The organism is Chryseobacterium ginsengisoli (assembly GCF_039542325.1).
In the GTDB taxonomy this organism is placed as follows: domain Bacteria; phylum Bacteroidota; class Bacteroidia; order Flavobacteriales; family Weeksellaceae; genus Chryseobacterium; species Chryseobacterium ginsengisoli.
The window spans coordinates 346029-403699 of the sequence record NZ_BAABHX010000003.1; the positions used below are offsets into that span (position 1 = coordinate 346029).

Here is a 57671-nt window from a genome sequence, read left to right on the forward strand (position 1 = left end):
ATGACGCTTCAACCTTAATTCAGAATTTAGGAATCGGGGAAGCATTTATAACGGCATTGGATGAAAAAGGAATTCCGACGCCATTGGTTCACACATATTTAATTTCTCCAGAATCCAGAATGGATGTTCTGAACGATGCAGAAATTTCAGATTTAACTAATAGATCAGCTTTAGTTGCTAAATATGAGAAAGTTGTGGATAATGAATCTGCCTATGAAATTCTTGTCAACAGGATGGAACAGGCAGCACAAAATGCAGCGCCCAATCAAAAAACAAAACCTGTAAAAGAAGAGCCCGGAATGTTGCAGCAGGTTTTAGAAAGTAAAGCAGGACGTACTTTTACAAGCACACTGATGCGGGAGGGTGCAAAAGCAATTTTGGGAATGTTGGGATTAGGCGGAAGAAGAAGGTAAAAATTATATAAATTTTATTATTTTAGCAGGATTGCCTTTATAAATCAATAAAAGAGAATTCTGGCTATTGATTTTATGGTATTCAATTTGTTGATATTCATTACAACTTTGAAAGCAACAATTAATATTAATCTAAAAAAGAAGTTGTATAAAAATTTAAATGTATTCAATAATTGACATAGAAAGTAATGGTGCAGGTTATAGAAAAGAATGCATTATTGATGTTGCTGTTTACAGGTATGATGGTCAGAAAATTGTCGACCAGTTCATTTCGCTTGTAAACCCGGAAAGTGATATCACGCCTTTTGTGCAGAAACTGACGAACATTACACCAAAAATGGTGAAAACCGCACCGAAATTTCATGAAATAGCTAAAAGAATCGTTGAAATTACTGCCAATACAACATTGGTTGGTCATAATATCGATTTCGATTACAGAATGCTTCGTCAATCATTTCAAAGGCTTGGTTATGAATTTAAAATCAATACTTTAGATACAATTCCTTTAGCGAAAAAACTAATTCCGGATGAAGCAAGCTATTCTCTTGGAAAATTGGTGAAATCTCTAGGAATTCCTTTGACAAATCATCACAGAGCGGAAGGAGATGCGCGTGCAACATTAGAATTATTTAAGCTTTTGGTTTCAAAAGATACTGAAAACGAGATTATTCAGAAACAGCACGACGAAACCAATGCAAAATCTTACATCAACAAAATCAAAGAGTTAACGCAGGATCTTCCAAATGAGAAAGGCTTTGTTTATTTTCAGGATGGAGCAGGGAAGATCATTTGTTCGGATCATGTTCAGGATATCAACAAATTTTCTAAAAAAGTTTTTAATTCTAAATCTAAAAAATGGGAAACCATTCAAAAAAATGTAGAGCAGATTAATTATGAACTTACAGGAACGGATATTATTGCTAAATTAATTCTGAATTCAAAAGGAATTAAAAAAAGAGAAACACTTGCTTTCGGGCTTTATCACAGGAATAATAAATATCTTGTTGAAAAAAATAAGCTGAATAAAGTAGAAAAGCCAATTCTAAAATTCAGGTCTTTCACGCAAGGTTCAAAAGCGGTTCAGTTTATTGGAAATTTGGAAGAGTATAATGAGATTGAAGTGTTTAAAAAGAAAATTGAATTTAGAAAGCGTAGCGAACTTTGGCTCGGTCAGGGTCGTAAATTAGGAGAAAAATTATTTATAATTATTGAAAACGGGAAAGTGATGTCTTACGGTTTTTACGAACTTTTTACGCAAATTCAGACATTAAGCAAAATTTCCAAATTAAAAATTGATTTGCAGTTTCAATCAACGGATTTGGTTAATGAATTACAGCTGGCTCTGTTGCGCGGTGATTTTGAAACCTTGCCGTTGCCAAAATAGTAGATAATTATTGCGTATAAAATAAAATGACAGATAATTTTAACAAAGAGCCATCTCCGTGGAAATTTGGATTTTTCTATTACAATAAGAAAGACAGAAGGCTATTTCCACCTAAAAGATTTGGGCTGGGTTGGACAATTAACTTTGCAAATCCTCTTTCTGTTATTGTATTTTTGCTAATTTTGATCTTTATTTTTTTAATTGGGCATTATTTAAATAGATAAAATAAAACACTTTTTAAAGCGATTTAAAAAGTGTTTTATTCTTTAAAATTTAAAATTAAAGAATAATCTTCTATGTGATTGATTTTAAATTATAAACAATTTCTCACTACCTTTGCACTTTCTTAATCAAAAAAAGAAGTTTTACTTATTTATTATGAATTCAAAAGAATTATTAAAGATTGCCAATGAGTTTGGCACACCGGTGTATGTTTATGACGCAGAGTCTATTAAAATTCAATACGAAAAACTTACATCTTCTTTTTTAAAACACACAAAGTTCTTCTATGCTGCAAAAGCGTTGACAAACATCAACATCCTGAAGTACGTCAAGAACTTGGGTGCCTCTTTGGATTGTGTATCTATTAATGAAGTGAAACTTGGTCTTAAAGCAGGATTCCCAAAAGAAAAAATATTATTCACTCCCAACTGTGTGGATTTAGCTGAAATCGAAGAAGCAATGACGTTTGGGGTGCATATTAATATCGATAATATCTCTATTCTTGAGCAATTCGGGAATAAATATGGAAATACTTATCCGATCTTGGTAAGAATCAATCCGCATATTTTTGCTGGAGGAAATTATAAAATTTCAACAGGACATATTGATAGCAAATTTGGTATTTCCATTCATCAGGTTCGTCATATCGAAAGAGTGATGAAGTCTACAAACCTGAATGTAGAAGGTCTTCACATGCACACAGGAAGCGAAATCAAAGATCCTGAAGTTTTCTTGCAGGCACTGGATATTATGCTTGAACTTTCCGAACATTTTCCAAACCTGAAATATCTTGATATGGGAAGTGGTTTTAAAATTCCTTATCAAGACAGCGAAGAAGAAACTGATGTGAAAACATTAGGTAAAAAAGTTGAGAAAGTGATTTCTGAATTTTCGAAGTCTACCGGAAAGAAATTTGAACTTTGGTTTGAACCGGGGAAATTCCTTGTTGGAAAAAGCGGATATTTATTAGTAAAAGCTAATGTGATCAAGCAAACGACAGCGACAGTTTTTGTAGGTGTAAATTCAGGATTTAATCATTTGATTCGTCCGATGTTCTACGATTCTTATCATCAAATTGAAAACTTATCTAATCCGAAAGGAGCAGAGAGAATTTATACAGTAGTTGGAAATATTTGTGAGACAGATACTTTCGCTTGGGACAGAAAGTTGAATGAAGTAAGAGAAGGTGATGTTTTAGCGTTCCATAATGCAGGAGCATATGGTTTTGAGATGAGTTCAAACTTTAATTCAAGATTGAAACCAGCTGAAGTTCTTTTCTTAGATGGAAAAGCTCTTTTGATCAGAAAAAGAGATGAATTTGAAGATCTTTTGAGAAATCAGATTGAAGTATTGTAGATTTTACAAGAAGAAAGTATCTTTAATGAACCAAATATCAGGTTTTATGAAAAAAACACTTTCCATCATCGCGATCTCAATTTTTGCCTTGTCGTTTTCTCAGCGGAACACGAATGTAGAAATTAAGGTTGATAAAGATCAAATCGAAAAAGTATATCCAAAAGGTCTTGATAAATTTAAACAGGACTTGGCGGGAAACTTACAATACACTGCTAATGAATATCAGGTTTTGGGTAATTTTAAATTGAATTTTAATGTTGAAAAAAACGGAAAAATTTCAGCGATAAAAATTTCTCCCGAAGTTTTTGATGTATCTTTTGAGAGACAGATGAGAAGAGATTTTTCAAGAATGGCAAAACATTTTGCTTCCGGTCAGAAAGAAAATATTTCTGTTGATCTGAGTTTTTCAAGAAGATACAATTCTTTTGATGAAAGAGCTAGATTTACGGCGTCTAACCAGTAATTAAATTTTTAAAAATAATAAAAGACTTTGCATTCCGGCAGAGTCTTTTTTTGGATTATAATTGAATTTTAATCTACATAAATCTTTAAAACATTTATTATTCCTTAAATTTGATAGAGATTAAAGTCTTTGTAAAGAGATTTAGCTCGATCCTATTCCAAAATTCCAATACAAACAACCAACAAAAAATATTAATTATGGCTAAAAACATAGCTGAGCAGATCGTTGAAATGCTGGAAAATGCAAATGTGAAAAGAATTTATGCAGTAACGGGCGACAGCCTTAATCATTTAAACATTGCCGTTAAAAAAAGTAGCATCGAATGGATTCATGTAAGACATGAAGAAGTCGGAGCATACGCTGCTGCTGCTGAAGCTGAACTTGATGGTTTTGCGGTATGTGCAGGAAGTTGCGGACCTGGACACGTTCACCTGATTAACGGAGTTTACGAAGCGCATCGTTCTCACGTTCCGATGTTGGTGATTGCTTCCACTATTCCGAGTGAAGAAATGGGAATGGATTATTTTCAGGAAACCAATACGATAAAATTATTTGACGATTGCAGCCATTATAACCAAATGATTACAAGACCGGAACAGGTTCAGAGGACTTTACAGACAGCGATTCAGCATGCTATTTCTAAAAAAGGAGTCGCGGTAATCGGTCTTCCGGGCGATGTTTCAGAATTGGACGCCGAAGAAGCGACAACTTTCAATAAAATATTTAAAACCAATCCGGTTATTCGACCTTCTGACGAAGAATTGAATCAATTGGCAACTTTAATTAACGAAAGTGAAAAAGTGACCATCTACTGCGGAATTGGTGCAGAAAAAGCCAATGCAGAAGTGGTGCAGCTTTCAAAATTTTTAAAATCTCCTGTAGGATATTCTTTCCGTGGAAAAATGGCGATTCAGCCAAATAATCCGAATGAAGTCGGTTTAACAGGACTTTTAGGACTTCCTTCCGCATATCACGCCATGCATGAAGCTGATCTGTTGATTCTTTTGGGAACGGATTTTCCTTATCAGAAATTTATGCCTGTTAAAAATAAAATCGTTCAGATCGATGAAAGTCCTGAAAGATTAGGCAGAAGAGCCAAATTAGAATTAGGATTAACAGGCGATGTGAAAGAAACGATCAAAGCTTTATTGCCTTTATTAAAAGAAAAAACAGAAGTCCATTTCCTGAATCAGCAATTGGAATTTTATGGAAAGGTAAAAGAAACGCAATTGACTTATGTGAAAGATTTTGGAAAAGAAAATGCTATTCAGCCGGAATTTGTAGCGCATACTTTAGATAAATTGGCTAAAAAAGATGCGATTTTTACTGTAGATACAGGAATGTGCTGTGTGTGGGGTGCAAGATATATTACCGGAACTGGTGAACGAAAAATGTTAGGTTCATTCAACCACGGTTCGATGGCGAATGCAATGCCGATGGCGATTGGCGCTTCTCTGGCTCATCCCGACAGACAAGTGATTGCAATGTGTGGAGACGGCGGTTTATCCATGTTATTAGGAGATATGGCAACGATTTTTCAGTATAAATTGCCTGTAAAATTGATTGTTTTTAATAATCGAGCTTTAGGAATGGTAAAATTGGAAATGGAAGTCGGCGGAATGCCCGATAACGAAACAGACATGATCAACCCGGATTTTGGAATGATCGCTCAAGCAATGGGGTATCCTGGAAAAAATGTTCATCAACCAGAAGAAGTTGAAGCAGCAATCAAAGAATGTTTTGAGCATAACGGACCTTATTTATTAAATATTTTCACTAATCCAAATGCGCTGGCTTTACCTCCAAAAATTGAATTTGACCAAGTGATAGGAATGACAAAATCCATGGCACAACTAATGCTTGGAGGAAAAATGGAAGAAGCTTTAGATACCGTAAAAACAAACTATAAACATATTAAAGGATTGCTATAATGAGTGCATCTTTGAAGAAATTTATTTTGGATTGCTGGAATTATTCTAGCAATTTTTGTTTCATTACTATTGAAAGAAACAGGAAGTAAGGCTCAGTCTAAAATTTAATTTTCAAGATAAAAATTTATAAGAAACTTCGCTTTTCAGTGAAGTTTCTTTGTTTTTTGGTTGTAATTTTGCTGTGTCAATTTCAAATAATTAAGCATATGAAAACATTAGCACTGTTTATAGGACTTCTGGCATCAACTTTTGCATTAGCACAAAATAATGATGTAGAAGAAAGAGAGGATAATTTTATGACAGAAAACAATAAAAGTATTCTTAAAATAGACATCAAAGAACCTTTGCTTCAGGTTGCTGTTAAAAATTGTAAGGATTTCAAGACGGCGAGTTTTGAAGGTGGAATTCCTGCTTATAAAGAAACGTTGAGAAAATATATGTATGATTATCTTAATACAGATTTCTATGTTCTGAACGGAGATTTTACATTTACTCTTACCATAGATGAAAAAGGAAAAGTTACGAATATCGAAGGTTCTCCAAAAGTAGCGAACAGTCAGGTATTCTTTGATGACATGAAATATGTGGTAAGAAGAATCAAAAAAGGCTGGTCTCCTGCAATGTGTAACGGACAACCTGTAACATCACAGGTGAAAATCAAAATTAACCTTTCATCGATCGCAACAGACGTATAAAAACTGTTTTTTAATAACCATGAAAAAATATCTTTTAATTCTACCTTTATTGCTTTTGAGCGGTAAAGGATTCTCGCAGGAAACTGCAATTCAAATTAAACTCCCATCAGAAAATTATAAGAAAGCTGAATTTCCGGGTGGCGATGAAGCGTTCCGAAAAGAATTTATGAATATGGTTCATGCCTATATAGATTTTGCTTTATATGCTTTGGAAGGAAAAATCACTTTTATTTTTAATATTGATACAAAAGGGAAAATCAATAAAATTGATGTGCTTCCGATATTCAAAGACAATGAAATGTTTATTGATGATATAAAATATGCCACAAAAAAGGTGAAAGGGAAATGGAAACCTGCCACTAAAAATGGAGCTCCAGTGGATTCTAGGTTTATCATGAAAGTTAATTTTAGTTCTAATACTTATGATGCAGGGTAAGAAATTATTATTTTGTTTTCCTCTAATTGCTTTTTCTTTGTTTCAATCGCAAGTTTTGGATGAATATCCTAAGAATCAAGATTTTTATGAAGGTGGCTTGGTTAATTTTATAAGGAAGCTCACGATTATTTAATTAAAAATAATAGTAAGGAGTGTGATTCTAAAGAAATTTATCAACCAAGATTTATTGTTACAAGAGATTCATCAATTAAACTTATAAAAGATTCTGATACAGCAAATATTTCAAAAAATAAGTGCGCTTATGATCTTTCGTTAGAATTATTGAAAAATCTTAAAAACTGGAAACCTGCAGAAGTAAAAGGTGGAAAAATTGGTGCACTTGCAGAATTTATCCTTTATCCAAAAGATGTAATGAGTAATTACAAATTAGGATATAATGCAGAAAACTTTGTGGTTTTTGCTCAATATCCGAAAGGTTATGAAGCATTCAGGAAAGATTTCCATAATGAGTTTATGAGCCTTTTTCAGGATTATCATATTAATGGAGATGTAAATTTAGAGTTTTATATAGATCAAAATGGAATAATTTCTCACCCAAGAATTTATCCCGAAATTAGGGATCACAAATTTAATGTAGATTTTTTGAGAACACTTTCAAGGCTAAAAAAAACTTGGAAGCCTTCATTATATGGAAGTATCCCGATTAAACAAAAGATTCTTTATCCGATGAATTTTTCTACAAATTTCTACGAAAGATAATCCTGACATTCTGTCACAATATTTTGTATCTTTGCAAATTCAACAAGTTCAAAATTTAATTCAGGGTTATAAAACTTTGAATTAAATTTTGAACCTTAAATAGATTATCGTGCAAGAAAAATATATAGACGAAACAAAACAGGGTGAGGCTTTTGCAATTGCAGAAAAAGACGGTAACTCAAAGAAATTATTTTTGGAGAGTTATGGTTGTCAGATGAATTTCTCTGATTCTGAAATTGTTGCATCTATTCTTAACGAGCAAGGTTATAATACCACTTTGAAAGTGGAAGAAGCCGATCTTATTCTTTTAAATACATGCTCAATTCGTGAAAAAGCTGAGCAAACAGTAAGAATGCGTCTTTCTCAGTTCAAAAATCTTAAAAAAGAGCGTCCAAACATGACAGTTGGAGTTCTAGGCTGCATGGCTGAAAGACTGAAAACTAAATTCTTAGAAGAAGAACAATTGGTAGATCTTGTTGTTGGTCCCGATGCATACAGAGATTTACCAAACCTTTTAAAAGAAACGGAAGACGGAAGAGATGCTATCAACGTAATCCTTTCAAAAGAAGAAACTTATGCAGATATCAATCCTGTTCGTTTAGGCGGAAATGGAGTTACAGCTTTCGTTACCATTACGAGAGGTTGTGATAATATGTGTACATTTTGCGTAGTTCCGTTTACAAGAGGTAGAGAAAGAAGCCGTGATCCGCATTCAATTTTGGATGAGTGTAAAAACCTTTGGGAAAGCGGTTATAAAGAAATTACCTTATTAGGTCAAAATGTAGACTCTTATCTTTGGTACGGAGGAGGACCGAAAAAAGATTTCGCAAAAGCATCAGAAATGCAGAAAGCAACAGCTGTAAATTTCGCTCAATTGCTTGATTTAGTAGCCAAAGCTATTCCTGAAATGAGAATCAGATTCTCGACTTCAAATCCACAGGATATGAGTCTGGATGTATTCAAAATGATGGCAAAGCACGACAATATCTGTAAATATGTTCACCTTCCTGTTCAAAGCGGAAGCAACAATATGTTGGAAGCGATGAACAGACAACATACGCGTGAGGAATATTTGGATTTAATTAAAAAAGCTAAAGAAATTATTCCTGACATTTCTTTTTCTCAAGATATGATTATTGGTTTCTGCAACGAAACAGAAGAAGATCACCAAGATACATTAAGCTTAATGAGAGAAGTAGAATATGACTACGGTTATATGTTTGCTTACTCAGAAAGACCCGGAACTCCGGCTCACAAAAAAATGGAAGACAATATTCCTGCAGACGTAAAACAAAGACGTTTAGCAGAAGTAATTGCTTTGCAGGGCGAATTATCAAGAAATCGTATGAAATCTTACGTTGGAAAGACTCACAAAATTTTAATTGAGGGAATTTCCAAAAAGAATAAAAACCAATGGAAAGGAAGAAATTCTCAAAATGCAGTTTGCGTTTTTGATATGCTGGAAGGACAGAAAGTTGGTGACATTGTGGACGTTTTTGTGTTTGACAATACGCAGGGCACACTTTTAGGGGAAACAGTATAGAATTTAAAGTTTTAAGTTCTTCAGATAATGAATAATCTACAATCACAACAACTGCTACAGAATATTTCTGCATTATTGGATAATGCCAGAAAGAGAGTTGTGGTGGCTGTAAATCAGACGATGGTTCTCACTTATTATGAGATCGGAAGGATGATTGTAGCGGATGAACAACATGGTGAAAGTCGAGCAGAATATGGAAAGGCTGTCCTTAAAGACCTCTCTTTACACCTTACAGAAAAATTTGGCAAAGGGTTTTCTCAACGAAATTTAGAACAGATGAGACAATTCTATTTGTCTTACTCAATTTCGCAGACAGTGTCTGCGGAATCTGAAAATGAAGATCATCAAAAAAGACAGACACTGTCTGTCCTTTTTGAAACAAGAGAATCTTTACCTGCGAAATTCAATCTTTCATGGTCTCATTATCTTAAATTGATGAGGATAAAAGTGAAGCATTGGTTCAATATACTTTGCCAGAAGATAACGAACAGATTTTTGCAAGTAAATATTTTACAGTATTACCAAGCAAAGAAGATTTTATTAACATTTTAAACTCAGACAATGGAAAAATTTCATAAATATTGCCTTAGTGTATTGTTGGTAATAATCTGCAGTAATATTTCCGCGCAGATCAACAATGGAAATATTGAAAGTGAAGATTGTAAACAATTATATGAACTTTATAACCAGATTCTAAATCATGGTTACGACGCTTCACAGGAAATTTGTTTAAAAGAAAGCGCGAGACATAATTTTGCCATTAATCAAAAGCAAAATGCAATTGATCTGATTGGAAAAATTTTCTCAGTAAAACAACAGAATAATTTTTATCATAATAAAGCAGGAACAGATTTTTCTGAAAAAGAAAAACATGATCAACTCCTGAAAAACTTCGAAAAAATCAGTAAAGAAAATCTCTTTGCTGAAATTTTATATTTTAAAACTAAAGTTTCAAAAGTCAGAAACAAAGATTATTTAAATGTAATTTGTTAATTAATTAAAAATAAAATTCAAAATCAATTTTAACAAATTAACTAAGCTTTTACAGTGAAAATACAGGCTGTAAAAAAAATAATCTAAAAAATTACTTATGAGCAACGAGCTACAAAATATAAAAAACCGTTTCGGAATTATCGGAAACTTTCCGGCTTTAAACCGAGCTTTAGAAAAATCTATTCAAGTTGCGCCAACAGATATTTCAGTCCTTGTAATTGGGGAAAGTGGTGTTGGTAAGGAGTTTATTCCTAAAATCATTCACTCAGAATCTAAAAGAAAACATCAACCTTATATTGTTGTAAACTGTGGAGCAATTCCGGAAGGAACGATCGATTCCGAGCTTTTCGGACACGAAAAAGGTGCTTTTACAGGAGCTACGGCAACAAGAAAAGGATATTTTGAAGTTGCCGATGGTGGAACAATTTTCCTTGATGAGGTTGGGGAATTACCTTTACAGACACAGGTTCGTTTGCTAAGAGTGTTGGAGAGTGGTGAATTCATGAAAGTAGGTTCTTCACAGGTTCAGAAAACAAACGTGAGAATTGTAGCCGCAACAAACGTAAATATGATGAAGGCAATTCACGACGGAAGATTCCGTGAAGATTTGTTTTATCGTCTGAATACGGTACAGATCGATATGCCTGCTTTGAGAGAAAGAAAAGGTGATATTCATTTGCTATTCAGGAAGTTTGCAATTGATTTTGCTGAAAAATACAGAATGCCGGAATTGGAATTGGAACCAAGCGCAATTCATTATGTGGAAAATTATACTTTTCCCGGAAATGTGCGCCAGTTGAGAAATCTGGTTGAGCAAATGACGGTTGTTGAAAGAAACAGACATGTAACGGTAGAAAAATTAGCAGAGTACATTCCGATGGAAACACATCTTCCGATGGTGGTAAATACTCCGAGTTCTCAAAAACAAAACGACTTTGGAAGCGAAAGAGAGATCATGTACAAAATTCTCTTTGACATGCGAAACGATATTAATGATTTAAAATCCTTAACTTCGGAATTGATAAAAAATCGCGGAAATTCTGATCTTAGCAATCAGGAGAAAAATTTAATTAACAGAATTTATACTCCTGAACCACAACAGAATGTAGCTCCGAATTCTTTATTGTATTTTGAGAATGATAATAATCCCGTTGTTCAGACTCCGACAATTATTTCAAGTCAGGAAGATGATTATGAGGATTTTGAAGATATAGAAATTGAGGAAAACAGACCAGAATCTTTATCGCTTCAGAATAATGAAAAAGATTTGATAATCAAAGCATTGGAAAAGCATAAAGGAAGGAGGAATAAAGCTGCCGATGAATTAGGAATCTCACAAAGAACATTATACAGAAAAATAAAACAATATAACTTAGAAGAATAATAAACTTTACAAAAATTAAATTATGATGAAAATTAATGCAAAACCGGTCAATTTTAAACTTGGCGAATACATTAGCAACGGATATGAGTTTCTTAAAGGGAATTTTGGAAATTTATTTGGAGCGTTTTTGCTTACGATGGTAATGTCAATTATTCCCTTTTGTGGTTTTTTGGCTATTGGAAATTTTTACAGATATTGTAGAGATTTAAGAGCTGGAAGACAGGTAAGTGCAGGAGATATTTTCAATTTTGACAATTTTATGCCTTATTTTATCATGCAGTTAATTTTAATCGGTGGAATTATGTTAATCTACATCCCGATGCTTTTTATGTTACCAAGTATGGCAGATAGAGATCCTTCTGCGGGGATTCCGGGATTGTTTATAGCTTATATATTTGTTATTTATATTGCTATTTTCATAGTTTGCCTAAAAGGTTTTTATATGCCTGCGTTAATTTCTCTGGGAGGAGTTACAGATGTGAAAACAGCTTGGAATATGTCTCTTACAATGGGAAAAGGAAACCTTTGGTCAATCTTTTTATATTCATTTGTAGTTGGGATTTTGGGACAATTAGGAATTATAGCTTGTTTTATTGGTCTTATTTTTACTTTACCTCTAGTATATGTATCTCACTATTTTGCTTATGAAGATGCTATGAAACAGGTTACGTATGACGAAATACAAGAAATCGGAATTAAAAATGAATTTTAAGATTAAAAATATCAACATCAAACAGCCAAAATTTTGGCTTTTATTGCTATGTTTGGGAGTTTTGAACTCTTGTTACAGTTTTACAGGTTCGTCTCTTACAGATGAAAAAACAATTCAGATCAATGAATTTCCAAACAATGCTGCTTTGGTAAATCCTACTTTAGCACAGCAGTTTTCTACAGATATTCAGAATAGGTTTTTGCAGAGAACGACTTTGAAAGGAACCAAGGAAAATCCTGATATTTTAGTGGAAGGTGAGATCACGGATTATTCGATCACGCCAACAACCATCAGCTCTAATACTGTTACAAATCAAAGTACAGGTGGAGTGGTTCAGGAATCTCAGAATAAACTGACAATCACGGTGAAAGTGCATTATGAAAACAAACTTCATCCGGATGTAAGTTTTGACAGATCATATAGTGATGAGGCTGTCTTCAACAGTAATCTTTCGCAGTCTGAGATAGAATCTTCTCAGGTGAAAATTGCGACGGATAGAATTATAAACAAGATATTTAACGATATTGTAGCGAATTGGTAAGATGAATCATAGAGTTTTAGAATTATTAAAGACCCCAAAAAATATTCAGTCAGAGGATCTCAATCTTCTGAAAGAAGAGATTAATTCTTTTCCCTATGTTCAGAATATCAGAGCTTTATATTTATATGGAGTGCATCTTTATGATAAAGAAAATTATCAAAGGGCGCTTTCTACAACAGCAGCTTATACAACTGATAAAAAGATTTTGTATCAGCTGATTAACGGTAAAATTCAACAACGACCGAAGCCCGAAATAAAAGCTGAAATCGCAACGGAAAAGATAATTCCTAAAGAAAATCCGCTAAAAATTTTATATCAGACAAAAGCCTCAAATTTCCCGATAAAACGAGAAGAACCTCCAATTGTTGAAGCCAAACCTGAAATAATTGAAGAACCAAAAGATGAAACTGTTGATATAAAAGAGGAGGCAAGAATACTTCCCACTCCGAGAGAAGAGATCAAGCATCTTTATGTAAATGGAGAGCGCAACCGAATTTTGTTTGATGGTGAAGATGATTTTCTTGATGATAATAATGTAGATAGAATTGATCTTGAATCTACACTAGAATCTGGTTCTATCGTTACTCAAAAAGCTGAAAAGATAGAAGAACCGATTAGTATTGAGGAAAACAGTAATGTTGAAGAAGTTTCTCCTGAAAACGGAGAAATAGATGCAACTGAAGAGAATCAAGAGTTGTCTCCCGAAATTGTTATTGAAGAGGAAAAAATAACTTCCGAACCTGAAAAAGAAGAAATTTCAGATGAACCGGAATTAAATCTACAGGAAACTGAAACTGCGGATAATCAAATTGAAACTAGTCAATCTGAAGAAGTAACAGAATCCGAAACAAAGGAAAATAAACCGGAAGAAATTGCAGATTTTACTCCCGAAACCATTATTGAAGAAGAAAATATAGCTTCAGAATCTGAAAAAGAAGAAATTTTAAATGAATCCGATTTAAATTTCCATGAAACAGAATCTTTTGATACTCAGATTAAAAATAATGATGTTCAAGAAGAAGTAAAAGAACCTGAAACTATTGATAATAAGTCTGAAAATTCAGATGTAGATAAAGCAGAAGAAACGGCGGAATTTACTCCTGAAAAAATCATTAATGAAGATAAAATTTCTTCGGAAAAAGAAGAAAAAACTGTTCAGGACGAATCGGAACTAAGTTTCCACGGCATGGAATCTTTCTTACCGGAAGTAAAAATTCAGGCAAATAATGCTGAAGAAATCATAACTGAAATTCCTCAATCCAACATCAACAAACATGAAGACGAAATGCGTCGTCTGATTGAAGAGGTTGAGAAAAAAATGAAAGAAAAAGCTGCTTCTGAGGAAAAAGAAAATAAAAAAGAAGAAGAACCTGAAAATATTGGTCACGATATAAGTTTTGCGGAAACTCAAAGTTTTGAAGTGAAACCATCTGAACCGAAAACTGAAGAAAAAAATAAAGAAAATTCAACAGCTGAAGTTCAGTCTGAAATAGTTGAAGAATCCAAAGAGCAAGTTGCTGAAGAAAAACAGGAATCTACTGTAGAAGAACCTGCAGCAGTAGAATCGGCTTGGAAACCCATGTCTTTTGAATCAAATCTTCCGGATTCTTTACTTCATAAATCTGCTGAAATTGCTCAGCTTAAAGTTGAAACAGAAGCTCCGAAAGTTGAAGTTATTAAGGAAGGAATTGAAAAAGAACAAATTCCTGAATTAGTCGAAGATCAATCTGAAGAATTTGGAGAATCAACAGACATACTTCAAATTGATGAAGAAGCTTCAAAAACAGACGAAGAAACACCTGTGATGAATGTTTCTTTCTTTGGTTCAGGTTGGACAATTGCAGAGCCTGAAAAAGATAAAAAAGAGGAATCTAAAGAAGAAATTCAGAAAGAAAAAGTTGAAGAGATTCCAGTTGAAACTCCTAAGGTCAATCTTCTGGACAGTAATGTTCCTGGATTTATCAACACATGGCAGAGTTGGCTGAAAATCGACAGAGCAGAGGAAGAGGTTGAGGAAGTTGAAGAGGTTCAACAGGAAAAGGTAGAATTGAAAAATAAAGTTATTGAAACCTTTATTGAAACCAATCCTAGAATCAGCCAGCTTAAAGATGAAGTTTCCTTTGTTGTAAAAGAGAAAAATGATGATATTTCGCACTTAATGACGGAAACGTTGGCTAATCTTTACTTTGAGCAGAAATTATATACTAAAGCCATTAAAGCTTTCGAAACTCTGATTAAAAAAATACCCGAAAAGAAAGAATATTTTGAAGGTAAAATTCAGGAAATCAAAGACTTCAGAACTAAAGGATAAAACTTTATTAACAATGAATGTATTATCGATTTCACCTTTTCAAATACTGTTTGCTGGAATTGCTGTAATTGTCTTGTACATTTCTGCAATTGCAATTTTGGTTAAAACTAAATCAGATATTTTACCTTAATATTGCATTAATTCTTTTTCCGATACTTGGTCCTTTAGGAATTGTTTTTGGAAACTATACGAAGAAAATAAAATAAAAAAACGGCGGAAATTTTTTCGCCGTTTCTATTTAAGTATGATTATCGATTACCTCTTTATTTTTTCTGAATTTTCGCCATATTTTCCGACCAAAAAATATCATTAGAATGATAGTGCCAATAGCGCAAATTGCAGCGATAATAGGAGCCACCATCGCTAAAATAGCCATAACTCCAGCTCCGGCTGTTTCTGCTGTTCCAACTACGGAGTTTCCCAATCCGCCTGTCGTTGCCGTAGAAGCTGCCCGAATTCCCGCAAAGCCAGAACTTATCGTTGCTGCAGTTCCACCTCCCGCAATCAAAGCTAAAGCCCATTGTGGAAACGTTCCTAAATCTGCAAACTGACTCGCAAATAAGACCGATCCCGCAACTGTTGCCATAGGAACCGAGATTGTATCTAGTAAATGATCTACAAAAGGAATATAGTAGGCTAAAATTTCAACGATCATAGCAATTCCGGTGATGATAAGGGTTGGAAGTCCGGCAAGCCATTCAAACTGTTCCGTCATAGGAATCCAGTGAAAATATGAAGCAAGACTCACCGCAAACATCGGAAGAAATACTCTGAAACCGGTTGCTGCAGCCAATCCTATTCCGATAAATGCACTTAGGATATAGGAAAGATAGGGAATATTATCTAACATATTAATTTTCAGATTTATTGTTTTGCCTAAAGTTACAAAAAATTATATTCCAAAAATATTCTCAATCATCTGTGAAGATTTGTGAAAATCTGTGGTTAATTTTTTCTCCCACAGATTGCACGGATTTGCACAGATGTTTGCGTCTTATTTTAAAGAATGATAAATTAAAGAAAGAAAATTAAGACTTCTTCTGAGCCTGACAAAGCTTCACAAACTGTGCTTCAACATCTTGAAATTTCTGAGGCATTTCAGGAGAAGCCCAAAACATCATAGCCATTGTTTTGTCTCCGAAAGCTTCTTTAAAAAGATCTTTATTTAAACGGTAACATTCTCTCAAAAGCCTTTTGATACGATTTCTGTGAACCGCTTTTTTGAAAAATTTTTTAGAAACAGAAACCGCAAACTTTGTGCTTTCAACTGGAATTGTCGGCTTGTTTTTTAGGATGATAATTCTCAAATTCCCATTCGTTCTCCATTTACCTTTTTCGAAAAGTAAAGAGATTTCTGTATTTGTTTTGAGTTTTTCGGCTCTGGGATATTTGAAGTTTGTCATTTACGGAGTGTAAATATAGTGGAATTTTTCTTGTTTTTAATCTTAAATAAAGATGCCTCGACAAGTTCAGTATAACATTGCTGAAAAATATTTAGTATTAGAAATGTTATGCTGAGCTTATCAAAGCATCTCCGAATATTATTGCGAAATTTATTCTTTATCCAATAAATAATTAATTACTTCCGCGGCTGTATACAACCCGAAAATTGCAGGCATATAGCTTATTGTTCCGTAAAAAGATCTTTTATAATTGGTTCCGTCAGTCATTTTTAAGCTGTCTTCATCCTGAATGTCATTAGCGAAAACACAACGAACGCCTTTGTCGATTTTTACTTTTCTCAACCTTTTTCTTATCTGTCTTGCAAGATGGCAATGTTCAGTTTTGCTGATATCTCTTACCAATACTTTACTTGGATCAGTTTTTCCGCCGGCTCCCATTGAACTTACGATTTTTATCCTTCTTCTTTTGGCAGCAATAATTAAGCTCAATTTTGGTGTAACGCTGTCGATGCAGTCCAAAACAAAATCAAATTTTTCAGAATCCAATACTTCCTCCATTCTTTCAGGATTTAGAAACTCGTTGATTTTAGTCAACTTAAGCTTTGGATTAATATCTAAAAGTCTTTCCGCAACAACTTCCACTTTATGTTTCCCGATGGTTGAGTGTAAAGCAGGTAACTGTCTGTTAATGTTCGTGATATCAACAGTGTCTCCGTCTACGATGGTCATGCTTCCGATTCCGGATCTTGCAAGGAACTCGGCTGCAAAAGAACCAACTCCACCTAACCCAACAACTAAAACAGTAGCCTTATTCAATTTTTCCAAACCTTCTTCCTTGATGAGAAGTTCCGTTCTTTCCAACCAGTTTTTATCCATTTTTTATCGTGTCTAAATTTTCTACAATTTGTTTATTTAAATGCTCTAAAGAAATTTCCTTGAGTTCAGAAACCTTAAGGTACAATTCTTCGATATTGAAATCTTCATTGTCGGTTTCCAAAAATATTTTGTCTAAAGGAGTAATTTTCAAAGTATTTTGCAAAGATAAATTATACAAAACCGCTTTTCCAAAACTCAGATAAAAATTATTTTTAAGAAGATCTCTTGCAATGCTTTCTTTTTTATTAAAACCATGAATAATCATGGGCTGTTCAGCATATTTTTTGAAAGAGATCACTTCGTAGAATTTTCGGACACAATGAATAATTATTGGTTTTTTAATTTCATTAGCGAATTGAATCTGTCTTAAAAAAACTTCCTCCTGAATTTTCTGATCCGTTTCTACGAAAGAATCCAAACCGCATTCTCCGATTGCAAAACAATTCTGAAAAATCATAGATTTCATCCACTGGAACTGACTATCAATATTGTTTATGTCAATGTCTTTCGGGTGAATTCCTATTGAGTACGGAAAATCGGGCGGAATTTTTTCAATATCTAAATTATAAATCCCGTATCTGATATTTTTTTTATGGTGATGAAAATCAAAAAAATCCATTTTCAAAAATACTATTAATTTATATTTAACGTAAATTTCTTAAACGAACGTTTATAAATCTGTTAAAAATTTCTTAACTTTACTCAAAGTCACTACATGAAGAAAAAATTTACGGAAAAACAAATCCACATTTTAGACATTGCCGAAGAGCTGATTGCAAAAAAAGGTTACGAAGGCACATCGGTAAGAGACATCTGTTCCAAGGCTAATATTAATGTCGCGATGATCTCTTATTATTTTGGTTCCAAAGAAAAAATGATGTCGTATCTCTATCAATACAGAGTGTTGAAAACCCGGGAGAATTTTTCTGAATTTGCTGATACGATTAAGGATGGTAAACCTGAAATGCAGTTGAAAGAAATCATTAAATATATTGTTGCTCAATTGTTTAAATATAATTATTTCCACGGATTTGTTACTCAGGAACTTCGCCACACAGAAAATCTGAAAGATGAATTGCTGGATTTTTATCAGTTATTCGTTAAAAAACTTGATGATGTTATCAAAAAAGGAGTAGCTTCCGGTGTTTTTACTTTTACTCCAAAACCTGAAGATATTTTAACAACAATTATTGGTTCTACTTTATTTGTGATCCGCAACAGAAATTTTTACGAATTGTATGTTCCGAATAAAAACGAGGAAACCTATTCCAAAGAAGCGGAGAAAAAGGTAAGAATGAATCTTTTAATGAGCGTTTTTGCAATTTTGGGATACGCTGCAGACTAAAATTACGTTAAATAATCATAAAAAAAAATCTATTGACAAAAAAGTTATATTTTTGCAAATTAGTAAATCGGCTGTACAATCCGAAAACTGTTGAATTTTTTATATGAAAAAATATATTTTAGGTATTTTTGCTGTAGCAGTAGTGACGTCGTGTGTAAGTAAGCAGGAAAGAGCAATGAAAAGTGCAGATAAGAATCTTATCTTAAAAACTGCCAATGAAAACTTTGCTAAAAAGAAGTGGAAAAATGCTTTGGCGCTTTACGACAGGCTTCCGAATCTTGTTGCAGGAACAGATGATGCTCCGAATGTGGTTTTCAATTCTGCTTATGCGAATTATTATGACAAAAATTTTAGATTAGCCGGAAACCAGTTTAAAAATTTTTCAATAAGTTTCCCTCAGGATAGCAGAAAAGAAGAAGCGGCTTATATGTCGGCTTTATGTTATTATGAAGGATCAATGGATTATAATCTAGATCAGTCTACAACACAGTCGGCAATCAACGAACTTCAGGATTTCCTGAATAACTATCCGAATTCGGAAAGATCTAAAAATATTAATACTTTAGTTGATGAATTGTCTTATAAGCTGGAATTCAAGGCTTATGAAAATGCAAGACAATACTTCAAAATGGGAGAGTACAAAGCTGCAAATGTAGCCTTGGAAAATGTATTGGAAGATTTTCCAAGTACAAAACTTCGTCCACAGATCTATGATTATATTGTAAAATCTCGTTACGAATTGGCTCAAAAATCTGTTTATGATCTTAAGGACGAGCGTATTGAAAGCGCTTTGTCTTTCACAAGACAGATCGAAAAAGAGATGCCGAATACAGATGTTGCAAAAACAGCTTTGGATATCAGAGAAAAACTTGAAAAAGAAAAGAAAGATTTCGTAGTTGTTAAAAAACAAACTGAAGCAAGAATTGCAGCTTTAACGGAAAGACAAAAAAAGTTTGAAGCACAGAACGCACAGAAGGCAAAAACAGTGCAGCAGGAGAAAGATCAGATAGATGCTGAGAAGAAAGCAATGCAGATCCAGAGGGATAGTGCGGCACTTAGCACACCTCCTCCGGCGGCGACTTTCAAAATTCAAAGATAATTCGTAAATTTGCGAACTTAAATAAAATTAATATTCTCAAAATGAGTGTAAAAGATACAAAAGCAGAAGTAAATACCATTACTTACGATAAGGATAAGATTGAAGACAAAGTAGGTTCAATCTACGAAGCGATTGTTATCATGGGGAAAAGAGCAGAGCAGATCAACGCTGAAATTCGTACAGAATTACACAACAAGCTTGATGAATTCGCTGTTCACAATTCTACATTAGAAGAAGTTTTCGAAAACAGAGAGCAAATTGAAATCTCTAAACATTACGAAAAACTTCCAAAGCCAACTTCTATTGCGATCGAAGAATGGTTAAACGGAGACGTATACTTCAGAAAAACTGAAGAAAGAAAGTAAAAACGATTGTGTTTTTTATATATGAGGGTCATAAGGGAAATCTTTTCTTTTATGACCTTTGTTGTTTAAACGGTTTGTGAGAAAAAATAAGTAATTTAGTATTCTTAAAAAATTAAAACTAAATGAGTCTTTCCGGTAAAAAAATTCTCATCGCGATTTCCGGAGGAATTGCAGCTTACAAGATACATTTTCTGATCAGGGATTTCGTAAAAAAAGGAGTGGAAGTTCAGGTAATTATGACTCCCGATGCGGAAAATTTTGTAACAAAACTGAGTATTTCTACTTTGTCTAAAAAACCTGTTTATACAGATTTTTATGGCGATAACGGAACCTGGAACAGTCATGTTGAAATGGCTTTGTGGGCAGATGTAATGGTTGTTGCGCCTTGTACTGCAAATACATTGTCCAAAATGGTTCTCGGAATGTGTGATAACTTGGTCATTGCAACCTATATGTCTGCAAAATGTCCTGTTTTTATCGCGCCTGCAATGGATTTGGATATGTATGTGCATCCTTCTACGAAGAGAAATTTAGAATTGGCGGAAAGCTTCGGACATATTATTATTCCTGCCGAAAACGGAGAATTGGCAAGCGGATTGATCGGACAGGGAAGAATGGCGGAACCTGAAACGATTGCCAAAACAATTGAAGATTTTTTCGATTCAAATATTGAAAAAACATTGGAAGGAAAAACGGTTTTAATTACAGCCGGACCAACATATGAAGCAATTGATCCTGTGAGATTTATCGGGAACCATTCTTCGGGAAAGATGGGGTTTTCTTTGGCGGAAGAAGCGTCAAAAAGAGGAGCAAAAGTTATTTTAATTTCAGGACCGAGTTCTCAGAAAATCAATGATAAAAATGTTACATTGCATAAAGTGACCTCAGCAAAAGAGATGTTATCAAAGGTTTTTGAATTTTATGATAAAATAGACATCGGGATTGCAAGTGCGGCTGTAGCAGATTACGCTCCAAAAGAAGTAGCAAAGGAAAAGATCAAAAAGAATGACGATAATTTAACAATCGAATTAATTAAAAATCCCGACATTCTTAAAACAATGGGAGAAAAGAAAACGCACCAGTTTTTAGTAGGTTTTGCGTTGGAAACTCAGAATGAAGAAGAAAATGCAAAAGGCAAATTAGAAAAGAAAAATCTGGATATGATTGTTTTAAACTCGCTTCGTGATGAAGGTGCAGGTTTTAAAAATGATACCAACAAAATAAGAATATTTACCAAAACGGAAAAGAAAGAATTTGACCTGAAATCTAAGGATGATGTCGCAAAAGATATTTTGGATTTCGTTGAGTCTCAACTTTTAAAATAATTTTAATAAATTTCCGTTCTCAATCTTTAATAGAAAATGAAAAAAATTTTAAGCATATTTTTACTGCTGTTTTTATTTAATCTAAGTTTTTCTCAGGAATTATTAGCAACAGTTCAGGTGAATTCCCAGCAATTGGGAGGAAGTAACCAATCGGCGTATAAAGCGTTGGAGAAAAGTCTTAGAGATTTCATTAATAACACAAGCTGGACAGGAAAAAGACTTCAGAATTTCGAAAAAATAAAATCGAATTTTGCCATCGTTATTGCTTCAAGAGAAGGGAATCGATTCTCTGGAAGTATAGTCATTCAGGCAGTTCGTCCGGTTTTTAATACAACTTACGAATCTCCGCTGATCAATCTTCAGGATCAGAGGTTTTCTTTTGATTATGTTGAAAATGAGAATCTTATCTTTAATGAAAGACAGTTTTCAGGAAAAAACTTAATTGATGTAATCAGTTTTTATGTATACGTAATTTTGGGAATGGATGCAGACAGTTTTCAGTCAATGGCGGGAACTCAATGGTTTCAGAAAGCTCAGCAAATTGCCCAGAATGGAGAATCTCAGACTACTTATGATGGCTGGAAACAGATTAATGAACCAAGAAGCCGTTCAATTTTAATCAAAGAAATCATGAGTCCGAACTGGAGCCAGCTGCGTTCAACGATTTATTCTTATCACAGAGCAGGATTGGATAATTTGTTTAATCAGGATCAGGCTGCGGCGAAAAAAGTGATTTTTGATGCTTTAATGCAGCTAAAACAATACGAAAACTCTTTTCAACAGGCTTATTTCTTTAATCTTTTTATGGATTCTAAAGCTGATGAGATCTATAATATTTTCAACTCAGGAACCAACGCAGGAATTGTATTGGGAGATCTTAAAAATGAAATGATGATTCTGTCTCCGAAAAATACGGATGCAAGATGGAACAAATGGAAACAGTAAGTTAACTTGAATTCTGCAATCTAAAGTTCTATATTTGCAATAGCCAAATAATCACTGTTATCAAATGCTTTCGAGAATTTACATTAAAAACTTTGCCCTGATTGATACACTTGAAGTATCACTGCACAATGGTTTACAGGTAATAACCGGAGAAACCGGTGCGGGAAAATCTATTATTTTAGGGGCTTTACGACTGATCTTGGGAGAAAGAGCAGATGTGAAATCGATCTCAAAAGCGGAGGAAAAAAGTATTGTGGAAACAGAATTTTCTTTGAATAATCAGTTCAAGAAATTCTTTATCGAAAATGATCTTGATTACGAGCATCAGACAATTATCCGCAGAGAAATCTTGCCTTCCGGAAAATCGAGGGCTTTTATCAACGATGTTCCGGTGACGCTGGATATTTTGAAAGAATTATCTTCTCAACTGATTGATATTCATTCACAGTTTGAAACTTCGAATCTTTTTACTTCAGAATATCAGTTTAAAATTATTGATGGACTTTCCGAAAATAAACAGCTCATTCATGATTATCAAAATGAATTTTCAGATTTTCAAAGTCTGAAAACTCAACTTAAAAAACTTCAGACACAGCTTTCGGAAAACAGAAAAGAAAGCGATTACAAAGAATTTTTATTAAACGAATTGGAAGAACTTCATTTGGATGATGTAGATTATGAAGAACTTCAGGATCAATTGTCTGTTCAGGAAAATGCTGAAATGATCTCCGATAATTTGGCTCAGGTTTTATCAAGGTTTCATCAGGAAGAAGTTGGGATTTTGTCTTTCTTTAATGAAGCTAAAAATAAACTGTCAAAAATTGCAGAAGTGTCCAACAGTTTTGCAGAGCTTGATGAAAGGCTGGAAACTTCTTTTGTTGAATTAAAAGACATCATTTCCGAGCTGGAAGATGAAGCTGAGAAAATTGAAATTAATCCTGAAAATTTAGTTTTATTAATTGAATTAAATAGCAGAATAAATAATCTGTTTGTGAAGCACAACGTTTCTGATATTACTGAATTAAAGGAAATCAGAGATCAATTGTCAGGCGAACAGAAAGGCGCTTCCGAACTGGAATCCCAAATCGAAGAGATTGAAGAAAATATTGCTAAAAAGGAAAAAACACTTCAAAATTTAGCCGAAAAACTTTCGAAAAACAGAAAGAAAAGTGTTCCTGTTTTCATTAAAAAAGCAGAAGCATTGCTTAAAAAATTAGGTCTTGAAAAAGCTAAAGTTGATATCGAATTGCAGGATTCTGCAGATTTCAATTCATTCGGAAAAGAAAACATTCAGCTTTTGTTTCAGGCGAATTCAGGTTTTCCTTTAAAACCTATTCAGATGGCAATTTCAGGCGGGGAAAGATCAAGAGTGATGTTGGCGGTGAAGAAAATCATTGCAGAAAGTGACGAACTTCCAACATTAATTTTGGACGAAATCGATACTGGAGTTTCAGGAAAAGTTGCTGAAGAAATAGGAAATCTGATGCGCGAAATGTCAACAGATATGCAACTTATCGTGATTTCTCACTTAGCGCAGGTTGCGGCAAAAGGAAATAACAATTATAAAGTTCTAAAACAAGATATTGCAGGGAAAACTCAATCGACCATTGTTCCTTTAAGTGATGAAGAAAAGCTGAACGAAATTGCCCAATTGCTTTCGGGGAGTAAAATTACTGAAGCGGCTTTGGCACAGGCGAAAGAATTGATTGGATAATTTTAACGAATGTAAAAATATAAGACTTCTGGATTTTCGAGGTCTTTTTTTATATTTGACCTTATCTATATCCATGAGACGTTTATTAATTATCATTTTTTCTTGCTTTCTACATTTAATCTACAGTCAAAACTGTGGCTGTTCAAAAAAACCGGAATTAAAAAATCTGATTTCCTGCCGACCGACCATATTTAAAAACAAAGCAAAAATCTTTTGGGAATACAACTGTAATTCTTCATGGATCACATTTCAAAAAGGAAAATATCAGCATAAAATATATTCGCTGGATAAGGCAACAATGGAATTTAGTACCAGATTAGGATATATCAACTGGACTGAATATAAAAATTCTTTTTTAATCGAAAATAGCATGGCTTCAGGATGCTGTGATCCTCATGAATATATTCTCTACAGTAAAGAAACAGGAGTAAAGATTGCTAATTTAGGGACAGCTATTTTTAAGAATGATTCAGATAAAGATCCTTATGTGCTAACAATGTCGGGAAATGATGAAGTATTATTCACTAATCTCAATGATAACAAGTCTTGCAGAATAAAAATTCCTCAAAAAAAAATTGAAAATACTCTGAAAAATTCAGATAAGTTTTATGCCGAAGAATTGTTTGAAAATTTTCAGCTTAAAAAAGGAATATTATCAATGCAATTAAAGTATAAAGATTCCAGAAATTCTAAATGGAAGAAAGAAGCAATCATCTTGAATACAGCTAAATCCTGTAATTAACAATAAATGCTATTAAGATAAAAGAAATGAAGTCAATTCATTCTGTTGAAAAAAATCTGTAACATTTTTATCATTATATTCACTAATATAAAAAAAATAATTATGTTTTTGAAATTCCTGAGATTAGAGATCAAAAGTTTTTTTCGTGGAACTTCTCTAGGCGTGAATCTTGTGATGAAAATCCTGAGATTTATTATGATTCTTTATTTCATGGCTTGTTTGGCAGGAGGCGCATTTGCAGCCTTTTACTATGTTCGGGAAGAAATGCATCAGGATCCTTTAAAAATTGTTTCAAGATTTCTAATTGCAGCTTGGGCGATTGATCTTATCCTCAAATATATGTGGCAGGAATTGCCGACACAGAACATCAAACCTTTTTTAACGCTGAATATTCCGAAAAAAACTTTGGTCAATTATATGTTGAGCAAGACATTTTTGTCCGCTTTTAGTTGGCTGAATTCATTGTTTTTAATCACGTTTTCAATCATTGCGATATTCAACGGATATGATGTTTTGAATGTTTTTACATGGTTGATCGGAGTTTCGTTATTGTTCTATTTAAATAATTTTATCAATATTCTTTTTAATGATAAAGAAACTGTTGCGATTGTTGTAGGATGTCTTTTTGCAGGAGTTGCAGGTTTAGCGTATTACAATATTGTTCCCATACTTTCTTATTCCGAAAAATTTTTCTATAATTTTTATGAAAGACCTTATTTCGTGGTAATTTCAATCATGTTATTTTCAGGTTTGTGGAAAATTTGCTTTAATCATATCCGAAAAGTATTTTATTTGGATGAAGGTTTGGAAGCTAAGAAAGAGATCGGGAAAACGGAAAATATTGCTTTCCTGAATAAATACGGAGCGATCGGAACTTTTATCAATAATGATATTAAAATGCTCAGAAGAAATAAAATTACGAAAGGAATTTTGTTAGGAAGTCTGATATTTCTTTTTTATGGATTATTAATGTTTTCTTCGCCGGTTTATAAAACGCCTGCAATGATGATGTTTATGGGGTTGTTTGTAACGGGAGGTTTTCAGTTTTTATTTGGGCAGAGAGTTCCGGCTTTCGATAGTTCTTATTTTCCTTTAATGATGACTTTGAATGTTCCTTACAAAGAATATTTAAAGGCAAAATGGTGGCTGATGAATATTGTGACGGCTGCATCGATGATCTTGGCGATTTGTTACGCTTATTTCGGTTGGAATATGTACTTGACTTTTTTCGCGGCAGGAATTTATAATATCGGGGTTAATTCTCAATTCACGCTTTGGTCGGGAGCTTTCAACAAAATGCAGATCGATCTTAATGCAAAACAAAAACGTTTTGGTCAGAAAAACAGCTTTAATATGAAGTCGATGTTGCTGATGATTCCCAAAATGATTTTACCGATGGCGGTTTTTGGTTTGATGCAATATTTTTTCAATATTACGGCAGGAGTTATAAGCATAGCGATTTTAGGTTTGATCGGGTTTTTATTAAGAGAAAAAATCTTCGATATTATCGTAAAACATTACAAAGTAGAGAAATACAGTACATTAGACGCATTCAAAAACAAAGATTAATATGATCACAATTAATAATTTATCAAAAACATACGGTACAGCAACCGTTTTAAATATAGAAAACCTTGAAATTCCAAATGGCGAAACTTTTGGCTTGGTCGGAAATAACGGGGCGGGAAAAACTACGCTTTTTAGCTTGATGCTTGATTTAATTCAGGCTACAACAGGTTTTGTAAGCATCGATGGAATTAAAGTAAACGAATCAGAAGCATGGAAAAACAAAGTTTCCGCTTTCGTAGACGATTCTTTTCTGATCGGATATTTGACTCCCGAAGAATATTTTTATTTCATCGGAGAATTGAGAGGACAGAATAAAGCTTCTGTTGATGAGTTTTTAAAACAGTTTCATGATCTTTTTAACGGTGAAATTTTAAATTCTGGGAAATATGTTCGTGATCTTTCAAAAGGAAATCAGAAAAAAGTTGGAATTATCGGTGCAATCATCGGAAATCCCGAAATTATTATTTTGGATGAACCTTTCGCAAATCTCGATCCTTCAACGCAGATTAAATTGAAAAATTTAATTAAAGAATTATCAAAGCAAGACGGTGTAACTTTCCTTATTTCGAGTCACGATCTTTCGCATACGACAGAAGTCTGCAACAGAATTGTGGTGGTAAATAAAGGTCAATTGGTAAAAGATATTCAGACCAATCCTGAAACGCTGAAAGATCTGGAACAATATTTTGCAGATCAGGTTTCTCAGCCGACTGAAGCTCTTTAATTCAAATAAAAAACTAATAATGATGAATATTGAATCTCAAAATGTCACTGATTATCCTAACAGCAATACGATTTTCATGGTTTGGAGGTTGGTCGATGATCCGAAACTGAAAGAAAATTTTCAGGAATTATGTGCTTTGGTTTTAAATTTAAATAATTCTGTTTTCAACAGATTTCCTGACAGCAGGGCGAGTTGCGTAATGGGAATCGGCTATAATGCATGGAATATTTTGGATCTTCCAACTCCGCTTCCGAAAGAATTGGTGAATTTTGAAGAAATTAAAGGTGAAAAACATACGGCAGTTTCTACGCCGGGAGATTTGCATTTTCATTTGAGAGCCGATAATCAAAGTATTATTTTTGATATGGCGATTGAGATTTCAAAATTATTGACGCCTGTCGCAGAAGGAATTTTGGAAATTCATGGATTCAAATATTGGGATGATCGTTCGATTCTCGGGTTTGTAGACGGAACGGAAAATCCACACAATGAAGACAGAGATTTTTTCGCTAAAATAGGCGATGAAGATCTGCAATATAAAGGTGGAAGCTATCTTTTTACTCAGAAATATCTTCACAATATGAATGCGTGGAGAAGTCTTTCAACGGAAGATCAGGAAAAAGTCATTGGAAGGTCAAAAGAAAACGATATCGAAATGTCGGATGATGTAAAGCCTGCAAATTCTCACATCGCTTTGGCAAATATTGGTGATGATCTGAAAATCGTAAGAGATAATATGCCTTTCGGAAATCCTTCTATGGGAGAATTTGGGACTTATTTTATTTCTTATGCGAACAGTTTTTCTACCACTAAAAAAATGCTGACAAATATGTTTGTCGGTGATCCTATAGGAAATTATGATAGAATTTTAGATTTCAGTACGGCTGTTACGGGAACGCTTTTCTTTGTCCCTACGAGAAATATGTTGGATGACTTTTCAGGATAATATTAAGGTTTACTATGGATAATAGATATTAACAATAAGTCAAATTTAAAAATCAGTGTCTGATATTTCTATAACATCTATTAATTTTGTTCGGTCAAAATTTAATTTATGGAATTAATTGAAAAACTGAACTGGAGATTTGCTACCAAAGCAATGAACGGTCAAAAAGTACCACAGGAAAAAGTGGATAAAATATTAGAGGCGGCAAGATTAGCACCTACTTCAAGCGGTCTTCAGCCTTTCGAAATCATCGTGATTACGAATCAGGAAATTAAAGAACAGATCAAACCTCACGCTTGGAATCAGCCACAGATTACAGATTGTTCGCACCTTTTGGTTTTTGCAGCTTGGGATAATTATACGGAAGAAAGAATCAACAATATGTTTGATCTTACGAATGATATCAGAGGCTTCAAAAACGAGGGCTGGGAAAATTACAGACAGATGTTGTTAGGAATGTACCCTCAAAGATCTGCAGAGGAAAATTTCACACACGCAGCAAAACAGGCTTATATTTCTTTTGGAGCGGCAATTATTGCGGCAGCCTTTGAAGAAGTAGATTCTACGCCAATGGAAGGATTTGTTCCCGAAGAAGTTGATCAAATTTTAAATTTAAAAGAAAAAGGTCTGAAAAGTGTTCTATTGTTGCCAATCGGTTACAGAGATTCTTCAAACGACTGGTTGGTAAACCTTACGAAAGTGAGAAAACCGAAAGAGGATTTCATTACTGAAGTCAACTAATTATTACATTAATTTACTCATAAAAATAGCCTTTCAAAAACTGAAAGGCTATTTTATTTTTCTCTATCTATCTTTTCTGGATTTTGTCTTGTGTCAAAAACGTCAGCAATTTTGATGTAATGATTTTCTTCGTCAATAGAATAAATAATTTTATAATTTGATTCTACGATATAATGATATTCAACTTCACGTTCTTCTAATAGAAATTCTCTTTGACCAATTTTAGGATTATAAATTAATTTATCAGGAGCTAAAAGAATTTTTGTTACAATTTTTAATGCAATTTGATAACTTTTAGAAGTCTGTTCATAATAATTAAAAATATCATCAATTTGCTTTTCAGAAAATTCAGACCAAACAACTTTGTATTCCACTTTTAATATTTTGAAAGTAATTCGGAAGTTGCTTTGAATTTTTTATTTTTGAAATCTTCTTCAGACTTTGAAATTCTCTCATTCATTTCCTCAGTAGTGAATGGCTCAAATTTATTTTCAACGTCAATATTTTTGGTGTTCTTCAGTAGTTTTTCAAACTGAGCGATGACTTCCTCACTTTGAAGTTTGAGGAAAGCTTGTATAAACTCTAGTTTTCTAGTTTGAATATCCATTTTTAGAAATATTTGATAATCAAATGTATAAAAATTATTTTAAAATTAAAAATCCCTTCCAGCGATTGAAAGGGATTTTGTTTTTTTTACTTAAAACAATTAATTATTCGGTTTCCAATCCACCACCGCTCTAATAAACGCTTCCGCATTTTCCACAGGAATATTAGGTAAAATTCCGTGTCCTAAATTGGCGATATATCTGTCTTTTCCAAAACGGTTAATCATTTCAGTCACCATTTTCTTGATCGTTTCAGGTGTCGAATGCAATCTTGCAGGATCAAAATTACCCTGAAGAGTCATCGTATGATTCGTTAAAGTTCTTGCAAACTCTGGCTTGATTGTCCAGTCAACTCCTAAAGCAGAAACAGGTGATTGAACCATATCTTCCAGTGCAAACCAACATCCTTTTCCAAAAACCACAACATGCGTCAACGGACTTAAAGCCTCAACAATTTGATTAATATATTTCCAGGAGAATTCCTGATAATCTACCGGAGAAAGCATTCCTCCCCAAGAATCGAAAACCTGAACTGCAGAAACGCCTTTTTCAACTTTTCTTTTCAGATAAGCAATCGTAGTATCTGTAATTTTCTGAAGTAACAAATGAGCAGCTTCCGGTTGTTGGAAACAGAAAGATTTAGCAATATCAAAAGCTTTGCTTCCTTTTCCTTCCACGCAATAACAAAGAATCGTCCAAGGCGAACCTGCAAAACCGATCAATGGAATTTCATTGTCTAATTTGATTAAAGTCAGTTCAATCGCATCAAAAACGTATCCTAAAGTATCATTCACATCCGGAACGATCACATTTTGCACATCCTCCATCGTTCTGATCGGATTATCCAACCACGGACCGACATTCTCCTTCATCTTAAAATCAATTCCCATCGCTTGCGGAACTACCAAAATGTCTGAAAATAAAATCGCTGCATCCAGCGGAAATCTTCTGATCGGCTGTACGGTGATTTCAGAAGCCAATTCCGGAGTCTGACATCTTGTGAAGAAATCATATTTGTCACGTAATGCAATGAATTCCGGCAAATATCTTCCGGCCTGTCTCATCATCCAAACTGGCGGTCTTTCTACGGTTTCTCCGCGAAGTGCTTTTAAATATAGGTCGTTTTTAATCATAATCTATTAGACTAATATTGCCACGAATGACAATTAAAATATATCAATTTTTGTTTACAATTTCCTTTTTTATTAACCTCAAAACAGAGATCAGATTGTTTCCTTCCGAAGTTAAGATCGGTTTTGAAACATATTTTCTCAATTCATTGGCGGTTGTTTCACCAATGGAAACGAGTGTCATACCATCAAAAGAATTTTGCTTTGCAAAACTACGAACTCCACTCGGACTAAAAAATACACCCGCATGATATTTTTCAGTTATCAAAGGATTAATTTCTTCTGTTTTGTAGATCGTAACTTTTTTATACTTAATATTTTGCAAAGGAAGTTCATTGTCGAGAACACTTATGGCTAAATTTCCGCAAAAGTGTAAAAAACTTTCATGCTGACAATGATTGGTGATGAATTTTGAAAGCGTTTCGGCATTTTTTAAAACCTTAAAAGTTCCGAAACCGTGTTTTCTTAATTCTTTTTTTGTTTTTTCGCCGACGCAATAGATTTTGTTATAATTCTTTGCTGTAAAATCTTCACTTGGCTTAAAACCGTTTTTAAAAAAAGAACTTACTCCATTCACACTTGTGAAGATCAGTGAAAAATTTTTCAGATCAAAAGGAGTTGTTTTTATAGGATTTGTTTTTATTACCTCAACAAAATCAACCGAAATATCCTCTCCTAATTCTTTGGATATAATCGTTGGATCAATGTTTTTGGTAAATAAAATTTTCATTAAGGTTTATCTTTTAGATGTAAATCGGCAACTTGAAGCCTTACTTTGTTCATGAAATCTTTTCCCGGATCTTCTTTTCCTGTGAAATAATTCGGATCAGATTCTTTCCAAATCTTTGAATTTCTGAAAATTCCGTATTCTGAATGTCCGATGAGGTATTCTATTTTATATTTCTGGGTTAAATATCTTACCAACTGCGCATTGGCTGCAACTTGTTTTTCAGTAAGCGGTTCTTTTTTGCTTCCGATATTTTCAATTCCGATGGCACAATAATTCAATCCGATCGTGTGTCTTGCAAATTGAGTCGGCTCCATTAATTGATAAATCGTTCCGTCTCTATCAATAATAAATTGTGAAGAAACATTCAAAGTGCTTTGTTTTTTTAAAGTACTTCTTCCGCTTTCAAGATTGGTTTTATTAAAATATTTAAAATTGCTTTCTACATTTCCACCCGCTGTGTAATGAAGAACAATCATTTTAGGAACAATCGTCGGTGTTTTCTGAACCAAACCGTGATGTTCTTTTAAATATTCTAGACTCAAACGAATTCTTTCCTCAGAATAACTGATAGGTTTATTAATGATCTTCGGCTCGTTTTTCTGTCCTGCAACAAAACCTATCACCAATACAAACAAAAAGCAAATAATATTCTTCATCTTTTACTTTTGATATTGATAATGCCCTGTAATGGTAAATTTAAAAAGACAGTCTTCAAGAACCTGTCCTCCTCCGATATTATGTACAATTAAATATCTTTTTCCGTCCGTAGATTTTTTATTAACAACAATTCCGATGTGCGTTAAATTTCCAGGCAGAAGCCAAGTCACAATATCTCCGGGAAGGTACAATTCAGGCTTCGTTTCAATTGATTTTGATTTTCCGAATTTGGCGAAGAAAACTCTCAAATTTGGAACTCTTCTATGATCAATATTGGTGTCAGGCTTTTTTAAACCCCAGGTTTTAGGATATTTTGAAAAATTTTTCGCCATATCTTCATGAACTTCTTTCTGAAGATCGATTCCCAATTTTCTGTAGGCTCTAATGACAACATCAGTACAAACTCCTTTGTCAGCCGGAACATCTCCGTTCGGATATTTTAATGTAAAATAAGCAGGATCATAAGTTACCTTGTCTTTTGTTAAGCTTAAGGCAGCATCAGATAATTTCTGTGCAAATTGGTTTTGTGCTTTTGCAATAAAAACACAACATACAATAATAAGGATAGTGAAATACTTTTTCATTGAAGTGAAATTAGAATCAAATTAGATTTGGCTCTTAATTTCTGCCATCAGTTCTTTTCCTCCGTTTTCAAGAACAGCTTTTGCAAACTTTTCCCCGAAATTTTCTTCTTCATTATATATAAAACTTTCGTCTGTCGCAATGCAATTTTTACCGTCCAATGAACAAAGTGCCGCTTTGAAACGGATCTGGTCTTCAAAAATTTCAGCAAAAGCCCCGATTGGTGCTGTACATCCACCTTCTAAAGTGCCCAGGAAATTTCTTTCCATTTCTACGCAGATCTGTGTTTTCGAATGATTGGTAAGTTGTTTTAGAATTTCGTTGATCTCAGTTTTTTCAGAATGTCCGGCAATGGCAATTACGCCTTGTGACGGAGCTGGAATTAAAAATGGCAACATTTCATAGTCAATGTCCATTTTCATTCTTTTGATTCCGGCTAAAGATAAAATCGTAGCATCAAAATCTCCTTCTTCCAATTTTTGAAGACGGGTCTGAATATTTCCACGGATATCTGAAAATTCTGCATTCGGATAATTTTTTAACCAAAATGCTCTTCTTCTCAAACTGCTTGTTGCCAATTTCAGTTCGTGAAGTTCTTTATTTTTTGCAGATTCTTTTCGGATTAACACATCTTGAGGAAAATCTCTTTCCATATAAGAAATGATCTCCAGATTTTCCGGAAGTTTTGTCGGAACATCTTTTAAAGAATGTACTGCGATATCGATCTCGTCATTTAATAATGCAACATCAAGATCTCTTGTGAAAACTCCTGTGATTCCCAAAGCATAAAGTGGTTGAGTAAGATTTTTATCGCCCGAAGATACAATAGGAACGATTTCCGTTAAATAATTGTTGTTCTGAAGATGCCTCGCAACTTCTCTCGCCTGCCAAAGTGCTAATGCAGAATTTCTGGTTCCGATTCTAATGCTTTTCATTGAATTCGTTGTTTGGTTGTTCAACTAATATTTCGTGCATTAATTTACTAATTTCTTCGGCTTTTAAAGGATTATCGATGATATATTTTGCAAAACGGTTGGTGATTTTCTGAATCATTTTATCGGAAAGTTCCATATCCGTGATGTTTATGTATTTATTTTTTCTGTAAAAATTGTGCATTTCGTTGCGTTCCATGTTCTTTAAAACCGCTTTGAAATGGTGAATATTTGGAGCCAGTTTTCTCTTTTTCTCCCATTCAAGGAAGTCTTTCGTCATTTCCTTGATGATTTTTTCAGCTTTCGGGATTTCTTTTTCTCTTTGCTGAATCGTTTCCTGAATCTGTTTTGAAAGTTCATCAACATCGATTAACGTTACATTTTCATTTTCCATAACATCTTTATCAACGTTATTTGGAATTGAAAGGTCGATAACCAACGTTTCCTTTCCGTTCGGGAAATGAGATTTATTCACGATTGGCTGTCTTGCTCCGGTTGCAACGATCAAAATATCTGTTTCGCTTAATTCTTTATCAAAATCAGCGTAATCAATGTGAGGAATATTGTATTTCTCGGAAATTTTTGCGGCTGTTTCCTGAGTTCTGTTGGCAATTTTAATTTTTGGCTGATAAACATGTTTTACCAGATTTTCAACTGTATTTTGTCCGATTTCACCAACTCCCAACAAAAGAATGTTTTTTTCGGTAATTCTTTTTTGATTGTTTAAAATATAATGAACTGCAGCGTAAGAAACGGAAGCTGCACCGTTGGAAATACCCGTTTCATTTTTAATTCTTTTCGAAATCTGAATTGCAGAATTAATTGATCTTTCCAGATAAGGATTAGAATTCTGTCTTTCCTTTTTGAAACGTGCGTATGCTTTTTTTATCTGTCCGATAATTTCAAAATCTCCGATGATCTGGCTTTCCAATCCTGCCGCCACTCTGAATAAATGGATCAGGGCTTCTTCCTTTGTCAAAATATTGGCAAACTGAAGAAAATCCATAAGATTTACTCCAATTGTTTTGCAATATTCTTCGGCAACCAGAAGATAATTGGGAGAAGTGGTATAAATTTCCGTTCTGTTACAGGTAGAAACCACAAAAGCATCTCCTAAATCTTCATTATGAATTCGGGTAACAAAGTTTTTGATGTTTTCATCAAAGAAAGCAAATTTCCCCCTAGTTTCTACGTCTGCCTTTTCAAAGCTTATAGAAAGTACGGCGAAATTCGACGTTTGATGTATATTGGAATACTGTAACATAAGCGGGGCAAATTTACGTTTTTTTTCAGTAATGATTTTGAGAAACTGTATATGATAATTATCGTGAAAAACTATTTTGGGATGGTTCTAAATAAACTTTTAATCTTTATGAAATGTTAAAATTATTATCAAATTTTTAACGCTTTAGGCTTATCATTTAATTTACAGATTCGGTCTTTTTTATGAATGAAAACTTCTGTCATCCTTCGTTGCGCTTCCAGCCTGAGAAAACCTTAAATCTGGTTTAAATTAAAGTCTGTAAATGCTTAAAGTAAAAGTTAATAACTAATTACAAATTTTAATAAAATTTTAACCAAATTATATGCTCGCGAAATTTCTTTAGACGCCTTAAATTTATATCTTTGTAACTCTTTAAAAAATCAGAAGAAAAATAGTATGAGTTTATTCAATATGTTTACGCAAGAGATTGCGATAGACCTTGGTACTGCCAACACGCTTATCATCCATAATAATAAAATTGTTATAGATCAGCCGTCAATTGTCGCGATTGAACGTTCTACGGGCAGACCGATTGCTGTAGGCGAGCAGGCAAAACATATGCAGGGTAAAACTCACGAGGATATCAAAACAATCCGTCCGTTGAAAGATGGGGTTATTGCAGATTTCCACGCTTCTGAACACATGATTAAAGAATTTATTAAATTAATTCCTGGAATTAAAGGTAAATTCATTCAACCGGCATTAAGAATTGTGATCTGTATTCCTTCCGGAATTACAGAGGTTGAAAAGAGAGCAGTAAGAGATTCTGCTCAGAAAGTAAACGCGAAAGAGGTTCGATTGATTTACGAACCAATGGCTGCTGCAATCGGGGTTGGAATCGACGTACAAAAACCTGAAGGTAACATGATCATCGATATAGGTGGTGGTACTACGGAAATTGCTGTAGTTGCTTTGGGAGGTATTGTTTGTGATAAATCTGTGAAAATTGCAGGTGATGTATTTACAAACGATATTGCATATTTCTTAAGAACTCACCATAATTTATATATTGGAGAAAGAACGGCTGAGAGAATTAAAATTGAAGTTGGTTCTGCGGTTGAAGATCTTGATGTTGATATTGAAGATATTCCGGTACAGGGTAGAGACCTTATTACAGGTAAGCCAAAAGAAATCATGGTGGGATATAAAGAGATTGCAAGAGCATTAGACAAATCTATCATCAGAATTGAAGATGCTGTAATGGAAACTCTTTCCCTTACTCCGCCGGAATTGGCAGCTGATATTTACAAAACTGGTATTTATCTTGCTGGTGGTGGTGCTTTATTGAGAGGTCTTGCGGACAGATTACACAAGAAAACCGGTCTTCCTGTATTTGTTGCAGAAGATCCTTTGAGAGCTGTAGTTCGTGGAACAGGTATCGCACTTAAGAATATGGATAAATTCAATTTCTTAATTAAATAATTTTAACTTTTTACGACTTTATATCTGAATGGGATTTTTGCTGAGATTATTTTCGAAGAACGCACTTTTTGTCTTCTTTATATTCCTGCAAATTATTGCTCTGGTTCTGATATTCTCTAAAAATGCCATGCAGAAATCCTGGATTGCGGGTCAGTCGGCTGCGCTGAATTCATGGGTTTCCGGATATATTGATGAAGGAGTTTCTTACCTTAAATTAAAGCAGACCAATGAAGATCTTGTTGCTCAAAACAAAGCTTTGATGGTTGAGCTTTATGGAAAGCAAGGTGCGGCAAATCCTAAATTTCGAAAAGTTCATGATACTTTAGGAGGCGGACAAATATATACATTCGTAGATGGGGAGATCGTTTTCAACAGTATTAACAGAAGAAATAATTATTTTACAATAAACAGAGGTAGAAGAGATGGTGTATTTCCGCAAATGGGCGTTATGGCTCCGAAAGGTATTGCAGGAATCGTAATCAATTCTACAGATAGTTATGCGTTGGTTCAGTCGGTTTTAAGTGTAAACAGAATCAGAATCAATGCAGCTCTTAAAAATTCGGGATATTTCGGAACCTTAACTTGGAACGGAGATAATTCGAGAGTGATGCACTTAGCAGATATTCCTAAATATGTTGCGTTGAAAATTGGCGATACTGTTGTTACAGACGGGAAGTCAGCTATTTTCCCTAAAGGTGTTCAGATTGGTACAATTGCGGGTTATTCCGTAGATAATAAAACAGGATTCTGGGATATTTCGGTTGAATTAAGTGAAAAAATGGGAGCTTTAAGTAAAGTTTATGTTGTTAAAAATCTTAAAAAAGCTGAAGTTCAAAAAATCCAGGATACAATGCAGGCTGTAATAAAAAAGGAAAATGATTAGCAGGACTTTATTTACGGACATTTTGATCATGATTTTCTTGGTTGCATTACAAATTTTTGTATTGAACAGGATTACCATTTTAGGTAAGTTCACTCCGGTGCTTTATCCTGTGTTTGTCATGTTTTATCCTTTTTTTAGAAATAAATTTCAGTTTTTAGCTTTAAGTTTTCTGATCGGCTTATCGGTTGACGCGTTCCTCTATTCATGGGGAATCAATGCATTTGCAACAACTTTGATCGCCTATTTCAGGACCTTGATTTTCAGAACATCTACAGATACTTCTACAGATTTTTTCTCTTTTCAATCCCTTCAATGGGCGCAGTTTTTGCTGTTTTTGTTTTCAAGTATCTTTTTACATCAGCTTTTAGTACAATATATAGAGTTCTTTAAGTTTAGTAGATTTTTTGAAATATTAATTAATGTATTGGTAACTAGTGTAATTTCATTTATATTTATAGTTATTTACGCATTAATATTTAAAATCAAACAAAAAGTTTGAACACACGTTATTTAAAAATTTTTTCCGTTCTCCTGGTCATCGCATCAATTTTTGTTGCGAGACTTGCTTATTTACAGCTTTTCACAGACCGTTATGCGCTGAACGCCGCAAATACTTCCATTAAAATCGAATATGTCATTCCGCAAAGAGGAGTGGTTTTCGATAGGAATGGTAAAATTATGGTAGGTAACCAGCCTGCCTACGAAATTTCTTTTACTCAGGCTTTGATGCGACCTGATTTTGATACTTTAGCATTCTGTAACCTGATGAAAATCAATAAAAATGATTTTATCAGAACAATTAACAATATTAAAAAAGAGAAATATTATTCTAAGCTGACTCCGATGACTTTCATCAAAAATCTCAGCCGCGAAGATATTGCCAGAGTTCAGGAAATTATATTTAAATATCCTGCATTCAGCATTGTTTCAAGACCTCAGCGTCAATATGAAGTTTCAACTTCAGGAAACCTTTTGGGCTATACAAGTGAGGTAAATGAAAGGGAAATTAAAAAAGATTCAACGTATTATCTGCCTGGAGATTTCATCGGAAAAACGGGAATTGAAAAAGCTTACGAAAAAGAACTTCGTGGAGTAAAAGGAATGAAATACATCCAAAAAGATATCAAACTCCGAAATGTAGGTTCTTACAAAAACGGAACTTTAGATAAAGATGTTATTACTGGAAAAGATATTACCTTAACCATCGATTATGATCTTCAGAGAATGGCTGAAGAAATGATGGTGAATAAGCATGGTGCCATTGTGGCTTTAGACCCGAATAACGGAGAGGTTTTAGTCGCTGCAACCGGACCGGATATTGATCCGAATCTTTTCACCGGACCAAATAAGTCTAAAAATTTATACGCTTTATCAAAAGATACTATTTACGAAAATAAACCAACTTTCGACCGTTCTTTACAGGCGGCTTATCCTCCCGGATCGACTTTTAAATTGCTTACGGCTTTGTCCGCAATGCAAATGGGCGTGATGGATGAAAATACGGTTTTCCCTTGTGGTGGTGGATTTAATTACAGAGGGTTGAGAATTAAAGGTCACGGTGGAGCAGATCCATTGATTCCGGCGATTCAGGTTTCGAGTAACTGTTATTTTTCTTATGCTTATTTGGCAATCGTTAATAAATATCCCGGAAATCCTTCAAAAGGTGTTGATGAATGGAAAGCGATCATGAGTAGCTTTGGGGTAGGAGAATTTTTAAATAATGACTTCGCCGTTGGTGCAAGAGGTAGAATTCCTTCAGGTGAATTTTATGAAAAAAGAATGAAGGGTATTTATAAAGCCAGTGGTTCAAAAAAAGATCCTAAAAATTGGGATCCATTGGCTACAGGAGCGGTTTTTAATGGAATGGGACAGGGTGATGTCATGGTTACACCTCTTCAACTGGCAAATTATGTCGGAGCAATAGCTAATAAAGGATGGTATTATACTCCTCATATAGTAAAAGCTATCGACGGAAAACCAAATCCGGATAAAAGATTTAAAGTAAAACATAAAACCTTAGTAGATCCAAAACATTTTGAACCTGTATTAAAAGGTATGGAAGCCGTGGTTTTAAGAGGTACAGCGCACAGTTTAAAGTCAAATGATTTTACTATGTTGGCAAAAACAGGTACGGCACAGGTTCCTCAAGGAAAAGATAACTCGATCTTTGTATTGATTGCGCCTGCTGATAAACCGAAAATTGTTGTTGTTGCTGTAATGGAGCATGCCGGATTTGGTGCAACTTGGGCAGGTCCTGCTTCTACTGTAATTGCCGAAAAATATATTACAGGAGATCTTAAGCGTGAAAATCTTTACAAAAAAATGACTGGCGCGAGCTTTATGCCTGAATATAAAAGACAATGGATCGCAGATCTGAAACGTAAAGGACTTTATAAAGATCCGTCCTTAGATTCTGTAAAACAAAAAAGAATTCTGGATAGTCTTAATTTTATTAAAGAGCAAAAAGCAAAATTGCAGAAACAGATAGATATCGAAACTAAAAATAATAAAAACACAAAATCTGTAAAACAATGAAGTGGGCAGAAGGAATAGATAAGTTAGGTCTTGGCTTGTATTTCTTGCTTTGCCTTTTTGCAATTGCAAATATCTACAGTGTTGATCAGAAATTGGGAGAAAAACAATTGGTTTTCTTCTGTATATCCTTGTTTGTGGGGTTGATAATTTTCGTGGGAAGAAGCAAATTCTTCGAAAATATGTCGGGAATTATTTACATTGGCGGTGTTTTACTTTTGGTCGGGCTTTTCCCTTTTGGTAAGGAAATTCTCGGACAGAAAAACTGGTACAAGTTCGGAAGTTTTACGATGCAGCCGGTAGAATTTGCAAAAATCGGAACAGCTTTGATGCTTTCCAATTATGTTTCCGGTCCTGAATTTAATTTGAAAAACAGAAAATCTCTTCTTACAACACTGGCAATTATAGGAATTCCTGCGGCTGTCGTTTTGGCAATTCCTGATGTGGGGTCTATGTTGGTTTTTATTGCATTTTTCATAGCTTTATATCGTGAAGGAATGAGCGGAACGTTATTCGGAATCGGCTTTCTTTTTGCGGGAGTTTTCCTTGTTTCATTAGCAATAAATCCTATGTATGTTGCAGGTGCAATCGTCCTGATTATCGGAGGTTGGATTGCGATGAACTATTACAAAATGTCCTGGAATGTTATTTCGATATCAAGTATAGTAGGTTCGGTGGTTATTTTATGCGGATTGGCATTCGGGTCGCCTTATATTTTAGAAAAATTGCCAAAGCACCAGAGAGAAAGAATTGAGGTTCTTTTTAAAGGTGAAAAAGCATTCAGAGATACTTCGGGTTACAACTTATTATATTCAAAAACGGCAATCGGTTCTGGCGGACTTTTAGGAAAAGGGTATCGCGAAGGTTCAGTTACACAGGGGAAATTCGTTCCTGAGCAGGAAACCGATTATATTTTCTGTACAGTGGGTGAAGAATGGGGTTTTGTTGGAAGTGCCGTTTTAATTCTTGCCTATATGGTTTTCATCGGAAGAATTTATTATCTTGCAGAACAGCAGAAATCTGGTTTTAATCGCGTTTTCGGATATTGTTTTGCTTCGATTCTTTTGATGCACTTTACAATAAATTTAGGAATGGTTATGGGGCTTTTCCCTACGGTTGGTATTCCTTTGCCGTATTTTAGTTATGGAGGAAGTTCGTTGCTTGCCTTTTCAATCATGACCTTTATTTTCTTTAAATTAAATTATTCAGATAAAAATAGTTTAGTTTAAAAGCTTCAAATTAAAATCTGCATAATCTTCGCGAAACATAAATCATCATAAAATCTATGAAACAATCATACTTCTCAGACGAAAATTTCGAGAACACAGATTTCGGGCAGCAACCTTTGGAGAAAGGAGAATATGAAAATTGTACATTCAGAAATTGTAATTTTGAGTATTCTAATCTTTCTGGATTTAATTTTAATGATTGTGAATTTATAGGTTGTAATTTAAGTATGGCTAAACTTGTTTCAGCAGCTTTTCGAGACGTTATTTTTAAAGAGTGTAAAATGTTTGGCTTACAGTTTAATGAATGCAACGAATTTGGTCTGTCATTTAAATTTGAAAACTGTTTGTTGAATAATTCTATTTTTTATAAAACATCCATCAAGAAAACGATATTTAAAAACTCAAAATTAACAGAAGTCGATTTTTCAGAATGTGATCTTTCTAATGCGGTCTTTAGTGGAAGTGATTTGTCCGGTACGGTTTTCGATCGTACAAACCTCGAAAAAGTAGATTTCAGGACTGCGTTCAATTATTCGATTAATCCTTCTTTAAATAAGCTTAAAAAGGCTAAATTCTCACTTTCCGAAGTTCATGGTCTTCTTCGTAAATTCGATATTGAGATTGATAAGAACTCTTAGTTTTAAAAGTTTAATATGAGACAAATAAAAAAAGCCATCAAAAATTTTGATGGCTTCATTATTTAAATCAATTATTTAAAATTAAAAACTTGTTCCGTTTGATACAGGAGTTGTTGTAGCAAGGTTGTTATAAGCTTCTCCATTTTCGTTGATCACTCTTTTTCCGAATCTGTATTTAGGTCCCCAATAAGAGTCATTAAGCGAAGAAATCATTACACCTTTCGACGTGGCTGCATGAATGAATTTTACTTCACCTTCTTCAGTTACACTTTCTACAATTCCTACGTGAGAAATTCTTCTTCCATGAGAAAAGAAAATCAAATCTCCTTTCTGAAGGTTTTCTTTTTCGATTCTTTCTCCTCCTTCTTCAGACTGAGAAGCTGCTACTCTTGGTAAGCTAAGACCCGCTGCAGCACCGAACACTGAAAGAACAAAAGCTGAACAGTCGATCCCGTTTCTTGTCATTCCTCCATATCTGTAAGGAGTTCCAAGATAAGTTTCTGCTTCAGTAAGAATTCCGTCGATAGTTTTATTATGTCTGATTGACTTTGCAATCTCAGAATTTTTGATTGAATTTTTTGCATTTACTAAAGTAGCTGCCTTTTCAGCAAGAAATGAGTTGATTAATTTCTGCTTATCCTGCTCCATTTTGTTTGTTTCAAGTGAAGCTAGTTTGGCATCTGTTTTGTATTCTTTAGCATAAGTTGCTGGTTTTGAAACTACGTAGTTTGTAACACACGATTGTAACGATACTGTAGACACAAAAGCAACTAAATAAAACAAAACTCTTTTCTTCATATATATTTGATTATCGTGTTAAATAGGATAGTATATTTTTCAAAAGCATTACAAAAATATAGAATCCGAATAAAAGAGCCCCGATATGATAATTGTCAGGTTCTTTATTTAACATATTTTAACATATTATTCATGTATGTTAAAAAAAAACAAACCGCAGCCCCCTATTTTAGGCGAGTGTGCGGTTTTTTTTATTAAGATTCTTTAACATAATTATTATAGATTATTCCTATCAAAGGATTGTTTTAAATTTTTGCTAAAGAAAATGAGTTGTAAATTTTGTTAATAAAATGATGATAATGAGTCTATTTAAGCAGTTTAACTCTAATATTCTGCCCATCTCTTATTTCTTCTGATGCATTCTTAACAATTACATCATTCGTAGAAATATTCCCAATGATTGTTGTGACTTCACCATTGGCAATTTCTGCCGTTATAGGAATCCAATGTGCAATATTTTTTTCAACTTTAATAACGAATATTCCCAAAGTAGAATTTAACACTGCAGTAGAAGGCACGGACAATGATTTATTATTTTCGCTTAATGGTAAAATCACATTCGCAACCATTCCCGGCAACAATCTTTTGTCTTTGTTGTAAACATCCATTTCTACCCATTGAGAACGTAATTTGCTATCCAAAGCTCCTGCAAATCTCGCCACTTTTGCCGTAAAAGTTTCTCCAGGAATAGATTGAATAGAGAATTTTATATCTCCGTTTTTGTTCAATAATCCTGTGTAAGATTCCGGAACATTTACCACCAAACGCAGTCTGTCCTGCTGAACCAAACTGAACATTGGCAAATCCGAACCTTTTCCTGAAGGTCCGACATAAGCTCCTGCACTCACATTTCTCATTGCAATATTTCCACTAAACGGTGCTCTGATCTGTAAATAATTTTTAACATCAGCAACTTCACGATAAGACGCTTTTGCAGCTTCCAATTGTGCTAAATCAGATCTTTGTGCCGCTAAAGCCTGCTCCAGATCAAGAGCCGAAATCGTTCCCGGCGTTTTGCTGGTTTCTTTTAACCGGTCATATTTTGCTTTGCTCGCAATGTACAATGCCTCTTTTGATTTTAAAGCTGATGAAGCCGCACTTTGCTGAGAATTGATTTCAGGAGCTTCCAGTGTTGCCAGTAATTGCCCCGCTTTTACTTCATTTCCGACATCTACATAAAGTTTTTTGACAAAACTGCTCACTTTTGCATATACATCAACTTTTTGATAGGGTTGTAATTCTCCCGGAATTGCTGTTGATGATGAAAAATCTGCTTGAGAAGGACTCACTGCTTCTATGTCTGGTGAAGATGGTTCTGCTGATTTTTTTGCTTCCTTTTTTTCCTCGTGTCCGCAACTTTGTAAGCTGAAAACCAGTATTGTCGGAATTAAATATTTATATAATCGATTCATATTTTATCATTAATAGTTTAGGTTATTTATTTTACAATTTCAGGCATAAAGTGAATGCTTTCCTCATCTTCAGGATCAAGAGAAACACTTTGAGTCGTCGCTTTTCCTTGTCCCCACGCAAACGCAAGCGGAAGAATGAAAAGGGCTGCAAAAGTAGAAGCAACCAAACCTCCTATCACGGCTCTTCCCAACGGTGAAACCTGATCGCCGGCTTCTCCCAATCCGAGTGCCATCGGAATCATTCCCACAACCATAGCCAAAGCGGTCATTACAATCGGTCTCAACCTCAGCGCTGCAGCTTCTCTTGCAGAAAGTAAGGCGTTTCCGTTGTGTTTTCTTAATTGTTCTGCGTTGGTAATTAATAATACGGCATTCGAAATCGAAACTCCGACCGACATGATGATTCCCATGTAAGATTGCAGGTTAAGTGTTGATCCTGTGATGATTAATAAAGCTAATGATCCAACCAAAACCGCAGGCGCTGTTGCCAATACAACGGCAGAAACTTTAAAAGACTGGAAATTGGCAGCTAACATTAGGAAAATCACTACAATCGCAATAATCAAACTGCTTTGTAAACTGCTTAACGTCTCATTTAAAGTCTGACTTAAACCAATCATTTGAATATTTAAACCTCTTGGAAGTTCGCCGATATTATCAATTACTTTTTGTACGTCTCTTGAAGCGGTTCCCAAATCGGTATGATTAAGATTTGCGGTCACTGTCAAAGTTGGCATTGCTCCCAAGTTGTCGGTTTCTCCGTAAGTGAAGCTATTTTTGATGGTTGCGACATCGCCCAAATTCGGTCTGTTTGAATTTTTCTGCAACGGAATTTCGGCAATTTCTTCTTTGCTGTTCATTTTATTTTCAGGAATCTGAACCTGAACGTTGTAGCTGTAACCTCCTTTTTCATCCGTCCAGATATTTTTTTCTGTAAATCTTGATGATGAAGTTGAAGCCACCAACGAACGCGAAACATCCGACATATCAACTCCCAATTGAGCAGCACGAACACGATCGACATTAATATCCAATGCAGGATATTTGATAGATTGACCAATCTGAACGTCTCTCAAATAAGGAATCTTCTTTAGTTCTTCCACTATTTTTTTAGCATAAGCTTCATTCACACTTTTATCTCTTCCCGATAATCTCACTTCAATTGGAGTCGGAGAACCTTGACTAAGAATTTTTTCCGTTAATTCAATCGGCTCGAAAGATAATTTCATATCAGGATTAATGCTTTTCGCTTTCTCTCTGATTTTATCTTTTAAATCATCCATATTGGTATGATAATCTTCATTTAAACCAACCTGTAAAACGGTTTCGTGAGAACCCGCCATCCAAAGGTAAATCGGACTTACCGAGAAAAGCGTCGGATGCGTTCCTATATAGGCGGATGTGATGGAAACATTGTCTTTTCCGACAATTTCTTTAATTCCGTCTAATAATTTTAAAGTTTGAAGTTCATTCTTTTCAATTCTTGTTCCGTCCGGAATTCGCGTTCTTACCTGAAACTGATTTCCGTTCACTTGTGGTAAAACGTCTCGTCCAATAGAATTTAAAAACAAAGCAACCATTCCCATCATCAATAAAATATAAGCTGAAACTACTATTTTTCGATACGGCATGATTCGGTCTAAAAACTTCAGATAACGGAATCTTATTTTTTCAAATAAACTTACTTTTCCGTCGCGGTTGCTGTCTTCGTTTTTAAGCAAAATTTCTTTCTGACTCCATGTATCATTTTCATCACTCAATCCTGCTGCTTTTAATTCTTCAGAATCTGTTAAAGTATGCCCGTCCTTTGCTTTGTGATGTTTTACTTTCATGATCCAGTTTGCCATTACCGGAACGAAAGTCTGCGCAAGGAAATAAGAAACAATCATACTGAAACCAATTGCCAAAGCCAACGGTAAGAACAATGATCCCGGAATACCTCCCATTGTAAAAGCAGGTGCAAAAACTGCTAGAATACAAAACAGAATCAATAATTTAGGAAAGGCGATTTCTTTACAGGCATCCCAGACGGCGAGAGATTTGGGTTTTCCCATATCCAAATGCTGGTGAATATTTTCTATGGTAACGGTACTTTCGTCGACGAGAATCCCGATGGCGAGAGCAAGTCCACTCAATGTCATGATATTGATGGTCTGTCCGAAAAGATTTAAAAATAAAACTGCAGAAATAATGGAAGTCGGAATCGTGAGAATTACAATCAACGCTCCTCTGATATCGCCGAGAAATAGAATTACCATCAATCCGGTGAGAATGGCTCCGATTGTTCCTTCGCTTAATAAACTTTTAACTGAATTAATTACATAAGTTGACTGATCAAATTCAAAACTTACTTTCACATCGTCCGGAAGATTGGATTGAATCTGCGGTAATTGTTTTTTCAAATTCTGAACTACGTCCCAAGTTGAGGCATCGGCACTTTTAGCAATACTCAAATAAACCGAACGACGACCGTTGACCAAAGCATATCCGGAAGTCATATCCGCTCCGTCGGTCACTGTTGCAACATCTCTCAAATAAAGATTCTGAACACTGCCTTTAAACAAAGGAATATTTTCGAAATCTTTTACATTTTTAATCATCGTATTGGTCGGAGTGATGTAATATTTATCTCCAATTCTTACGTTTCCGGAAGGTGCAGTTTGGTTGTTCAAACGTAAAGCTTCCACGAGCTGATCGGGTGTCATATTATGTTGACGGAGTAAATCCGGATTGGCATTAATAACGACCGTACGAATATTTCCCCCAAAAGGCGGAGATGAAACGATCCCCGGAATCGATGTAAAAGTCGAACGTACATACACATTCGCGAGGTCGAGCAATTCATTGTTGGATCTTTTATCACTGCTTAAAACCAATTGTCCGACCGGAAGGGTAGAGGCATCAAAACGAATGATAAAAGGAGGGTTGGAACCTGGTGGAAATGCAGCCTGAATTCTGGTTGAAAACGAGTTCAGTTCTGCGGCGGCTTGTGCCATGTTGGTTCCGGGATAGAAATTAATTTTCATTAAAGTCAGTCCCTGAATATTTTTGGTTTCAATACTTTTAATTCCGTTTACGAAAAGGAAAATATTGATGTATTGTTTGGCAAAAAATGCTTCCATCTGTTGCGGTGTATATCCGCTGTAGGGGTGAGAAACATAGATTACCGGTAAATCCAGTTTTGGGAAAATATCGACTTTAATAGAGTTCATAGACCGTATTCCGAAGAAAAACAGCCCTGCAACAAGTACTAAAATCGTAATGGGTTTTCTTAATGCAAATCTTATTAAGTTCATTGAGATAATGTTGATTATAGTTTATACTAATCTTACAATTCGTTTTCAAAAACAGTGAAATCACCTGTTGCTGCAGCTTTCAACAATAAAGCATTCCAAACATTGCTGATCGCGATGTCTCTGTCCGTTTCGGCTCTTACCAACGCATAAATTGCTTGGGATAAATCCACCAAATCCGTCAAACCATTTTTATATAAAACCGATCGTTGAATGTAAGCGTCATTGGCAGATTTCAGCTGAATCGGAACTTGATCGTACACCGTAATAGCATTTTTCCATTTGTTTTCGGATAAATCCAATTGAGCTTTTAATTGTTGTTCAGCCAAATCATATTCGTGTTTTAAACCTTGACTTACATAATCCTGAGCACTGATTTCTTTTGATAATCGATAAGTTTGAGTGAAATTCCACGAAACGCCAAGTCCAAGCAAATAATTGCTTCTTGTTGGATGAATTCCATCCCAGTAAGACGTTGAAAAATCACTTTGGTTTTGAGCATAACCATTTCCAAATCCGGAACCTCTCGTCTGGAAAACTCCAACCATCGAAAAGGATGGATAATATTGTGTTTTCAGAAACTGTTTTTCCTGTTCGCTTACATTGATTCTGCTTTTATATAAAGCTAATAAAGGATGATTTTCCAAAGAAGAATTGGCTTCGATCGGAAAATCGGTCGGAATTCTTTTTAATAAAGTACTGTCCAACACAAATTCCTGAGATGGAATTCCCAACAACTGAGCCAGTTTGTTTTCCTGTTCCTGTTCGTTGTCTTTTGATTTGGTGTACGTGATCATTGCATTGGCGTAATCGGCTTTTGCAAGGGATAAATCAACTCCGGGAACGATTCCGTTTTTTTCTTTTACCTCGACAATTCTTCTGATGGTATCGGTTCTTACGAGATTTCTGGCGTAGGAAAGTTTTAATTTTTTAGCCGCTAAAACATTAAGATAAGCTGCAGCAACTTTCACTTTATGCTGGAAAATTTCATCCGACAAATCTTTGGTATCTCTCAGATTTTTGAATTCAGCAACTTTTACCCTTTGTTTGGCCTTTCCGAAAGAGAAAAATTCCCAGTTGACATTAGCTAAATATAGAGCTCCGAAAGAAGCATTCCAATTCTGATCGGGAAGAGGAAGTCCTGAAGAAGCCACACCGTAACCGCCGAAACCGTACAAAGGACCGTTTTGTCCGTTCACTGTTCCGTAATCCTGTTGCAGACTGATATTGAGGTTGGGCAGATATTGCCGTTTTGCCAGTTCTATCGATTCCTGTGACGATAATCGGTAAGATTCTTTGGCTTTAATAGATCCGTAATTTTGAACAGCAGTTTCCAGCGCAGATTGTAGCGTGAGAACTTCCTGTGCTTTCGCTGTGTTGACAAAAAAAATGGATGATAAGGCGAGAATAAAAATTCTTGAAAGCATCTAACGTATTTTTCTTTTTTCAAAGTAAAAAATACATTTTGAAGCAAATTTGAAGTTGAAAATAATAATGTAATTTGCTTTTAATCAGCAAAATTTACCATTTGTTCAACGCTTTCGAATTCTAAATTATTTTCAGTTAAAATTTTATCGGAAATTGACGGTTCGTGAACCTCAGCTTTATCAAAATAGATGGTAATACTGTGCCATCCATCAACAAAATCATAATGAACAGAAAATTCGTTCACCTCGCAGATTTGTTTCACTATTGAAAGTCCAAGTCCTATACTTTCGTTCGATTGATTGCTTTTTTTGAATCTTTTAAACAATTCATTCGTCGGAACATCGGGCGGTAATCCCGTGTTGCTGATCTGGAAATAGTTTTTGTTTAAATTAATTTCTATTTTTCCGCCTTCCAGATTGTGTCTAATCGCGTTTGAAAGTAGATTGCTCAGCAAAATTTCTGCTAAAGTCGGGTGAATTTTAACAAAAACATTCTTTTCGCAACTTCTATTTAAAGTAATATTTTTTAAAGCTAAATGATCGGAATACATGCATAAAGCTTCCTTTTCAACGGTGCAGAATTTCAATTCTTTATTGGTTAAAAATTCGTTGTTATTTAATTTAGTTAAAAGAATTAATGAACGATTGATTCGGCTTAATTTATCAATGGAATTTTGAATGTCTGTCAATAAAATTGCTTGATTTTCATTGATTTCCGTTTCTGCCAACAATTCAATCTTACTTTGAATTATTGCTAAAGGAGTTTGAACTTCATGGGAAGCATTTTCGGAAAATTCTTTGACAGAAGCATAATCTTCCAGTGCTTTATCAGTCATTTTCTTCAGAAATTCATTCAATTTTTCGAATTCTTTTGTGCTTGTTGGTAAAAGCTGTAATTTTTCCTTTTTCTGAATGCTGAAATTTTGAAGCCCGTCGATCGCATGGTTAAAGGGTTTTAATATGAATTTAGATAAAATCCTTGCCGTAATAAAAACAATGGCTGTGATTAATAATAATTTCCAGAAAAGAGCGATCAGCATTCCGCCCATAATTTCTTTCGTAGCAGTAATATATGTATAAGATGAAATTTTGTAAATTTTGTTGTCGACGTTTGCAAAAGAATTGATCTGAATTTTACATTCGTTTTTGGAAATACCATTATCTTCAAGACAGGTGTGAATAATTTCCGGTTCTGCAGGAAGATTTTTTCCATTTAAAACATTAATGGAAATAGGAAGACCCTGCGTAGAACTTGCCGGAGTTTCGCCTTTTTTTATCTGATTAATAACGTAATTGTTGACGTTTTTAAGTCTTTCAATTTCCACATTATCCAGCCTTTTTTTGATGCTTGTGTACGAAATATACATGCTCACAGGCGTTACCAGCAAGACAATGGCGATAAACCAGACTGATATTTTATTCAATAAATTCATGAAGCATTATATTTTAATGCATTAAACTTGTAGCCCAATCCGTAGATCGTTTCGATGTAGTCGTTTCCCTGTGCAGCGCCGATTTTTTTTCTGAGATTTTTTACGTGCTGATAAACAAAATCAAAATTAGCTAAATTATCGGTATAATCACCCCAAAGATGGTTTGCAATAGATTGTTTCGATAATACGCGGTTTTTATTGACGAGAAAATAAAGCAATAATTCAAATTCTTTTTGAGTAACTTCCAGTCTTGTTTCGTGGATCACAACTTCGAAAGTATCCGTATTTAAAATAATTTCATTGAACTTCACTTCGCTGTATCCGTCCATTTTTTTCCTTCTGTAAACAGCTCTTAATCTGGCGTGTAATTCCGGTAAATGGAAAGGTTTTGTAATGTAATCGTCGGCTCCTTTTTCCAGCCCGTTGATTTTGTCATCTAAGGCATTTTTAGCAGAAATAATAAGAATTCCGCTGTTGATTTTTTCGGTTTTAATGTAATTTAAAATATTCAATCCGTTTCCGTCGGGCAACATAATATCCAGTAAGATACAATCGTAAGAATTGAACGTCAGACGTTCCAGCGCTTCATTATAATTGTAAGCACATTCACAGATATAGTTTTCGCCTTCAAGGTAAAATTCCATACTTTGAGCGAGTTCTTTGTTGTCTTCTATGATCAGGATTTTCATAATTGGGGCAAAATTATAATTAAATTTTGTATGAATCTTGAAGTTGTGGAAGTCTTTGTCTATTAGTGTTTTAAATTAAAAGTAAAAATGCTGATATATCTATTTAGTTTCTTTAAATAGAACGTCTTTTTTTTCAATATAGAAATTGCATAGAACGAATTTTTCTTTCGGAGGAGGAAGTAAAAGCCCAATATTTATAATTTCTTTTTTGGGATCCTTTGGTATTCCGTAAAATAAATATGTATCATTACTATATAAAAGTTTGGCTTTAGGATATTTCTTAGCAACATCAACATTATGTTTTTCTATATTTATTATATCATCGGCTTGTTGATGATCAGATATTATTACAAACAAACCATAAAAACATGAGATGAATAAAAATCTTTTTTTACTAACATTTCCAATATTATAAACTAAACCAAATAAAACACCTACAGATATAATAAATAAATTTTGAAAGATTAAATGAGCCATTGGATTGTCCGCAGGAAATATTGTTAGAGTTAAAAAAAATAAAGTACAAATAGAAGATGTAATAATAGAAATTGTACGAAGAATTTGAGATGTAAATAAATATGTTATAATTCCAATCGATATAGCCAATAAAAAAATAATGCTTTTTATCAGAATGCTAATACCGTCTATTAATACTTGAGAGAAAGAAAAGTATTGAAGAAGAGAAGGAGAATAAAAACATAAAGTAATAAATTGTTTTACTCCCCCTAGAAATGAGGCCATTAAAAGTAAAAATGATGCATAATCTTTTATGAGATTAATCGTTTTGTCCATGTTGAGTTTTTCTAAAATTTTTTTCATTTTGATATTGATTTTATACAAAATTGCAATTTTAATGTATTAAAAATTCACAACAATACGGTTTCCAGTATTGCTCTTAAACAAAACAAAAAACTCCCCGATAAAATCGAGGAGTTTCACTAATATGGAACTTTACAAAATGTTACTTTGTAAATAACATTTCTCTGTATTTCGTCAATGGCCAAAGTTCATCATCAACCATCATTTCCAGATCATCAGAAGCATCTCTGATAGCGTCAAATAATGGGATTACTTTGGTGCAGTAGTCTTCTGCCTGCGTCTGACTTTCTGTTACTGCTTTTGCAGCTTCTCTCGCTTTAATTAATTCTTCAACGCCTAATTTAATGATAGAAACATTCTCAGAAATATTAGTAATCAAACTCATTTGCTCTTTCGCTAATGTTTTGAATTCTTTATCTCCGAAGATTTCTTTAAGACCTTTTACGTTTTCGATCAATCTGTTCTGATACTTTAATGCAGAAGGAATAATGTGGTTTCTTGCGATGTCACTTAAAACTCTTGCTTCAATATCAATTACAGTAGAATATTTCTCTAGTTTGATTTCATTTCTGGCTTCAACTTCTCTGTGATTGAAAATTCCCATCTCTTCGTAAAGGTCAACGAATTTTTGATCCATTTCCTGCTTAAGAGCTTCAGGAGTAGTTTTTAAGTTATTTAAACCTCTTTTTTCAGCTTCTAAAGCCCAATCTTCAGAGTATCCGTCACCTTCAAACATAATGTTTTTACACTGCTTGATGTATTCTCTCAACACATTGAAGATCGCTTCGTCTTTCTTAAGACCAGTTTCAATTAAAGCATCAACTTCTTTTTTGAAATCGTTTAATTGTTTTGCAGCGATTGTATTCATTACCGTCATAGATTCTGCGCAGTTTGCAGAAGAACCTACCGCTCTGATCTCGAATTTATTTCCTGTAAATGCAAATGGGGAAGTTCTGTTTCTGTCAGTGTTATCCAACAAGATTTCAGGAATTTTCCCAACTACATTTAATTTTAAATCTGTTTTTTCGTCCGGAGAAAGTTTCCCTTCTGTTACTTTTTCAAGCTCTTCCAACACTCTGAACAATTGGCTTCCGATAAATACAGAAATAATCGCAGGTGGAGCTTCGTTTGCGCCCAATCTGTGATCGTTGCTTGCAGAAGCTATACTTGCTCTTAAAAGGTCAGCATATTCGTGAACAGCTTTAATTGTATTAACGAAGAACGTTAAGAATTGTAAGTTTTTCTTCGGATTTTTCCCCGGGCTTAAAAGGTTTTCACCTGTATCAGTTGCCAAAGACCAGTTGTTGTGTTTTCCGCTTCCGTTTACTCCTGCGAATGGTTTTTCGTGGAATAAAATGTGGAAATGGTGTCTGTGAGCAATTCTCGCCATTACGTCCATCAACAAAGAGTTGTGATCAACGGCAACGTTTACTTCTTCAAACATTGGAGCTAGCTCGAATTGGTTTGGAGCAACTTCATTGTGTCTTGTTGTTACAGGAATACCCAATTTCATACATTCGATTTCCAACTCTTTCATGAAGTTCATTACTCTTGTAGGAATTGAACCGAAATAGTGATCATCCAATTGCTGTCCTTTTGCCGGAGAATGTCCTAATAAAGTTTTACCTGTTAAAACCAAGTCAGGACGAGATTGATACAATGCTGAATCAACCAGGAAGTATTCTTGTTCCCAACCTAAAGTTGGAGTTACTTTTGTTACGTTTTTGTCAAAATACTGCATTACGTTTGTTGCAGCTTCATCTACAGCGTTCAAAGCTCTTAAAAGAGGTGCTTTATAATCTAAAGTTTCTCCTGTATAAGAGATGAAAATCGAAGGAATACATAATGTAGTTCCCATGATGAATGCCGGAGATGTAGGATCCCAAGCTGTATAACCTCTCGCTTCGAAAGTGTTTCTGATACCACCGTTCGGGAAAGAAGATGCATCCGGTTCCTGCTGAATCAATAAGTTTCCGCTGAATCTTTCGATCGCTCTACCTCCTTCGATTGGCGTGAAGAAAGAATCGTGCTTTTCTGCAGTTGTACCTGTCAAAGGCTGAAACCAGTGAGTATAGTGAGTTACTCCTTTGCTCATTGCCCAGTCTTTCATCGCTACAGCTACCTGATCTGCAATGTGTCTCTGGATCTTAGTTCCTTTTTTCATTGCATCCAAAATAGATTGGAAAGCTTCTTTAGTTAAATATTCTCTCATTGTTTCTTCCGAGAAAACATTTTGACAGAACAATTCTGATAATTTTACAGGAACTTCAACCGAGTTATCTCTTCTAAAGTCCTTAAATGGTAAAGTTTCTAACGCTTTGAATCTTAAAGTTGACATATAGGTTAATTTTTACGGGGCAAATTTACGAAAAAAATGAATTGAAAATATTTTTACCCTAAAAATTTAAGGGGTAATTTGAAAATTAACTAAAATTTAAATGGGTATTTAACTTTTTTGGAGCTATATATTTAATATGCATATAGTTTTTTTTGATTAATCAAAAGGTAAGTCGATGAAAACAATAAAAAAAATGACCCTAATATATAAGGAAGAAGTAAAAATTAAAAAAGAACATATTTAAATGTTGTTTCTAATATGAAGAAAACTTATTCTAAATTTCTTTTTAAATATTAGCATAAATAGTAATTTTAAAACGATTTAAATATTAATTATTTGGTTTTTAGATGTTTAAATCATTAAAAATATTTTTCGTAACTTAGCAGACTTTTTATAAAAATTTTAATATATGACAAATTCTAGAGCAAGAGAAACTACCGAGGCAATTGAAAGACTATACATATCTATGAGACACCTGTTTTATAGAGGTTTTTTCAAGCCAGGCGGAGTTTCGGGAGAAAGCATTAGAAGTTTGTTGAAGACGATCAATCCGGAAATTTACGGTACCATGAGTATTCCAAGCAAGCTGGAACTTGATGGTTTGATGTATGTTTTAGACAGACTTCCAGAAGGTATTGAAGAATGTGCCTTTATTCATCTTACATCAGACGAAGGTTTTGATAAGGGAAGTTTTGAGCCGATCGTTCCTAAAAAAAGAAGAAGAAACTGTTATAGAATCGACGAACACCAAATGAACATTGAAGTTCTTTTAGGACGTTCTGAAATTTATGATATTCTTACTCACCTTACATTTTTATTTATAGAAGCCGATAAAATCAGAAATCTGGCTTTCATCCAAGATGAGAACTGGAAACCAACACGTGCTTTTAAAATTATCGAAGAAGTAGTAAAAGGTGAGAAAAAATTCAGCCGAAAAGAAAAAGAAGTGGCTTTGATTCATTTGTCTTCTTTAATAGGAAGAACTTTTGAGGAAACATTGAATGCCTACAATACTTTCGGAGATGATAGCAATCCTGATCGTTTATTTAAAATCATCTATAACTTGGCAAAAGTGAGTCTGGAAGATGCGAAACAGACAAGGGAAAGAGAAATTCATTTCAGTGCCATATTAAAGGAAAGAGTAGGGCATCATTATTTTGGTGAAAAATGGGCAAACAAAGTGAAAGAAGTTTTATTTGAAAACAATCTTCACATGAGACCGCTTCATATTATTTCAGCCAATATGCATTCTGTGAAAAATATGCTGTATGCAAATGATGCGCTAAAGAAAAAAGATCCGAAAGAAGTTGATTACAAATTATACGGAGATATTTCTGATAAAAAAGAACTTCGCGACAAGGTTTCGAAATATGCCCTAGAAGAAGGGTTGATTTATATTAATGATAAGAGCGGAAGTAACATCGATGTTCAGATCATTGATTTAAGCAAAACCAATCTTAAAAATACACCTTTTGCACATTTGAAATATGACGGAGACGATGTGATCATGGTCTTTGATTATGCTTTCGGTGAACAGGCTTTCGAGGTAATGGATGAATTGCTAAGACCTTTCGAACAAAAAGGAGAAGTTTATATGATGAAAGTAAAATCTGTTTCTATCATGGGTAAAGCCGGGATTCTTGCAGGAGGAAAAGGAGATATTATGATTCCGACTTCTCATATTTTTGAAGGAACTGCGGATAACTATCCTTTTGAAAATGCTTTAAAATTAGAAGATTTTCATGATGATGAATTGAAGGCTTTCGAAGGACCGATGATTACTGTTTTAGGAACTTCGCTTCAAAATAGAGATATTCTTTCTTATTTTATGAATACTTCATGGAAAGCAATTGGGCTGGAAATGGAGGGAGCTCATTATCAAAAAGCAATTCAGGTGGCGTCTAAAATCAGACACCATATTTCACCGGACTTATTTGTAATGTATGCTTATTACGCTTCGGATAATCCTCTGGAAACGGGAAGTACACTTTCTTCAGGAGGTTTAGGATTGACGGGTGTAAAACCAACATATCTTATTACTTTAAGAATCTTAGAAAAGATTTTACAAAGCGGAAAGAAAGAAATTTCTACAAAAAAATAATTTGAGATTAAAAAATCATTTTATCAAGATGCTATTTTGTTTTGGTGAAAATAAAAAAGCCCCTTAATGGGGCTTTTTATTTATTCGGTAGGACAATTATCTTTAATTTTTTTTAAAAACTTTTTTGCTAATTTTGCAAAGTCTTGACTTACATCATAATCATGGTATCTTGCATTGTAAGAATTGTCTTTTAGCCATCTATATTCTGTGATTACAGACGGTAATGCTGTTTCAACTAATGTTTCCGTGATTTTATGCTTTGTTTCACTTTTAAGATTCATTGCTCTTGCAAATTCATCCAAAGTGCTACATTGGGTACCATTGTATTGATTAGGAAGTGCGTAGTGTTGTATAAATTTTATTGCAGAATAAAATGTTGTTGTGATGCACCAATCGAAAAATTCACCTTCATCATATAGTTTGTGTGATAATTTTTCATTTCTTTCAGCATGTAATCTTTTACTCACCACTTCCTGAAATTTTTAAATAACCATCAATAAATAATTCATCTTCATTTATATTGTTATTTGAGATAAAACTAATATGCATATTCGAATTAGTCTCTTCTTTAAATTTTTTTTCTATTTTGAAGACATTATTATAGAATTTATTAATAAAATCTTCATTAACAGTATTTTCAGGTAAAGTAACAACAATAAACTTGAATCTGAATGGGTCTACATATGCGCCACCAACTTCATATCCATCTTTTCGAATATCATTAACAAATTTTGTTGAATATAAAAACATTTGAGTTGAATCTCTTAATAGCTTTTGCCTAATATGCTCTACAACTTCATCCCGTCCATTTTTTTCGCCTCTGTTAAAAGCTTCGATAACGTCATCTATATGATAATATCCATCCAGTGGTACTTTACTGGATTTCTCTTCAATATCAGAAATATATTTTAATAAATCTGTTGAAATTGCTTGTGACATATTATCTGAGGGTGTTTTTGATTTCGCTTTATGAGACAAATATATGCAATTTTTACATCTGTACAATGAAAAAGTTTGCAAAAGTAAGAATGTTGTTTTTAAATTCCAAATTTTCATATATTTTTTTATTAACAAATATCAAATCAAGAGACGTCAAATATTGACGTATTTTAATTTATTTACGAATTATAAAAAACTCCACATTTGAGGCTTTTATTTTAATTACTTATCTTTAAAAAAAATAAAATTTTAAATGAAAAAATCGGCTGCAATCCTATTTGCGTTTATAATTTCACAATTTCATGCTCAACAGGGAGCTTATTATCAGCAAAGTGCGAAGTACAAGATGGATATTGATGTAAATGCTGAAAAATTTACTTATCAGGGAAATCAGACCTTAGAATACACCAATAATTCACCTGACGAACTAAACGTGGTTTACTTCCATTTGTATTGGAATGCCTTTAAGCCAAATTCTATGATGGATCAGAGAGTTGCAGGACAAGGGAAAAATGGTGATTCGAGATTGCAGAAAGACGGGATTTCAAGATTGGCTTCGATTCCGAAAGATGAAGAAGGCGCACAAAATATTCACTGGATCAAACAGAACGGAAAAACTTTGAAGTTTGAAGTTCAGGAAACGGTGATGAAAGTATATCTTGCCGAACCAATTAAACCGAATTCAACCACAACTTTCACAATGGATTGGGATGCTGTAATTCCTCAGCAGATCAGAAGAAGCGGAAGAAACAACAGGGAAGGAGTTGATATGACGATGACACAATGGTATCCGAAAATCGCGGAATATGATTACGACGGTTGGGCGACTTTTGATTATATAGGAAGAGAATTTCATGCACCATTCTCAGATTTTGATGTGACAATTAAAATTAATAAAGATTATGTGATCGGAGCTGGTG

The 57671-nt window shown here is 34.1% G+C and carries 57 protein-coding genes (2 of these 57 cut by a window edge); 35 read left to right on the top strand and 22 right to left on the bottom strand.

Features of this window, described 5'->3' with window-relative positions; all coding sequences use genetic code 11:
• The 16 genes from ABD940_RS10775 to ABD940_RS10850 form a co-directional block, all read left to right on the top strand.
• On the top strand, positions 1-413 hold the 3' end of the coding sequence (locus ABD940_RS10775; protein ID WP_345203475.1) for a helicase HerA-like domain-containing protein. 1114 nt of this gene lie to the left of the window's left edge; only the last 413 of its 1527 coding nucleotides appear in the window; the start codon falls outside the window, past its left edge; its stop codon occupies positions 411-413.
• Positions 414-573: 160 nt separating this feature from the next.
• Positions 574-1797, top strand: a complete 1224-nt coding sequence (locus ABD940_RS10780) for a 3'-5' exonuclease (protein WP_345203478.1) — start codon at positions 574-576, stop codon at positions 1795-1797.
• A 26-nt stretch (positions 1798-1823) separates the two neighbouring features.
• Complete coding sequence (locus tag ABD940_RS10785; protein ID WP_345203480.1) at positions 1824-2021, top strand: DUF5808 domain-containing protein; 198 nt, start codon at positions 1824-1826, stop codon at positions 2019-2021.
• 154 nt (positions 2022-2175) lie between these two features.
• Positions 2176-3375: a diaminopimelate decarboxylase gene (gene lysA, locus ABD940_RS10790; protein ID WP_345203483.1), complete on the top strand. Its 1200-nt coding sequence runs from the start codon at positions 2176-2178 to the stop codon at positions 3373-3375.
• Between the two features lie 46 nt (positions 3376-3421).
• A complete protein-coding gene (locus ABD940_RS10795; RefSeq protein ID WP_345203485.1) occupies positions 3422-3838 on the top strand; it encodes a hypothetical protein in 417 nt (138 codons plus the stop codon).
• A gap of 197 nt (positions 3839-4035) precedes the next feature.
• Positions 4036-5769 carry a thiamine pyrophosphate-dependent enzyme gene (locus ABD940_RS10800; RefSeq protein WP_345203488.1) on the top strand — a complete coding sequence of 578 codons (1734 nt, stop codon included), beginning with the start codon at positions 4036-4038 and terminating at the stop codon, positions 5767-5769.
• A gap of 206 nt (positions 5770-5975) precedes the next feature.
• Positions 5976-6464 (top strand): energy transducer TonB, encoded by a 489-nt coding sequence (locus ABD940_RS10805; RefSeq protein WP_345203489.1) that lies wholly within the window; start codon positions 5976-5978, stop codon positions 6462-6464.
• 19 nt (positions 6465-6483) lie between these two features.
• The gene (locus ABD940_RS10810) at positions 6484-6900 is read left to right on the top strand and encodes an energy transducer TonB (RefSeq protein ID WP_345203491.1); all 417 of its coding nucleotides are present in this window, start codon (positions 6484-6486) and stop codon (positions 6898-6900) included.
• A 282-nt stretch (positions 6901-7182) separates the two neighbouring features.
• Positions 7183-7620, top strand: coding sequence for a hypothetical protein (locus ABD940_RS10815; RefSeq protein WP_345203493.1), 438 nt, complete (start codon positions 7183-7185; stop codon positions 7618-7620).
• 109 nt (positions 7621-7729) lie between these two features.
• On the top strand, positions 7730-9163 hold the full coding sequence (gene miaB / locus ABD940_RS10820; protein ID WP_345203496.1) for a tRNA (N6-isopentenyl adenosine(37)-C2)-methylthiotransferase MiaB: 1434 nt from the start codon (positions 7730-7732) through the stop codon (positions 9161-9163).
• A 27-nt stretch (positions 9164-9190) separates the two neighbouring features.
• Positions 9191-9715, top strand: a complete 525-nt coding sequence (locus tag ABD940_RS10825; RefSeq protein ID WP_345203499.1) for a DUF1016 N-terminal domain-containing protein — start codon at positions 9191-9193, stop codon at positions 9713-9715.
• 9 nt (positions 9716-9724) lie between these two features.
• Complete coding sequence (locus tag ABD940_RS10830; RefSeq protein WP_345203502.1) at positions 9725-10156, top strand: hypothetical protein; 432 nt, start codon at positions 9725-9727, stop codon at positions 10154-10156.
• A 97-nt stretch (positions 10157-10253) separates the two neighbouring features.
• Complete coding sequence (locus ABD940_RS10835) at positions 10254-11540, top strand: sigma-54 interaction domain-containing protein (protein ID WP_345203504.1); 1287 nt, start codon at positions 10254-10256, stop codon at positions 11538-11540.
• 22 nt (positions 11541-11562) lie between these two features.
• Complete coding sequence (locus tag ABD940_RS10840) at positions 11563-12252, top strand: hypothetical protein (protein WP_345203507.1); 690 nt, start codon at positions 11563-11565, stop codon at positions 12250-12252.
• Positions 12242-12793, top strand: a complete 552-nt coding sequence (locus ABD940_RS10845; protein WP_345203509.1) for an LptE family protein — start codon at positions 12242-12244, stop codon at positions 12791-12793. Before ABD940_RS10840 ends, ABD940_RS10845 begins: the two co-directional genes overlap by 11 nt.
• Position 12794: 1 nt before the next feature.
• Positions 12795-15104, top strand: a complete 2310-nt coding sequence (locus tag ABD940_RS10850) for a hypothetical protein (RefSeq protein ID WP_345203512.1) — start codon at positions 12795-12797, stop codon at positions 15102-15104.
• A 238-nt stretch (positions 15105-15342) separates the two neighbouring features.
• On the opposite strand, the gene ABD940_RS10855 is transcribed toward ABD940_RS10850, so the two are convergent.
• The 4 genes from ABD940_RS10855 to ABD940_RS10870 all read right to left on the bottom strand — a co-directional run bounded on the left by ABD940_RS10855 (position 15343) and on the right by ABD940_RS10870 (position 18002).
• Entirely contained in the window at positions 15343-15954 is a 612-nt protein-coding gene (locus tag ABD940_RS10855) for a DUF4126 domain-containing protein (protein WP_345203514.1), read from the bottom strand.
• A 178-nt stretch (positions 15955-16132) separates the two neighbouring features.
• The gene (gene rnpA, locus ABD940_RS10860) at positions 16133-16507 is read right to left on the bottom strand and encodes a ribonuclease P protein component (protein WP_345203517.1); all 375 of its coding nucleotides are present in this window, start codon (positions 16505-16507) and stop codon (positions 16133-16135) included.
• A 150-nt stretch (positions 16508-16657) separates the two neighbouring features.
• Positions 16658-17383 carry a tRNA threonylcarbamoyladenosine dehydratase gene (locus ABD940_RS10865; protein ID WP_345203519.1) on the bottom strand — a complete coding sequence of 242 codons (726 nt, stop codon included), beginning with the start codon at positions 17381-17383 and terminating at the stop codon, positions 16658-16660.
• On the bottom strand, positions 17376-18002 hold the full coding sequence (locus ABD940_RS10870; RefSeq protein ID WP_345203522.1) for a TatD family hydrolase: 627 nt from the start codon (positions 18000-18002) through the stop codon (positions 17376-17378). The genes ABD940_RS10865 and ABD940_RS10870 overlap by 8 nt, the downstream gene beginning before the upstream one ends.
• 96 nt (positions 18003-18098) lie before the next feature.
• Here ABD940_RS10870 and ABD940_RS10875 point away from each other — a divergent pair, with 96 nt between their 5' ends.
• From ABD940_RS10875 to ABD940_RS10925, 11 genes are all read left to right on the top strand, one after another.
• Positions 18099-18728: a TetR/AcrR family transcriptional regulator gene (locus ABD940_RS10875; RefSeq protein ID WP_047399110.1), complete on the top strand. Its 630-nt coding sequence runs from the start codon at positions 18099-18101 to the stop codon at positions 18726-18728.
• A 103-nt stretch (positions 18729-18831) separates the two neighbouring features.
• Complete coding sequence (locus ABD940_RS10880) at positions 18832-19827, top strand: outer membrane protein assembly factor BamD (RefSeq protein WP_345203525.1); 996 nt, start codon at positions 18832-18834, stop codon at positions 19825-19827.
• A 41-nt stretch (positions 19828-19868) separates the two neighbouring features.
• Positions 19869-20192, top strand: coding sequence for a DNA-directed RNA polymerase subunit omega (locus ABD940_RS10885; protein WP_029298198.1), 324 nt, complete (start codon positions 19869-19871; stop codon positions 20190-20192).
• A gap of 122 nt (positions 20193-20314) precedes the next feature.
• Complete coding sequence (gene coaBC, locus ABD940_RS10890) at positions 20315-21517, top strand: bifunctional phosphopantothenoylcysteine decarboxylase/phosphopantothenate--cysteine ligase CoaBC (protein ID WP_345203527.1); 1203 nt, start codon at positions 20315-20317, stop codon at positions 21515-21517.
• Between the two features lie 36 nt (positions 21518-21553).
• Positions 21554-22462: a type IX secretion system protein PorD gene (porD, locus tag ABD940_RS10895; RefSeq protein ID WP_345203529.1), complete on the top strand. Its 909-nt coding sequence runs from the start codon at positions 21554-21556 to the stop codon at positions 22460-22462.
• A gap of 64 nt (positions 22463-22526) precedes the next feature.
• Positions 22527-24176 (top strand): DNA repair protein RecN, encoded by a 1650-nt coding sequence (locus ABD940_RS10900; protein ID WP_345203531.1) that lies wholly within the window; start codon positions 22527-22529, stop codon positions 24174-24176.
• Positions 24177-24249: 73 nt separating this feature from the next.
• Positions 24250-24918 carry a hypothetical protein gene (locus ABD940_RS10905; RefSeq protein ID WP_345203533.1) on the top strand — a complete coding sequence of 223 codons (669 nt, stop codon included), beginning with the start codon at positions 24250-24252 and terminating at the stop codon, positions 24916-24918.
• Positions 24919-25020: 102 nt separating this feature from the next.
• Positions 25021-26487, top strand: a complete 1467-nt coding sequence (locus ABD940_RS10910; protein WP_345203536.1) for a DUF5687 family protein — start codon at positions 25021-25023, stop codon at positions 26485-26487.
• 1 nt (position 26488) lies between these two features.
• Complete coding sequence (locus ABD940_RS10915) at positions 26489-27211, top strand: ABC transporter ATP-binding protein (protein WP_345203538.1); 723 nt, start codon at positions 26489-26491, stop codon at positions 27209-27211.
• A 22-nt stretch (positions 27212-27233) separates the two neighbouring features.
• The gene (locus ABD940_RS10920) at positions 27234-28157 is read left to right on the top strand and encodes a Dyp-type peroxidase (protein WP_345204709.1); all 924 of its coding nucleotides are present in this window, start codon (positions 27234-27236) and stop codon (positions 28155-28157) included.
• Between the two features lie 108 nt (positions 28158-28265).
• Complete coding sequence (locus tag ABD940_RS10925) at positions 28266-28898, top strand: NAD(P)H-dependent oxidoreductase (RefSeq protein WP_345203541.1); 633 nt, start codon at positions 28266-28268, stop codon at positions 28896-28898.
• 53 nt (positions 28899-28951) lie between these two features.
• Here the strand turns inward: ABD940_RS10925 and ABD940_RS10930 are convergent, their stop codons facing one another.
• From ABD940_RS10930 to hemA, 8 genes are all read right to left on the bottom strand, one after another.
• Positions 28952-29272 carry a type II toxin-antitoxin system RelE/ParE family toxin gene (locus tag ABD940_RS10930; RefSeq protein ID WP_345203544.1) on the bottom strand — a complete coding sequence of 107 codons (321 nt, stop codon included), beginning with the start codon at positions 29270-29272 and terminating at the stop codon, positions 28952-28954.
• Positions 29273-29274: 2 nt separating this feature from the next.
• The gene (locus tag ABD940_RS10935; protein WP_345203548.1) at positions 29275-29505 is read right to left on the bottom strand and encodes a hypothetical protein; all 231 of its coding nucleotides are present in this window, start codon (positions 29503-29505) and stop codon (positions 29275-29277) included.
• Between the two features lie 99 nt (positions 29506-29604).
• Positions 29605-30636, bottom strand: a complete 1032-nt coding sequence (hemE, locus tag ABD940_RS10940) for a uroporphyrinogen decarboxylase (RefSeq protein ID WP_345203550.1) — start codon at positions 30634-30636, stop codon at positions 29605-29607.
• A gap of 43 nt (positions 30637-30679) precedes the next feature.
• Positions 30680-31363: a uroporphyrinogen-III synthase gene (locus tag ABD940_RS10945; protein ID WP_345203553.1), complete on the bottom strand. Its 684-nt coding sequence runs from the start codon at positions 31361-31363 to the stop codon at positions 30680-30682.
• The gene (locus ABD940_RS10950; RefSeq protein ID WP_345203556.1) at positions 31363-32019 is read right to left on the bottom strand and encodes a peptidoglycan recognition protein family protein; all 657 of its coding nucleotides are present in this window, start codon (positions 32017-32019) and stop codon (positions 31363-31365) included. Before ABD940_RS10950 ends, ABD940_RS10945 begins: the two co-directional genes overlap by 1 nt.
• A gap of 3 nt (positions 32020-32022) precedes the next feature.
• Positions 32023-32604, bottom strand: coding sequence for a DUF1287 domain-containing protein (locus tag ABD940_RS10955; protein ID WP_345203559.1), 582 nt, complete (start codon positions 32602-32604; stop codon positions 32023-32025).
• Between the two features lie 21 nt (positions 32605-32625).
• On the bottom strand, positions 32626-33537 hold the full coding sequence (gene hemC / locus ABD940_RS10960) for a hydroxymethylbilane synthase (RefSeq protein WP_345203562.1): 912 nt from the start codon (positions 33535-33537) through the stop codon (positions 32626-32628).
• Positions 33524-34798 carry a glutamyl-tRNA reductase gene (hemA, locus tag ABD940_RS10965; protein WP_345203564.1) on the bottom strand — a complete coding sequence of 425 codons (1275 nt, stop codon included), beginning with the start codon at positions 34796-34798 and terminating at the stop codon, positions 33524-33526. The genes hemC and hemA overlap by 14 nt, the downstream gene beginning before the upstream one ends.
• A 396-nt stretch (positions 34799-35194) precedes the next feature.
• Here hemA and ABD940_RS10970 point away from each other — a divergent pair, with 396 nt between their 5' ends.
• From ABD940_RS10970 to ABD940_RS10995, 6 genes are read left to right on the top strand one after another with little or no spacing between them, the layout of a single operon-like run.
• Positions 35195-36220, top strand: a complete 1026-nt coding sequence (locus ABD940_RS10970; RefSeq protein ID WP_345203567.1) for a rod shape-determining protein — start codon at positions 35195-35197, stop codon at positions 36218-36220.
• A gap of 28 nt (positions 36221-36248) precedes the next feature.
• Positions 36249-37103, top strand: a complete 855-nt coding sequence (gene mreC / locus ABD940_RS10975) for a rod shape-determining protein MreC (protein ID WP_345203570.1) — start codon at positions 36249-36251, stop codon at positions 37101-37103.
• The gene (locus ABD940_RS10980; RefSeq protein ID WP_345203572.1) at positions 37096-37602 is read left to right on the top strand and encodes a rod shape-determining protein MreD; all 507 of its coding nucleotides are present in this window, start codon (positions 37096-37098) and stop codon (positions 37600-37602) included. Before mreC ends, ABD940_RS10980 begins: the two co-directional genes overlap by 8 nt.
• Positions 37599-39638, top strand: a complete 2040-nt coding sequence (locus ABD940_RS10985) for a peptidoglycan D,D-transpeptidase FtsI family protein (protein WP_345203575.1) — start codon at positions 37599-37601, stop codon at positions 39636-39638. The genes ABD940_RS10980 and ABD940_RS10985 overlap by 4 nt, the downstream gene beginning before the upstream one ends.
• Complete coding sequence (gene rodA / locus ABD940_RS10990) at positions 39635-40864, top strand: rod shape-determining protein RodA (RefSeq protein WP_345203580.1); 1230 nt, start codon at positions 39635-39637, stop codon at positions 40862-40864. The genes ABD940_RS10985 and rodA overlap by 4 nt, the downstream gene beginning before the upstream one ends.
• 56 nt (positions 40865-40920) lie before the next feature.
• Positions 40921-41502, top strand: coding sequence for a pentapeptide repeat-containing protein (locus ABD940_RS10995; RefSeq protein WP_345203583.1), 582 nt, complete (start codon positions 40921-40923; stop codon positions 41500-41502).
• Between the two features lie 81 nt (positions 41503-41583).
• On the opposite strand, the gene ABD940_RS11000 is transcribed toward ABD940_RS10995, so the two are convergent.
• The 8 genes from ABD940_RS11000 to ABD940_RS11035 form a co-directional block, all read right to left on the bottom strand.
• Positions 41584-42300: a C40 family peptidase gene (locus tag ABD940_RS11000; RefSeq protein WP_345203585.1), complete on the bottom strand. Its 717-nt coding sequence runs from the start codon at positions 42298-42300 to the stop codon at positions 41584-41586.
• A 305-nt stretch (positions 42301-42605) separates the two neighbouring features.
• Positions 42606-43712 (bottom strand): efflux RND transporter periplasmic adaptor subunit, encoded by a 1107-nt coding sequence (locus tag ABD940_RS11005; protein ID WP_345203587.1) that lies wholly within the window; start codon positions 43710-43712, stop codon positions 42606-42608.
• A gap of 26 nt (positions 43713-43738) precedes the next feature.
• Complete coding sequence (locus ABD940_RS11010; protein WP_345203589.1) at positions 43739-47008, bottom strand: efflux RND transporter permease subunit; 3270 nt, start codon at positions 47006-47008, stop codon at positions 43739-43741.
• A 32-nt stretch (positions 47009-47040) separates the two neighbouring features.
• Positions 47041-48432, bottom strand: coding sequence for a TolC family protein (locus ABD940_RS11015; RefSeq protein WP_345203591.1), 1392 nt, complete (start codon positions 48430-48432; stop codon positions 47041-47043).
• 80 nt (positions 48433-48512) lie between these two features.
• Positions 48513-49865, bottom strand: coding sequence for a sensor histidine kinase (locus ABD940_RS11020; RefSeq protein ID WP_345203593.1), 1353 nt, complete (start codon positions 49863-49865; stop codon positions 48513-48515).
• Complete coding sequence (locus ABD940_RS11025; RefSeq protein ID WP_345203595.1) at positions 49862-50554, bottom strand: response regulator transcription factor; 693 nt, start codon at positions 50552-50554, stop codon at positions 49862-49864. The genes ABD940_RS11020 and ABD940_RS11025 overlap by 4 nt, the downstream gene beginning before the upstream one ends.
• Positions 50555-50653: 99 nt before the next feature.
• Entirely contained in the window at positions 50654-51373 is a 720-nt protein-coding gene (locus tag ABD940_RS11030; RefSeq protein ID WP_345203597.1) for a hypothetical protein, read from the bottom strand.
• 142 nt (positions 51374-51515) lie between these two features.
• The gene (locus ABD940_RS11035) at positions 51516-53711 is read right to left on the bottom strand and encodes a glutamine synthetase III family protein (RefSeq protein WP_345203599.1); all 2196 of its coding nucleotides are present in this window, start codon (positions 53709-53711) and stop codon (positions 51516-51518) included.
• A 409-nt stretch (positions 53712-54120) separates the two neighbouring features.
• Between ABD940_RS11035 and ABD940_RS11040 the strand changes: the two genes are divergently transcribed.
• Positions 54121-55812: a DUF6909 family protein gene (locus ABD940_RS11040; protein ID WP_345203601.1), complete on the top strand. Its 1692-nt coding sequence runs from the start codon at positions 54121-54123 to the stop codon at positions 55810-55812.
• 80 nt (positions 55813-55892) lie between these two features.
• Here the strand turns inward: ABD940_RS11040 and ABD940_RS11045 are convergent, their stop codons facing one another.
• Both ABD940_RS11045 and ABD940_RS11050 read right to left on the bottom strand, forming a co-directional pair.
• Positions 55893-56279: a hypothetical protein gene (locus ABD940_RS11045; protein ID WP_345203603.1), complete on the bottom strand. Its 387-nt coding sequence runs from the start codon at positions 56277-56279 to the stop codon at positions 55893-55895.
• Complete coding sequence (locus ABD940_RS11050) at positions 56272-56751, bottom strand: hypothetical protein (RefSeq protein WP_345203606.1); 480 nt, start codon at positions 56749-56751, stop codon at positions 56272-56274. Before ABD940_RS11050 ends, ABD940_RS11045 begins: the two co-directional genes overlap by 8 nt.
• A 253-nt stretch (positions 56752-57004) precedes the next feature.
• Here ABD940_RS11050 and ABD940_RS11055 point away from each other — a divergent pair, with 253 nt between their 5' ends.
• On the top strand, positions 57005-57671 hold the beginning of the coding sequence (locus tag ABD940_RS11055; RefSeq protein WP_345203609.1) for a M1 family metallopeptidase. The gene runs 1178 nt beyond the window's last position; only the first 667 of its 1845 coding nucleotides appear in the window; it begins with the start codon at positions 57005-57007; the stop codon falls past the right edge of the window.

What these genes read in the sequence shown, in the direction of transcription:
- ABD940_RS10840 (WP_345203507.1), top strand. Translation starts at nt 11,563, where the DNA reads ATGATGAAAATTAATGCAAAACCGGTCAATTTTAAACTTGGCGAATAC.
- ABD940_RS10935 (WP_345203548.1), bottom strand. Translation starts at nt 29,505, where the DNA reads ATGGATATTCAAACTAGAAAACTAGAGTTTATACAAGCTTTCCTCAAA.
- ABD940_RS10910 (WP_345203536.1), top strand. Translation starts at nt 25,021, where the DNA reads ATGTTTTTGAAATTCCTGAGATTAGAGATCAAAAGTTTTTTTCGTGGA.
- ABD940_RS10995 (WP_345203583.1), top strand. Translation starts at nt 40,921, where the DNA reads ATGAAACAATCATACTTCTCAGACGAAAATTTCGAGAACACAGATTTC.
- ABD940_RS10955 (WP_345203559.1), bottom strand. Translation starts at nt 32,604, where the DNA reads ATGAAAAAGTATTTCACTATCCTTATTATTGTATGTTGTGTTTTTATT.
- lysA (WP_345203483.1), top strand. Translation starts at nt 2,176, where the DNA reads ATGAATTCAAAAGAATTATTAAAGATTGCCAATGAGTTTGGCACACCG.
- ABD940_RS10835 (WP_345203504.1), top strand. Translation starts at nt 10,254, where the DNA reads ATGAGCAACGAGCTACAAAATATAAAAAACCGTTTCGGAATTATCGGA.
- ABD940_RS10920 (WP_345204709.1), top strand. Translation starts at nt 27,234, where the DNA reads ATGAATATTGAATCTCAAAATGTCACTGATTATCCTAACAGCAATACG.
- ABD940_RS10865 (WP_345203519.1), bottom strand. Translation starts at nt 17,383, where the DNA reads ATGGATAAAAACTGGTTGGAAAGAACGGAACTTCTCATCAAGGAAGAA.
- ABD940_RS10950 (WP_345203556.1), bottom strand. Translation starts at nt 32,019, where the DNA reads ATGAAGAATATTATTTGCTTTTTGTTTGTATTGGTGATAGGTTTTGTT.
- ABD940_RS10855 (WP_345203514.1), bottom strand. Translation starts at nt 15,954, where the DNA reads ATGTTAGATAATATTCCCTATCTTTCCTATATCCTAAGTGCATTTATC.
- ABD940_RS11050 (WP_345203606.1), bottom strand. Translation starts at nt 56,751, where the DNA reads ATGTCACAAGCAATTTCAACAGATTTATTAAAATATATTTCTGATATT.
- ABD940_RS11010 (WP_345203589.1), bottom strand. Translation starts at nt 47,008, where the DNA reads ATGAACTTAATAAGATTTGCATTAAGAAAACCCATTACGATTTTAGTA.
- ABD940_RS10900 (WP_345203531.1), top strand. Translation starts at nt 22,527, where the DNA reads ATGCTTTCGAGAATTTACATTAAAAACTTTGCCCTGATTGATACACTT.
- mreC (WP_345203570.1), top strand. Translation starts at nt 36,249, where the DNA reads ATGGGATTTTTGCTGAGATTATTTTCGAAGAACGCACTTTTTGTCTTC.
- hemE (WP_345203550.1), bottom strand. Translation starts at nt 30,636, where the DNA reads ATGATTAAAAACGACCTATATTTAAAAGCACTTCGCGGAGAAACCGTA.
- ABD940_RS10805 (WP_345203489.1), top strand. Translation starts at nt 5,976, where the DNA reads ATGAAAACATTAGCACTGTTTATAGGACTTCTGGCATCAACTTTTGCA.
- ABD940_RS10800 (WP_345203488.1), top strand. Translation starts at nt 4,036, where the DNA reads ATGGCTAAAAACATAGCTGAGCAGATCGTTGAAATGCTGGAAAATGCA.
- ABD940_RS10970 (WP_345203567.1), top strand. Translation starts at nt 35,195, where the DNA reads ATGAGTTTATTCAATATGTTTACGCAAGAGATTGCGATAGACCTTGGT.
- rnpA (WP_345203517.1), bottom strand. Translation starts at nt 16,507, where the DNA reads ATGACAAACTTCAAATATCCCAGAGCCGAAAAACTCAAAACAAATACA.
- ABD940_RS10780 (WP_345203478.1), top strand. Translation starts at nt 574, where the DNA reads ATGTATTCAATAATTGACATAGAAAGTAATGGTGCAGGTTATAGAAAA.
- ABD940_RS11025 (WP_345203595.1), bottom strand. Translation starts at nt 50,554, where the DNA reads ATGAAAATCCTGATCATAGAAGACAACAAAGAACTCGCTCAAAGTATG.
- ABD940_RS10785 (WP_345203480.1), top strand. Translation starts at nt 1,824, where the DNA reads ATGACAGATAATTTTAACAAAGAGCCATCTCCGTGGAAATTTGGATTT.
- ABD940_RS10850 (WP_345203512.1), top strand. Translation starts at nt 12,795, where the DNA reads ATGAATCATAGAGTTTTAGAATTATTAAAGACCCCAAAAAATATTCAG.
- ABD940_RS10825 (WP_345203499.1), top strand. Translation starts at nt 9,191, where the DNA reads ATGAATAATCTACAATCACAACAACTGCTACAGAATATTTCTGCATTA.
- coaBC (WP_345203527.1), top strand. Translation starts at nt 20,315, where the DNA reads ATGAGTCTTTCCGGTAAAAAAATTCTCATCGCGATTTCCGGAGGAATT.
- ABD940_RS10915 (WP_345203538.1), top strand. Translation starts at nt 26,489, where the DNA reads ATGATCACAATTAATAATTTATCAAAAACATACGGTACAGCAACCGTT.
- hemC (WP_345203562.1), bottom strand. Translation starts at nt 33,537, where the DNA reads ATGAAAAGCATTAGAATCGGAACCAGAAATTCTGCATTAGCACTTTGG.
- ABD940_RS10810 (WP_345203491.1), top strand. Translation starts at nt 6,484, where the DNA reads ATGAAAAAATATCTTTTAATTCTACCTTTATTGCTTTTGAGCGGTAAA.
- rodA (WP_345203580.1), top strand. Translation starts at nt 39,635, where the DNA reads ATGAAGTGGGCAGAAGGAATAGATAAGTTAGGTCTTGGCTTGTATTTC.
- ABD940_RS10830 (WP_345203502.1), top strand. Translation starts at nt 9,725, where the DNA reads ATGGAAAAATTTCATAAATATTGCCTTAGTGTATTGTTGGTAATAATC.
- ABD940_RS11035 (WP_345203599.1), bottom strand. Translation starts at nt 53,711, where the DNA reads ATGTCAACTTTAAGATTCAAAGCGTTAGAAACTTTACCATTTAAGGAC.
- ABD940_RS10870 (WP_345203522.1), bottom strand. Translation starts at nt 18,002, where the DNA reads ATGGATTTTTTTGATTTTCATCACCATAAAAAAAATATCAGATACGGG.
- ABD940_RS11020 (WP_345203593.1), bottom strand. Translation starts at nt 49,865, where the DNA reads ATGAATTTATTGAATAAAATATCAGTCTGGTTTATCGCCATTGTCTTG.
- ABD940_RS10880 (WP_345203525.1), top strand. Translation starts at nt 18,832, where the DNA reads ATGAAAAAATATATTTTAGGTATTTTTGCTGTAGCAGTAGTGACGTCG.
- ABD940_RS10980 (WP_345203572.1), top strand. Translation starts at nt 37,096, where the DNA reads ATGATTAGCAGGACTTTATTTACGGACATTTTGATCATGATTTTCTTG.
- ABD940_RS10925 (WP_345203541.1), top strand. Translation starts at nt 28,266, where the DNA reads ATGGAATTAATTGAAAAACTGAACTGGAGATTTGCTACCAAAGCAATG.
- ABD940_RS10845 (WP_345203509.1), top strand. Translation starts at nt 12,242, where the DNA reads ATGAATTTTAAGATTAAAAATATCAACATCAAACAGCCAAAATTTTGG.
- ABD940_RS10885 (WP_029298198.1), top strand. Translation starts at nt 19,869, where the DNA reads ATGAGTGTAAAAGATACAAAAGCAGAAGTAAATACCATTACTTACGAT.
- ABD940_RS10795 (WP_345203485.1), top strand. Translation starts at nt 3,422, where the DNA reads ATGAAAAAAACACTTTCCATCATCGCGATCTCAATTTTTGCCTTGTCG.
- ABD940_RS10945 (WP_345203553.1), bottom strand. Translation starts at nt 31,363, where the DNA reads ATGAAAATTTTATTTACCAAAAACATTGATCCAACGATTATATCCAAA.
- ABD940_RS10875 (WP_047399110.1), top strand. Translation starts at nt 18,099, where the DNA reads ATGAAGAAAAAATTTACGGAAAAACAAATCCACATTTTAGACATTGCC.
- hemA (WP_345203564.1), bottom strand. Translation starts at nt 34,798, where the DNA reads ATGTTACAGTATTCCAATATACATCAAACGTCGAATTTCGCCGTACTT.
- ABD940_RS11000 (WP_345203585.1), bottom strand. Translation starts at nt 42,300, where the DNA reads ATGAAGAAAAGAGTTTTGTTTTATTTAGTTGCTTTTGTGTCTACAGTA.
- ABD940_RS11005 (WP_345203587.1), bottom strand. Translation starts at nt 43,712, where the DNA reads ATGAATCGATTATATAAATATTTAATTCCGACAATACTGGTTTTCAGC.
- ABD940_RS11030 (WP_345203597.1), bottom strand. Translation starts at nt 51,373, where the DNA reads ATGAAAAAAATTTTAGAAAAACTCAACATGGACAAAACGATTAATCTC.
- porD (WP_345203529.1), top strand. Translation starts at nt 21,554, where the DNA reads ATGAAAAAAATTTTAAGCATATTTTTACTGCTGTTTTTATTTAATCTA.
- ABD940_RS10905 (WP_345203533.1), top strand. Translation starts at nt 24,250, where the DNA reads ATGAGACGTTTATTAATTATCATTTTTTCTTGCTTTCTACATTTAATC.
- ABD940_RS11040 (WP_345203601.1), top strand. Translation starts at nt 54,121, where the DNA reads ATGACAAATTCTAGAGCAAGAGAAACTACCGAGGCAATTGAAAGACTA.
- ABD940_RS11015 (WP_345203591.1), bottom strand. Translation starts at nt 48,432, where the DNA reads ATGCTTTCAAGAATTTTTATTCTCGCCTTATCATCCATTTTTTTTGTC.